General features: G+C 41.6%; 58 protein-coding genes, 2 tRNA genes and 6 pseudogenes. 30 read left to right on the plus strand and 36 right to left on the minus strand.

Translation table 11 applies throughout. The annotated features are described in order from the left end of the window. Positions 1 to 86: pseudogene (locus tag ACEWB7_RS09225) on the minus strand (IS5/IS1182 family transposase); the annotation flags it as partial. 5 nt (positions 87 to 91) lie between these two features. Further along, on the minus strand, positions 92 to 367 hold the full coding sequence (locus ACEWB7_RS09230; protein ID WP_411580661.1) for a hypothetical protein: 276 nt from the start codon (positions 365 to 367) through the stop codon (positions 92 to 94). A 221-nt stretch (positions 368 to 588) separates the two neighbouring features. Here ACEWB7_RS09230 and ACEWB7_RS09235 point away from each other — a divergent pair, with 221 nt between their 5' ends. Beyond that, the gene (locus ACEWB7_RS09235) at positions 589 to 762 is read left to right on the plus strand and encodes a hypothetical protein (RefSeq protein WP_171505603.1); all 174 of its coding nucleotides are present in this window, start codon (positions 589 to 591) and stop codon (positions 760 to 762) included. A gap of 61 nt (positions 763 to 823) precedes the next feature. On the opposite strand, the gene ACEWB7_RS09240 is transcribed toward ACEWB7_RS09235, so the two are convergent. Further along, positions 824 to 899, minus strand: a tRNA-Arg gene (locus ACEWB7_RS09240). Between the two features lie 189 nt (positions 900 to 1,088). Between ACEWB7_RS09240 and ACEWB7_RS09245 the strand changes: the two genes are divergently transcribed. The 7 genes from ACEWB7_RS09245 to ACEWB7_RS09275 all read left to right on the plus strand — a co-directional run bounded on the left by ACEWB7_RS09245 (position 1,089) and on the right by ACEWB7_RS09275 (position 7,164). Further along, positions 1,089 to 2,024 carry an ABC transporter ATP-binding protein gene (locus ACEWB7_RS09245; RefSeq protein WP_411580662.1) on the plus strand — a complete coding sequence of 312 codons (936 nt, stop codon included), beginning with the start codon at positions 1,089 to 1,091 and terminating at the stop codon, positions 2,022 to 2,024. Next, on the plus strand, positions 2,021 to 2,794 hold the full coding sequence (locus ACEWB7_RS09250) for an ABC transporter permease (protein WP_159124083.1): 774 nt from the start codon (positions 2,021 to 2,023) through the stop codon (positions 2,792 to 2,794). Before ACEWB7_RS09245 ends, ACEWB7_RS09250 begins: the two co-directional genes overlap by 4 nt. Then, positions 2,794 to 3,609 carry an NADPH-dependent 7-cyano-7-deazaguanine reductase QueF gene (queF, locus tag ACEWB7_RS09255; RefSeq protein ID WP_411580663.1) on the plus strand — a complete coding sequence of 272 codons (816 nt, stop codon included), beginning with the start codon at positions 2,794 to 2,796 and terminating at the stop codon, positions 3,607 to 3,609. The genes ACEWB7_RS09250 and queF overlap by 1 nt, the downstream gene beginning before the upstream one ends. 19 nt (positions 3,610 to 3,628) lie before the next feature. Further along, the gene (locus ACEWB7_RS09260; protein ID WP_004784477.1) at positions 3,629 to 4,282 is read left to right on the plus strand and encodes a hypothetical protein; all 654 of its coding nucleotides are present in this window, start codon (positions 3,629 to 3,631) and stop codon (positions 4,280 to 4,282) included. A 288-nt stretch (positions 4,283 to 4,570) separates the two neighbouring features. Further along, positions 4,571 to 5,572, plus strand: coding sequence for a lytic murein transglycosylase B (gene mltB, locus ACEWB7_RS09265; protein ID WP_411580665.1), 1,002 nt, complete (start codon positions 4,571 to 4,573; stop codon positions 5,570 to 5,572). Between the two features lie 289 nt (positions 5,573 to 5,861). Continuing rightward, complete coding sequence (locus ACEWB7_RS09270) at positions 5,862 to 6,476, plus strand: septal ring lytic transglycosylase RlpA family protein (protein ID WP_004784482.1); 615 nt, start codon at positions 5,862 to 5,864, stop codon at positions 6,474 to 6,476. 232 nt (positions 6,477 to 6,708) lie between these two features. Continuing rightward, positions 6,709 to 7,164: a DUF962 domain-containing protein gene (locus ACEWB7_RS09275; protein WP_005236656.1), complete on the plus strand. Its 456-nt coding sequence runs from the start codon at positions 6,709 to 6,711 to the stop codon at positions 7,162 to 7,164. A 45-nt stretch (positions 7,165 to 7,209) separates the two neighbouring features. Here the strand turns inward: ACEWB7_RS09275 and ACEWB7_RS09280 are convergent, their stop codons facing one another. The 3 genes from ACEWB7_RS09280 to rpsB form a co-directional block, all read right to left on the minus strand. Beyond that, positions 7,210 to 7,716 carry a DUF3465 domain-containing protein gene (locus tag ACEWB7_RS09280; RefSeq protein ID WP_034171234.1) on the minus strand — a complete coding sequence of 169 codons (507 nt, stop codon included), beginning with the start codon at positions 7,714 to 7,716 and terminating at the stop codon, positions 7,210 to 7,212. 75 nt (positions 7,717 to 7,791) lie between these two features. After that, the gene (tsf, locus tag ACEWB7_RS09285) at positions 7,792 to 8,667 is read right to left on the minus strand and encodes a translation elongation factor Ts (protein WP_004784491.1); all 876 of its coding nucleotides are present in this window, start codon (positions 8,665 to 8,667) and stop codon (positions 7,792 to 7,794) included. A 141-nt stretch (positions 8,668 to 8,808) separates the two neighbouring features. Further along, the gene (gene rpsB, locus ACEWB7_RS09290) at positions 8,809 to 9,555 is read right to left on the minus strand and encodes a 30S ribosomal protein S2 (protein WP_004784492.1); all 747 of its coding nucleotides are present in this window, start codon (positions 9,553 to 9,555) and stop codon (positions 8,809 to 8,811) included. 207 nt (positions 9,556 to 9,762) lie between these two features. Here rpsB and map point away from each other — a divergent pair, with 207 nt between their 5' ends. Next, positions 9,763 to 10,590 carry a type I methionyl aminopeptidase gene (gene map / locus ACEWB7_RS09295; RefSeq protein WP_004784494.1) on the plus strand — a complete coding sequence of 276 codons (828 nt, stop codon included), beginning with the start codon at positions 9,763 to 9,765 and terminating at the stop codon, positions 10,588 to 10,590. 253 nt (positions 10,591 to 10,843) lie between these two features. After that, positions 10,844 to 12,079: a pyridoxal phosphate-dependent aminotransferase gene (locus tag ACEWB7_RS09300; RefSeq protein WP_005236666.1), complete on the plus strand. Its 1,236-nt coding sequence runs from the start codon at positions 10,844 to 10,846 to the stop codon at positions 12,077 to 12,079. Positions 12,080 to 12,123: 44 nt separating this feature from the next. Here the strand turns inward: ACEWB7_RS09300 and ACEWB7_RS09305 are convergent, their stop codons facing one another. Next, a complete protein-coding gene (locus tag ACEWB7_RS09305; RefSeq protein ID WP_228761268.1) occupies positions 12,124 to 13,386 on the minus strand; it encodes an MATE family efflux transporter in 1,263 nt (420 codons plus the stop codon). A 426-nt stretch (positions 13,387 to 13,812) separates the two neighbouring features. Continuing rightward, on the minus strand, positions 13,813 to 14,220 hold the full coding sequence (locus ACEWB7_RS09310) for a GFA family protein (protein ID WP_175967872.1): 408 nt from the start codon (positions 14,218 to 14,220) through the stop codon (positions 13,813 to 13,815). A gap of 151 nt (positions 14,221 to 14,371) precedes the next feature. Here ACEWB7_RS09310 and ACEWB7_RS09315 point away from each other — a divergent pair, with 151 nt between their 5' ends. Continuing rightward, positions 14,372 to 14,815 (plus strand): PaaI family thioesterase, encoded by a 444-nt coding sequence (locus tag ACEWB7_RS09315; protein WP_034706607.1) that lies wholly within the window; start codon positions 14,372 to 14,374, stop codon positions 14,813 to 14,815. Positions 14,816 to 14,827: 12 nt separating this feature from the next. Here the strand turns inward: ACEWB7_RS09315 and ACEWB7_RS09320 are convergent, their stop codons facing one another. Further along, positions 14,828 to 15,271 carry a hypothetical protein gene (locus ACEWB7_RS09320; protein WP_034171231.1) on the minus strand — a complete coding sequence of 148 codons (444 nt, stop codon included), beginning with the start codon at positions 15,269 to 15,271 and terminating at the stop codon, positions 14,828 to 14,830. Between the two features lie 236 nt (positions 15,272 to 15,507). Here ACEWB7_RS09320 and ACEWB7_RS09325 point away from each other — a divergent pair. Continuing rightward, positions 15,508 to 15,583, plus strand: a tRNA-Asn gene (locus ACEWB7_RS09325). A 368-nt stretch (positions 15,584 to 15,951) separates the two neighbouring features. On the opposite strand, the gene ACEWB7_RS09330 is transcribed toward ACEWB7_RS09325, so the two are convergent. The 11 genes from ACEWB7_RS09330 to ACEWB7_RS09380 form a co-directional block, all read right to left on the minus strand. Then, on the minus strand, positions 15,952 to 16,605 hold the full coding sequence (locus ACEWB7_RS09330) for a tRNA-(ms[2]io[6]A)-hydroxylase (RefSeq protein ID WP_175967875.1): 654 nt from the start codon (positions 16,603 to 16,605) through the stop codon (positions 15,952 to 15,954). 15 nt (positions 16,606 to 16,620) lie between these two features. After that, positions 16,621 to 17,346: a pyridoxine 5'-phosphate synthase gene (gene pdxJ / locus ACEWB7_RS09335; protein WP_175967877.1), complete on the minus strand. Its 726-nt coding sequence runs from the start codon at positions 17,344 to 17,346 to the stop codon at positions 16,621 to 16,623. A 13-nt stretch (positions 17,347 to 17,359) separates the two neighbouring features. Next, positions 17,360 to 18,070 carry a DNA repair protein RecO gene (recO, locus tag ACEWB7_RS09340; protein WP_175967879.1) on the minus strand — a complete coding sequence of 237 codons (711 nt, stop codon included), beginning with the start codon at positions 18,068 to 18,070 and terminating at the stop codon, positions 17,360 to 17,362. 11 nt (positions 18,071 to 18,081) lie between these two features. Continuing rightward, positions 18,082 to 18,279 (minus strand): NF038104 family lipoprotein, encoded by a 198-nt coding sequence (locus tag ACEWB7_RS09345; RefSeq protein ID WP_034171227.1) that lies wholly within the window; start codon positions 18,277 to 18,279, stop codon positions 18,082 to 18,084. 18 nt (positions 18,280 to 18,297) lie between these two features. Then, positions 18,298 to 19,326, minus strand: coding sequence for a GTPase Era (gene era / locus ACEWB7_RS09350; RefSeq protein ID WP_004784513.1), 1,029 nt, complete (start codon positions 19,324 to 19,326; stop codon positions 18,298 to 18,300). Then, positions 19,326 to 20,024: a ribonuclease III gene (rnc, locus tag ACEWB7_RS09355; protein ID WP_004784515.1), complete on the minus strand. Its 699-nt coding sequence runs from the start codon at positions 20,022 to 20,024 to the stop codon at positions 19,326 to 19,328. The genes era and rnc overlap by 1 nt, the downstream gene beginning before the upstream one ends. Next, positions 19,996 to 20,367 carry a DUF4845 domain-containing protein gene (locus tag ACEWB7_RS09360; protein WP_034703931.1) on the minus strand — a complete coding sequence of 124 codons (372 nt, stop codon included), beginning with the start codon at positions 20,365 to 20,367 and terminating at the stop codon, positions 19,996 to 19,998. The genes rnc and ACEWB7_RS09360 overlap by 29 nt, the downstream gene beginning before the upstream one ends. Before the next feature lie 24 nt (positions 20,368 to 20,391). Next, positions 20,392 to 21,219, minus strand: coding sequence for a signal peptidase I (lepB, locus tag ACEWB7_RS09365; RefSeq protein WP_175967883.1), 828 nt, complete (start codon positions 21,217 to 21,219; stop codon positions 20,392 to 20,394). Between the two features lie 21 nt (positions 21,220 to 21,240). Then, complete coding sequence (gene lepA, locus ACEWB7_RS09370; RefSeq protein ID WP_004784519.1) at positions 21,241 to 23,058, minus strand: translation elongation factor 4; 1,818 nt, start codon at positions 23,056 to 23,058, stop codon at positions 21,241 to 21,243. 260 nt (positions 23,059 to 23,318) lie between these two features. Continuing rightward, on the minus strand, positions 23,319 to 23,804 hold the full coding sequence (locus ACEWB7_RS09375; RefSeq protein WP_175967885.1) for an acyl-CoA thioesterase: 486 nt from the start codon (positions 23,802 to 23,804) through the stop codon (positions 23,319 to 23,321). Positions 23,805 to 23,928: 124 nt separating this feature from the next. Then, complete coding sequence (locus ACEWB7_RS09380) at positions 23,929 to 25,314, minus strand: Do family serine endopeptidase (protein WP_034171221.1); 1,386 nt, start codon at positions 25,312 to 25,314, stop codon at positions 23,929 to 23,931. 236 nt (positions 25,315 to 25,550) lie between these two features. Between ACEWB7_RS09380 and nadB the strand changes: the two genes are divergently transcribed. Then, positions 25,551 to 27,179, plus strand: coding sequence for an L-aspartate oxidase (gene nadB, locus ACEWB7_RS09385; protein WP_175967886.1), 1,629 nt, complete (start codon positions 25,551 to 25,553; stop codon positions 27,177 to 27,179). 112 nt (positions 27,180 to 27,291) lie between these two features. On the opposite strand, the gene ACEWB7_RS09390 is transcribed toward nadB, so the two are convergent. From ACEWB7_RS09390 to pabC, 4 genes are all read right to left on the minus strand, one after another. After that, complete coding sequence (locus ACEWB7_RS09390; RefSeq protein WP_171248473.1) at positions 27,292 to 27,732, minus strand: PaaI family thioesterase; 441 nt, start codon at positions 27,730 to 27,732, stop codon at positions 27,292 to 27,294. 91 nt (positions 27,733 to 27,823) lie between these two features. Continuing rightward, positions 27,824 to 28,423, minus strand: a complete 600-nt coding sequence (gene tmk / locus ACEWB7_RS09395) for a dTMP kinase (RefSeq protein ID WP_411580666.1) — start codon at positions 28,421 to 28,423, stop codon at positions 27,824 to 27,826. Between the two features lie 2 nt (positions 28,424 to 28,425). Continuing rightward, positions 28,426 to 29,484 carry an endolytic transglycosylase MltG gene (mltG, locus tag ACEWB7_RS09400; protein ID WP_175967913.1) on the minus strand — a complete coding sequence of 353 codons (1,059 nt, stop codon included), beginning with the start codon at positions 29,482 to 29,484 and terminating at the stop codon, positions 28,426 to 28,428. 1 nt (position 29,485) lies between these two features. After that, entirely contained in the window at positions 29,486 to 30,301 is an 816-nt protein-coding gene (pabC, locus tag ACEWB7_RS09405) for an aminodeoxychorismate lyase (protein ID WP_175967915.1), read from the minus strand. Between the two features lie 161 nt (positions 30,302 to 30,462). Between pabC and ACEWB7_RS09410 the strand changes: the two genes are divergently transcribed. The 8 genes and pseudogenes from ACEWB7_RS09410 (at position 30,463) to ACEWB7_RS09445 (ending at position 38,480) form a co-directional block, all read left to right on the plus strand. After that, positions 30,463 to 31,473, plus strand: coding sequence for a sulfate ABC transporter substrate-binding protein (locus tag ACEWB7_RS09410; protein ID WP_312087033.1), 1,011 nt, complete (start codon positions 30,463 to 30,465; stop codon positions 31,471 to 31,473). A 173-nt stretch (positions 31,474 to 31,646) separates the two neighbouring features. Then, on the plus strand, positions 31,647 to 32,663 hold the full coding sequence (locus ACEWB7_RS09415; RefSeq protein WP_375726145.1) for a sulfate ABC transporter substrate-binding protein: 1,017 nt from the start codon (positions 31,647 to 31,649) through the stop codon (positions 32,661 to 32,663). 30 nt (positions 32,664 to 32,693) lie between these two features. Further along, a complete protein-coding gene (locus ACEWB7_RS09420; RefSeq protein ID WP_034171213.1) occupies positions 32,694 to 33,299 on the plus strand; it encodes an RBBP9/YdeN family alpha/beta hydrolase in 606 nt (201 codons plus the stop codon). A gap of 86 nt (positions 33,300 to 33,385) precedes the next feature. Beyond that, the gene (gene cysT, locus ACEWB7_RS09425) at positions 33,386 to 34,219 is read left to right on the plus strand and encodes a sulfate ABC transporter permease subunit CysT (RefSeq protein ID WP_004784537.1); all 834 of its coding nucleotides are present in this window, start codon (positions 33,386 to 33,388) and stop codon (positions 34,217 to 34,219) included. Beyond that, positions 34,216 to 35,109, plus strand: a complete 894-nt coding sequence (gene cysW / locus ACEWB7_RS09430; RefSeq protein ID WP_034171212.1) for a sulfate ABC transporter permease subunit CysW — start codon at positions 34,216 to 34,218, stop codon at positions 35,107 to 35,109. Before cysT ends, cysW begins: the two co-directional genes overlap by 4 nt. Before the next feature lie 11 nt (positions 35,110 to 35,120). After that, on the plus strand, positions 35,121 to 36,182 hold the full coding sequence (locus ACEWB7_RS09435; protein WP_034171211.1) for a sulfate/molybdate ABC transporter ATP-binding protein: 1,062 nt from the start codon (positions 35,121 to 35,123) through the stop codon (positions 36,180 to 36,182). A 52-nt stretch (positions 36,183 to 36,234) separates the two neighbouring features. Further along, the gene (locus tag ACEWB7_RS09440; protein ID WP_004784546.1) at positions 36,235 to 37,158 is read left to right on the plus strand and encodes a CysB family HTH-type transcriptional regulator; all 924 of its coding nucleotides are present in this window, start codon (positions 36,235 to 36,237) and stop codon (positions 37,156 to 37,158) included. 116 nt (positions 37,159 to 37,274) lie between these two features. Beyond that, positions 37,275 to 38,480 (plus strand): annotated as a pseudogene (locus ACEWB7_RS09445) (OmpP1/FadL family transporter). Between the two features lie 61 nt (positions 38,481 to 38,541). Here ACEWB7_RS09445 and carO read toward each other — a convergent pair. Beyond that, a complete protein-coding gene (gene carO, locus ACEWB7_RS09450; RefSeq protein ID WP_034171210.1) occupies positions 38,542 to 39,273 on the minus strand; it encodes an ornithine uptake porin CarO type 6 in 732 nt (243 codons plus the stop codon). A gap of 299 nt (positions 39,274 to 39,572) precedes the next feature. Here carO and dapD point away from each other — a divergent pair, with 299 nt between their 5' ends. From dapD to ACEWB7_RS09475, 5 genes are all read left to right on the plus strand, one after another. Beyond that, positions 39,573 to 40,394 (plus strand): 2,3,4,5-tetrahydropyridine-2,6-dicarboxylate N-succinyltransferase, encoded by an 822-nt coding sequence (gene dapD / locus ACEWB7_RS09455; protein ID WP_004784553.1) that lies wholly within the window; start codon positions 39,573 to 39,575, stop codon positions 40,392 to 40,394. Between the two features lie 131 nt (positions 40,395 to 40,525). Beyond that, entirely contained in the window at positions 40,526 to 41,236 is a 711-nt protein-coding gene (gene queE, locus ACEWB7_RS09460) for a 7-carboxy-7-deazaguanine synthase QueE (protein ID WP_034171208.1), read from the plus strand. A gap of 33 nt (positions 41,237 to 41,269) precedes the next feature. Beyond that, a complete protein-coding gene (gene queC / locus ACEWB7_RS09465; RefSeq protein ID WP_034704975.1) occupies positions 41,270 to 41,938 on the plus strand; it encodes a 7-cyano-7-deazaguanine synthase QueC in 669 nt (222 codons plus the stop codon). Between the two features lie 27 nt (positions 41,939 to 41,965). Beyond that, entirely contained in the window at positions 41,966 to 42,427 is a 462-nt protein-coding gene (locus ACEWB7_RS09470; protein WP_034171206.1) for a hypothetical protein, read from the plus strand. An 80-nt stretch (positions 42,428 to 42,507) separates the two neighbouring features. Next, positions 42,508 to 42,966 carry a peroxiredoxin gene (locus ACEWB7_RS09475; protein ID WP_034171205.1) on the plus strand — a complete coding sequence of 153 codons (459 nt, stop codon included), beginning with the start codon at positions 42,508 to 42,510 and terminating at the stop codon, positions 42,964 to 42,966. A gap of 74 nt (positions 42,967 to 43,040) precedes the next feature. On the opposite strand, the gene ACEWB7_RS09480 is transcribed toward ACEWB7_RS09475, so the two are convergent. Then, positions 43,041 to 43,640: a LysE/ArgO family amino acid transporter gene (locus tag ACEWB7_RS09480; RefSeq protein WP_034171204.1), complete on the minus strand. Its 600-nt coding sequence runs from the start codon at positions 43,638 to 43,640 to the stop codon at positions 43,041 to 43,043. Between the two features lie 107 nt (positions 43,641 to 43,747). On the opposite strand from ACEWB7_RS09480, the gene ACEWB7_RS09485 reads away from it, so the two are divergent. Next, positions 43,748 to 44,650, plus strand: a complete 903-nt coding sequence (locus tag ACEWB7_RS09485; protein ID WP_175967922.1) for a LysR family transcriptional regulator ArgP — start codon at positions 43,748 to 43,750, stop codon at positions 44,648 to 44,650. A gap of 46 nt (positions 44,651 to 44,696) precedes the next feature. Here ACEWB7_RS09485 and ACEWB7_RS09490 read toward each other — a convergent pair whose 3' ends face one another. Together ACEWB7_RS09490 and ACEWB7_RS09495 are read right to left on the minus strand one after the other, a co-directional pair. Beyond that, positions 44,697 to 45,260, minus strand: a complete 564-nt coding sequence (locus ACEWB7_RS09490) for a YceI family protein (protein WP_175967924.1) — start codon at positions 45,258 to 45,260, stop codon at positions 44,697 to 44,699. Between the two features lie 47 nt (positions 45,261 to 45,307). Next, positions 45,308 to 45,877, minus strand: a complete 570-nt coding sequence (locus tag ACEWB7_RS09495; RefSeq protein ID WP_175967926.1) for a nicotinate-nicotinamide nucleotide adenylyltransferase — start codon at positions 45,875 to 45,877, stop codon at positions 45,308 to 45,310. A gap of 101 nt (positions 45,878 to 45,978) precedes the next feature. On the opposite strand from ACEWB7_RS09495, the gene ACEWB7_RS09500 reads away from it, so the two are divergent. Then, positions 45,979 to 46,779, plus strand: coding sequence for an enoyl-CoA hydratase (locus ACEWB7_RS09500; protein WP_034171200.1), 801 nt, complete (start codon positions 45,979 to 45,981; stop codon positions 46,777 to 46,779). 73 nt (positions 46,780 to 46,852) lie between these two features. After that, positions 46,853 to 47,648: pseudogene (locus ACEWB7_RS09505) on the plus strand (nitroreductase family protein). 142 nt (positions 47,649 to 47,790) lie between these two features. Here the strand turns inward: ACEWB7_RS09505 and ACEWB7_RS09510 are convergent. The 3 genes and pseudogenes from ACEWB7_RS09510 to ACEWB7_RS09520 all read right to left on the minus strand — a co-directional run bounded on the left by ACEWB7_RS09510 (position 47,791) and on the right by ACEWB7_RS09520 (position 50,163). Continuing rightward, positions 47,791 to 48,725, minus strand: a pseudogene (locus ACEWB7_RS09510) (IS5 family transposase). 221 nt (positions 48,726 to 48,946) lie between these two features. Further along, positions 48,947 to 49,264: an NGG1p interacting factor NIF3 gene (locus ACEWB7_RS09515; protein WP_175967928.1), complete on the minus strand. Its 318-nt coding sequence runs from the start codon at positions 49,262 to 49,264 to the stop codon at positions 48,947 to 48,949. A gap of 17 nt (positions 49,265 to 49,281) precedes the next feature. After that, a pseudogene (locus ACEWB7_RS09520) lies at positions 49,282 to 50,163 on the minus strand (LysR substrate-binding domain-containing protein). 168 nt (positions 50,164 to 50,331) lie between these two features. Here ACEWB7_RS09520 and ACEWB7_RS09525 point away from each other — a divergent pair. Further along, positions 50,332 to 50,565 (plus strand): hypothetical protein, encoded by a 234-nt coding sequence (locus ACEWB7_RS09525; protein WP_034171716.1) that lies wholly within the window; start codon positions 50,332 to 50,334, stop codon positions 50,563 to 50,565. Between the two features lie 70 nt (positions 50,566 to 50,635). Here ACEWB7_RS09525 and ACEWB7_RS09530 read toward each other — a convergent pair whose 3' ends face one another. The 5 genes and pseudogenes from ACEWB7_RS09530 to ACEWB7_RS09550 form a co-directional block, all read right to left on the minus strand. Then, entirely contained in the window at positions 50,636 to 51,382 is a 747-nt protein-coding gene (locus ACEWB7_RS09530; protein WP_175967930.1) for an abortive infection family protein, read from the minus strand. Positions 51,383 to 51,466: 84 nt separating this feature from the next. Further along, a complete protein-coding gene (locus ACEWB7_RS09535; RefSeq protein ID WP_253144109.1) occupies positions 51,467 to 51,592 on the minus strand; it encodes a KGW motif small protein in 126 nt (41 codons plus the stop codon). Positions 51,593 to 51,905: 313 nt separating this feature from the next. After that, complete coding sequence (gene purL / locus ACEWB7_RS09540) at positions 51,906 to 55,739, minus strand: phosphoribosylformylglycinamidine synthase (RefSeq protein WP_175968219.1); 3,834 nt, start codon at positions 55,737 to 55,739, stop codon at positions 51,906 to 51,908. 283 nt (positions 55,740 to 56,022) lie between these two features. After that, positions 56,023 to 56,160 carry a hypothetical protein gene (locus ACEWB7_RS09545; protein ID WP_175967932.1) on the minus strand — a complete coding sequence of 46 codons (138 nt, stop codon included), beginning with the start codon at positions 56,158 to 56,160 and terminating at the stop codon, positions 56,023 to 56,025. A 19-nt stretch (positions 56,161 to 56,179) separates the two neighbouring features. Next, a pseudogene (locus ACEWB7_RS09550) lies at positions 56,180 to 56,290 on the minus strand (IS5/IS1182 family transposase); the annotation flags it as partial.

Here is a 56,290-nt window from a genome sequence, read left to right on the forward strand (position 1 = left end):
ACCATTTCACTAAAAACTGCTCGAGGTACACCAACCAAGCGCTGGAATTCAGAATCTGAAAAACGATTTAATTTCTGATATTTCATGAAATCTATATTGAGGCAGTTTTTACTTTCGCAAGAGGTCTAATAAACAGCCCATCGAATGATTCGGTACCCAAAAAACTGTCCGACCCTATTTTTGAACCGGCATAGCCAAAAGCCAAAGAGTACTGACTTATTAGGTTTTCTTGAGCATGATAAGGTGTAGTTGTAATTACTGCTTTATCTATTGGAACAGGATTACCATATTGAATAGCTAATGGTGTATTCGCTCCAGCAACTGAAGAAGCCTCAATCATTACCCCAATGAATAATAATTTTTTCATATCTATATCTCATTTTTATTGTGAACATAAGATACTAATTTTTTTGATAGAAAAACTACTCAGCACATCTATTTATAGGAACAACAATTTATGAGATTAAACAAACTATAAATACAACAATGTAATTCATCCACTTTTATAGAATTAAAGGACTAGGGTATAGAATTAAAGGACTAGGGCGACTTATACATATATATATTCTCAACAAGAGGTAATTCCCGATGGCTAAACCAGATGAAGAACTGAATGAAGAGTTTCCAGAAGAAGAATTAGATCCACAAGAGAAACAGGATCGAGAGATTCAACGCGGTCAGTTAGGCGTGAATCAAGACCCTCAGGTTAAAAGAGATCAAATACGTCAAAAACATCAGGATGAAGAGGAAGAGAATTCATAATTTATTTTATAGATCTGGAATTGATTTTTTAATCTAATGAGGAAAGTGAACTTAAAAATGATGGTGCGGCCAGCGGGACTCGAACCCACGCCACAGGCTTCGGAGACCTGTACTCTATCCAGTTGAGCTATGGCCGCAGCTTTTTGGAATGCGCACATCATAACAAAAAAACGCATAAGGTAAAGCAACTATCTATAACTTCGTTATTTTTATGCCTATCCTTTATACAGTGTGCCAAAACAGCAACAGAGAATTCCATGTGAATGACTTGGTTTATTCTGCAAGATCACTCACAATATCTCAACTTTTCACCATTTGAGATCTCTATGACTGATGCGCTGACATTAAGGGATTTGTCGAAGACCTATGGAAATGGTTTTCAGGCACTTAAAGGAATTAACTTAACTGTACCTGAAGGTGAATTCTATGCCCTGTTAGGACCTAATGGCGCGGGCAAGTCCACTACTATTGGTATTATCAGTTCATTAACAAGAAAAACTTCTGGAACCGTTGAAATTTTTGGTCACAATCTGGATACCCACCCTTCTGAAGCCAAACAATGTTTAGGCGTGGTACCCCAAGAATTTAACTTCGCCCAGTTTGAAAAAACCTTTGATATTCTGGTCACTCAAGCCGGTTATTACGGTATTCCTAAAAAAATTGCCCAAGCGCGTGCTGAAGAATATTTAAATAAACTGGGTCTTTGGGAAAAACGCTCTACCCAAGCTCGTATGCTTTCCGGTGGTATGAAACGTCGCCTGATGATTGCCCGTGCGATGATGCATGAACCAAAATTACTGATTCTGGATGAACCGACCGCCGGTGTAGATATCGAATTGCGTCGTTCCATGTGGGATTTTCTTAATGAAATGAACGGTAATGGTACTTCTATTATTTTAACGACTCATTATCTGGAAGAAGCAGAGATGTTGTGTCGTCGGATTGCGATTATCGACCGTGGTGTGATCAAAGAAGATACCACCATGAAGAACTTCCTGAATCAGCTCAATGAAGAATCCTTTATCTTCGATCTGGCTGCGCCTATTGAGCCATTAAAAATTGAAATTATTGGTGTGAAATTTAATTTAGTTGATCCAATGACCCTAGAAGTGACACTGGATAAAGCCCATTCCATGAATGATTTGTTCCAGTTACTGGAATCACAGAACATTCAGGTACGCAGTATGCGTAACAAGTCAAACCGCTTAGAAGAACTATTTGTGAAAATGGTCGAGAAAAATCTGGATGGAGCTGCACAATGAATATAAATCAGCTCGGCGTCGCCTTATATACCATCGTTCATAAAGAAGTTCGCCGCTTTATGCGGATCTGGCCACAAACTCTGTTGCCACCAGCAATTACCATGAGTCTATATTTCGTGATCTTCGGTAATCTGGTTGGTTCACGTATTGGGGAAATGGGCGGCTATAGTTATATGGAGTTTATTGTCCCTGGTCTGATTATGATGGCGGTGATTACTAATAGTTATGCCAACGTTTCTTCCAGCTTCTTTAGCTCAAAATTTCAAAAAAGTATTGAAGAGCTGATCATGAGCCCGGTACCTTTACATGCTATTTTATGGGGTTATGTATTGGGTGGGGTGATTCGTGGTCTATTTGTAGCGATTATTGTCAGTGCCATGAGCCTGTTTTTTGCAGACCTTTATATTACCAACTGGTTTGTGACTATATATACAGTACTCATTACCTCGCTATTATTCTCTCTAGGCGGTTTTATTAATGCTGTCTATGCCAAATCTTTTGATGATATCTCGATCATCCCGACTTTTGTACTTACACCACTGACCTATTTAGGCGGTGTATTTTATGCGATTTCAGCCTTAAGTCCGTTCTGGCAAAATCTCTCTTTAGTTAACCCGATCGTGTATATGGTCAATGCGTTCCGTTTCGGCATTTTAGGTCATAGTGATGTCAATGTTTCCGTTTCATTGGTCGTGATTACTTTCTGGTGTGCCGTGCTTTACGGTATTGCTTACTATTTATTGTCTCGTGGTTCAGGAATGCGTGAATAATGAGTGTAGAACATTCTCTCCTTGGTAAAGACACCAACTACCCAACAGAGTATCAACCCGATATTTTGTTCCCGATTTCTCGTGCGCCTGCCCGTGAAAAATATGCCCATGTTGAAGCTATTCAGCAAGGCAAAGACTGGTGGCATGTTTTTGAAATTTCATGGTTAAATTCTGCCGGCATACCTCAAGTGGCTATTGGTCGAATTACCCTGCCAGCATTTTCCCCAAATCTCATTGAATCAAAGTCTTTAAAGCTCTATTTCAATAGCCTGAACTTTGCCAAGTTTGATTCAAAAGAGGCCTTTATTGCAACTGTAGAAAAAGACCTCTCAAAAGCTGCCGGTGCTGAAATCACACTGGATCTTTTCCATGTTGATGAACTGGAAATTTCCAAGCCTGAAGGTATCTGTATTGATGACCTGACTCCGGAACGCCTGGAAAATCATCCAGATGCTTCTTTATTGTCTTTAAATCGGCACAGCGATGAAAATATCGAAGTGCAACTCTATTCACATTTATTAAGAAGTAACTGCCCAGTCACTGGACAACCGGATTGGGGTACAGTATTTATACGCTATCAGGGCAAAAAACCTTGTTATAAGAGTATTTTGGCTTATATTATTTCGTATCGTCAGCACAACGGTTTTCACGAACAATGTGTGGAACAGATGTTTGCCGATATCTGGCAAAATCTGAAACCGGAAAAGTTGATGGTATATGCGACCTATACACGCCGTGGTGGATTGGATATCAACCCTTGTCGTGTATCGGATTCCACATGGATGCCTCGCCCTATTCGTTTAGCGCGACAATAAAAAACATTGAGGTTTAAAAATGCCTTTTTTTGGTTTTATTCCTTCTGCAGAACTATTAAATACAATTCAGACTGCACAGAAAAATAAAAACTCGAGTGAACCGCTTTATCCACTGCGTGATAAAACTGCATTAATGATTAATGATGAAATTATTGATGCAATTCTCACGGAACTGGTACGCCGTTTTCCGGCAAGCGAAAAACGCGATACGGCAGAAAAATTGGCGGGCTATATCAAGTCTACTGTGGCAGTGTTACTCAAACAGTTACTAGGTAAAGCACCAAATGAAGTCGTCAAGGAGTCGATCGCTTTCTCTGAACGCAGCCTGTTTAAAGATCCGGAAGGAAATTTCCGTATTGGTGAACCTCTGGATGCCAATCTGGTCACCAATCTAAAACACCATTATGCAGAATTAAAAGCTGGCCAAAGTGTCGATAAACAAAGTCTCAGCAATTTGTACAAACAGTTTGGTGAAGCGACTGTACGTCATTTTATGGTCGACTTTAATAAAACCTTAGATTTAGGCATGATTAAACGCAAGGCTGCTGATATTGGTGCTTCAGCAGTAATCAAGGCGATTAATATTGCAGCAGATAAAATCATCCTGAATTTAAATAAGGATGAATTGCAGGCAATGGCAGAATATCACGACACTTTATTTTTTACTGAATAAAGCCGCATATTTATTAAAAAATGCAGATTAAGCCTGACTTCGGTCAGGCTTTTCTGTGGCTTAAGAAATAGCTTGTTACAGTTATTGTGAACTAAAATACAAAATGCTGAAAAAACAACCAAACTTTTCCTGTTTTTAAGGGAGTTTATATGACTCCTATTCATCAGAATGTTATCTTTAATATTGCCTCTAATGCCAGAAAATTGAGAAAAGTGAATTGATCTTTTTCATGGCACGATTCAAATGACATAGCCACAAACCTACCAAAAAATTGGAAATCATACCAAGATGTTGAAATCGAATTTTTATAAAAAATTGAAGCAGCTTTCGATCCTTGTCAGTGCATTCGGACTCAGTAGTTTAAGCCTGGCCAACGATTTTCAATATCATCCCTCTTATGCCAGTTTCAAGCAGAATACCATGCAGACCTATGGTCTAAGTGCTCAGCAAGTAGACAGTGCAATGACGGGAGCAAAAAATCTTCCAAATATTATCAATATCATGAATCGTCCAAGTGAAAGTAAGCCCTGGTATGCCTATAAGACCAATTTTCTGTCAGAAGGCACGATTCAACGTGGTGTACGTTTCAAGCAGCAATATGCTGCAACACTAAATCGCGCTGAGCAGCAGTTTGGTGTACCACAATCGATCATTCTGGGTATTTTGGGGGTAGAGACCGGTTTTGGCAGCAACAAGGGTTCATTTGTGACCCGTGATGCACTGGCAACTCTTGGCTTTGGTTATGAACGTCGTGCGCAATACTTCCAAGATGAACTGGCGGCATTGATCGCATGGTCATATAAGGATGGTGTGTCAGCATCCTCAATCGTCGGTTCTTATGCAGGTGCTGTCGGCTATCCGCAGTTTATGCCAAGTAATATTCCAAAGTATGGGGTCGACTATGATGGTAATGGCCATATCGATCTACGTAATTCTGCGGTAGATGCGATTGGTTCAATTGCAAACTATCTGGCTCAGAATGGCTGGCAACGAGATCAGCCAATTGCCTTTCCTGCCCGTTATAGCGGTTCGAATCCTGATTCTGTCATCGCCAAGGATCTCACACAGCCAACGCCTTATGGAGTAATCAAAACCCAAGGGATCAGTCCGATGAATCCGATTGTTCGTGTTGATGATCTTGATATGGTCAATGTCATTCAATTACAAGAAAATTACGGACCGATTTACTATATTACTTTTCCGAATTTTCAAGTGATTACCACGTACAATCGTAGTCGTATGTATGCCACTGCATTGTGGCTTTTAGGTACAGAAATTACGAACCGATAACAGTAAAAATTACTACATATTATTAAAGTCAAGATTTTTATTAAACAAAATGTCTAAATTTTAGGCATTTTTTACGCTTTGTTACAATATTGATTATTTTTTAATCACTCATTGTTTATTTTGCGTACTTTTTTTAACTATTTTAATTAAACACTAGACAGCCAGTTGCCAGCATGAATATTATCCAATTCGTTAAATGTAGTTGCATAAGTTAAATATCAGGCATGTTTATAGGGTTATCAGCTACTTAGGTCCAATCTAATGAAACATGCTGTTAGGAGTTGATTCAATGCATTCTTCTTTTCTGAAGTATTTTATGGCCATCGCCGCGACCGTTACCCTAACGCAATCGCAAGCAGATATGGTTCAGTCATCATCATTCAATAATGATCATGACAATTCGCGTCTTGCAGCGCGTGTATTAAACAAAGAAGCTCAAAGCTTCAATTCAAATTTCACAAATTTGAACAGCCTTTCAATCACTGAGCGTTCTGGCGATAAAGTTCGTCGTCAAACTATTGCAGCAAAAATTGCAATTCCTGCAGAAGAGCCTTCAGTGATTGAGAAACTGAACAATGTTGCTTCAAACACAGTTCGTAAATTCAGTCAGACAGGTACAGCATCTTGGTATGGTCGTCAGTTCCATGGCCGTAAAACTGCCAGTGGTGAAACATTCGATATGAATGCAATGACTGCTGCACACCGTAGCCTGCCATTAAACTGCTTTATCCGCGTGACTAACAAAAACAATGGTAAGAGTGTTGTTGTGAAGGTGAATGACCGTGGTCCATTCCATGGCAACCGTGTTCTAGATTTATCTTACGGTGCTGCTAAACAGCTTGGTATTACCAATGCTGGTACTGCACATGTCAATATTGAGCGTGTAGATGGTCCAAACTCATAAGATTTGACCGCTCTACATTTAACTCAAAAGCCACAGTCATGTGGCTTTTTTATTTGGTGATGTAGAGCAAGCATTCGACTTGCTTTTATCCTTAATACTGTCGATGTTATTCCATTCAGGTATAAGCTTTCTCTAACCCTTATCAACCCACTATCGATTTCATTTTGACCATACCTCCAAACTGTTTTATATTTTGAAAACCGACAGTACGTTCATGGATGGGAGCGATAGAATGAAAACAATATCCGAATGGTTAGATGAATATAGTGAAAGTCATCAAAACAAAACCAACAAACTGATCCATTGGGTCTGCGTGCCTACCATCTATTTTTCCATTATTGGCATCATGGCGCACTTTAGCGCTTTACTGACTGCTCTGCTCCTGGTTCTGGCTTTTGTGTTTTATGCACGTTTAGACATCGTACTGGCTGTAGCAATGGCAGCGCTAACCCTGATGATGGCTTGGTTCATCTGGGTTTTACCTGTAGGTATCGGCTTCTTTATTGCCTTGTTTGTTTTTGCCTGGATTGGGCAATTTTATGGACATAAAGTTGAAGGTAAAAAGCCTTCTTTCTTCAAAGACCTTCAATTCCTTCTCATTGGCCCGTTATGGTGCATGGATGCCTATTTAGGCAAAGTCCTACCTAAATGGAAATCTCGTCAATCTGAGGCAATACAGTGCGCTTAAAGCGTATGTAATATCATTACATTTATAAAACCAAGGAAAATTCCCTTATTGATAGGTTTTTCCTTGGTGTTTTAACCAACCACTGATGTGCTTATTGGATGGATCATGATGGGTCCAATGAATCACCCCACCTTTGTCGCTATATTCATACTCACCAAAAAACACAACCTGGTCACCATTTTGAATATTCTGGATGCGTGGCGCCAGATCAATATTGTGCGCAACTAATACAGTTTGACCAGTGGATAATTCCAGAATAAATTTCTGATGACGGGAACCTTCATTATCATCTTTCAATAACACTACCACCTTACCACTCGCTTGAACCTGAAGATCACTTTGTCTGTGCTGGTAAGCTTGCTCTATACGCTGGGTATCATCAGAAAGCTTATGCGTACTTTTTTGAACATTAGTCTGCTCTTGAAGCGCAATTTCTGCTGAAGGTATAAAAGTATTGGTCTGTTGTTTAGATTCTGATAAATCCAGACCTAAATAAGCAGCCACCAAAAGTGCAATGACAGCCCCGATCCCCATATTGGTTTTATTTGCCATAATTCCTCCTTGATTATTCTTTATTTAGTCATAAAAAAAGCCCCATTCGGGGCTTTTTTCTAATCCGTTACCGAATTATTTTGCAGCAGCCTGAGCAGCAGCAACTTCTTCAGCGAAAGAAAGCTCAGCTTTCTTCTCGATACCTTCACCCACTTCGAAACGAACGAAGTTAGCAACAGTAGTACCAGTCGCTTTAAGAACTTCAGCAACTTTCTTGTCGTTGTCGATTACGTATTGTTGACGCTCAAGAACAACTTCGTTCAGGTATTTCTCAACAGAACCTACAACCATTTTCTCAACAATGTTTGCTGGTTTGCCAGATTCAAGTGCTTTTGCTTCAGCGATTTCTTTTTCTTTCGCGATAAGGTCAGCAGGAACTTGTTCAGCGTTTACAGCAACCGGGTTGAATGCAGCAATGTGCATTGCCAAGCCTTTACCTGTTTCAGCATCACCTGAGTAAGATACAACAACACCGATACGAAGACCGTGTTTGTAAACAGCAAGGTTTTCACCTTCAACAATTTTCGCACGACGTACTTGGATGTTTTCACCGATTTTTTGAACTAGCGCAATACGAGCTTCTTCTACAGTAGCGCCATCTTCAAGTTTAAGTTCAGCGATTTTAGCAGCATCAGTTTCGTTTGCAGCAAGTGCAGCAGCAGCAACTTTCGCAGAGAAACCAGCAAAGTTTTCGTCTTTAGCAACGAAGTCAGTTTGGCAGTTTACTTCTAGAAGGATTGCTTTATTGCCTTCTTGAGCAATTGTGATCGCGCCGTCAGCAGCAATGTTACCAGCTTTTTTAGCTGCTTTTGCTTGACCAGATTTACGAAGGTTGTCGATCGCTAATTCGATGTCACCACCAGCTTCTGTCAAAGCTTTTTTACATTCCATCATTGCTAGACCAGTACGATCACGCAGTTCTTTAACCATGCTTGCTGTAACTGCAGTCATGTTTATCTCCTAAATTCGGTAGAAAATGAATTCTTTTTAGAACAGAAACGGCCCAGAGGATTCTCATGGGCCGCCTGCATACATAACGCTTACTTTGCCACCATCACGTGTCGCAAAAATGACAAGCTAGCGTCTAACGCATTAAGCCTCAGAAGCAGGAGCTTCTTCTGCTTTAGCTTGTGCATTTGCTTGTGATTGAGCATATTCTTTACCAGCAAGAATCGCATCAGCCATAGCAGAAGCATAAAGTGTTACTGCACGGATCGCATCGTCGTTACCCGGAATAACGTAGTCTACGTTGTCTGGGTTAGAGTTAGTATCAACGATACCGATTACAGGAATACCAAGGTTTTTAGCTTCTTTGATTGCAATCGCTTCGTGATCAACATCGATTACGAATAATGCGTCAGGTAAACCACCCATGTTTTTAACGCCGCCTAAAGCACGTTCAAGTTTTTCCATCTCACGGCTACGTTCTAAAGCTTCACGTTTAGTAAGTTTAGCGAAAGTACCGTCTTGAGATTGAGTTTGAAGGTCTTTTAAACGGTTGATAGATTGGCGAAGAGTTTTCCAGTTCGTCAACATACCACCTAACCAACGGTGATCTACGTATGGTTGACCAGCGCGTTGAGCTTGTTCACGGATGATTGCAGAAGCAGCACGTTTAGTACCAACGAACAAAACTTTGTTCTTTTTGCTAGCCAGTTGGTTAGCGAAGTTCAAAGCATCATTTAACGCAGGAACAGTGTGCTCAAGGTTGATGATGTGAATTTTGTTACGCGCGCCAAAGATGTATTGACGCATTTTTGGGTTCCAGAAACGAGTTTGGTGACCAAAGTGCGCACCAGCTTGTAGAAGGTCGCGCATGCTTACGTTGTAATCTGCCATTTTCTTTACCTTAAAGTTTGGGTTAGGCCTCCATATATCCGCATTCTCCACCCTTGCGGGCACCCAGAGTAATGTGACGATATATGTGCGGATTTTTAATACACCATTCAATCAGCCTCGCAAATATATTCACGAAAAAGCATTTGATAAAATGGGCGGCTATTTATACCATAGTCACATACAAATTTCCAAAAGTTTTTAGAGATCATGAACACTACTTATCAAGCTCCCCGTCGTTTAATCAAATCCGCAGAAGATATCGAAAAGATGCGTATCGCTGGACGACTGGCTGCAGAAGTGTTGGATATGATCAAACCGCATATCAAACCCGGCGTAACAACACTGGAATTGGATACGATTTGTCATGACTATATTGTAAATGTGCAGAATGCCATTCCTGCATGTTTAGGTTATGGTGCAGCGCCTGGCCGCCCTGCTTTCCAGCATACAATCTGTACATCTGTAAACCATGTGGTCTGTCACGGGATCCCATCTGAAAACAAGATCCTGAAAAAAGGCGATATTTTAAATATTGATGTCACTGTCATCAAAGATGGTTTCCATGGGGATACCAATATGATGTACATCGTGGGTGGTGAAACTTCAATTTTAGCAAACCGTCTATGTAAAGTCGCTCAAGAAGCTATGTATCGTGGTATGGCGGTAGTGAAACCAGGTGCAACGATTGGTGATATTGGTCATGCGATTCAAAAATATGTTGAATCTGAACGTTTTAGCGTTGTTCGTGAATATTGTGGCCACGGAATCGGCACAACTTTCCATGATGAACCGCAGGTGCTGCACTATGGTCAGCCAGATACCGGTATGGTGCTTGAAGAAGGTATGACTTTTACGATTGAACCAATGGTAAATGCTGGTGTTTGGCAAACCAAACTGCTGGGTGATAAATGGACTGTGGTCACTAAAGACCATAAATTATCAGCTCAATATGAGCACACTCTTTTAGTAACAAAAAATGGCATTGAAGTGCTGACTGCTCGTCCTGAAGAAGATTTGTCACGTTTTAGTGCATAATAACAACACTTCCTCATATAAATGGTCACTTTAAAGTGGCCATTTTTAGTTTATATTTCCCCTATTATTCTCATTCTCAAAGCATATTCTTAGTTCCCGTCTATCTAAACTATCTATCGATGTTCAAGATAAGGTTGCACTGATTCAGCATTTTTTTCGTATATTTTTCCAAATTCTTTTGCCCAATGTGCACCATTTTAGGCTAAGATAATGTGCTTTTTATTTTTTAATCCCTATAAGAAGGAATACTGCCGTGGACGTACGTCTCTCTGATCGTGTGAATGCCATCAAACCGTCCCCTACGCTTGCTGTGACAAACAAGGCTGCTGAACTGAAAGCTGCTGGTCACAACGTTATTGGTTTGGGCGCAGGTGAGCCAGATTTTGATACCCCTCAACACATCAAAGATGCAGCAATTGCAGCAATTAACAACGGTTTCACCAAATACACCGCTGTTGATGGTACGCCAGGTCTTAAAAAAGCAATTATTGCTAAATTAAAACGTGACAATAACCTTGATTATCAAGCGAACCAAATCCTGGTTTCTTGTGGTGGTAAACAGTCTTTCTTTAACTTGGCACTTGCTTTGTTAAACAAAGGTGATGAAGTGATCATCCCTGCTCCATTCTGGGTAAGCTATCCAGACATGGTGATCATTGCTGAAGGCACACCAGTAATCGTGAAATGTGGTGAAGAACAACGTTTCAAAATTACTCCTGAGCAATTAGAAGCTGCGATCACTGACAAAACTCGTCTAGTGGTATTAAACAGTCCTTCTAACCCGACTGGCATGATCTACACTAAAGCTGAATTAGAAGCTTTAGCAGCAGTACTGCGTAAATACCCAGAAGTATTCATCGCATCTGATGACATGTACGAACCAATCCGTTGGGAAGATGAATTCTACAACATCGCAACTGTTGCGCCTGACCTTTACGACCGCACTATCGTATTAAACGGTGTGTCTAAAGCCTATGCAATGACAGGCTGGCGTATCGGCTATGCAGCAGGTCCTGCTAAACTGATCGGTGCGATGAAAAAAATCCAGTCTCAATCAACTTCTAACCCAACTTCTATTTCACAAGTTGCTGCAGAAGCTGCATTGAATGGTCCTCAAGACGTTCTTGTACCAATGGTTGAAGCGTTCAAACGTCGTCATGACCTAGTTGTGAATGGCTTGAATGACATTAAAGGTATTTCTTGTCTACCTGCTGATGGTGCATTCTATGCATACGCAAACATCAAACCATTGATTCGTGCGAAAGGTCTGAACTCTTGCACAGAATTCTCTGCTTGGTTATTAGAAGAAACTGGCGTTGCAGTCGTTCCTGGCGATGCATTCGGTCTAGGTGGTTTCATGCGTATCTCTTACGCAACTGCTGACGAAGTATTAGTTGATGCACTTGCACGTATCAAAAAAGCTGCTGATTCTATTGAAGGCGTTGATGAGGCGATTGCTTCGATCGAAGCTGAAAAAGCTGCGAAATAATCTAATTGATTAGATAAAAAAACCCGCGATCATCGCGGGTTTTTTTATGCAGTTTGTAGATGCTTACGGTATTTAAGTGCCAAACAAAGCAAACACATCAATGCGGCAAAGGTATAGGAAATAGCCAGCATCCACCAGAAACCACTTATTCCCGAAACATCCAGATTGAGATTGAAGAGCGACACTGGATGATAAGCCAAATACCAGCCTCCGCCCAATCCACCTAATAGCAGTACACCACTAAAAATAAACATGGGGAAGATCACCACTTTCCAGCAGCGTAGCATATTGACGCTAATCACCAGAATCGCATCAAAAATATGCATCCAGCATAATAAGAACATCAATGCCAGACTCACCGTAAGCACATCCGTATGATCACTAAATAGCGCCACAATCGGTTTCTGAAAAATTGCGATCAAGACCGCCAGAACAACTGCGCTTGCAACCACCACACGTAACGCTTTAAAAGTTAAAGCCCAGGCAGATTGCACTTGATTTGCACCAATCCTAGTAGAGACCAGAATGCTAAAGGCAGAGCTCATCGAAAATGGCACCATAAACAGCAGGCCAGCCAAACCCCTCGCTACTTGATGCGCATTCACCATTATCTCCCCCAAAGGCAAGATCAATAATGCAATCGCACTAATTGTAAAGACATCAATAAATACGACAATTGCTGAGGGTAAGCCGATTCTTAAAATTTTTAGCAAAGTCTTAAAATGGAAAAATTGTCCCGACCAGTGCACACGCAACTGCTTTTCCAGAAATATCAGGTAATAGACCACTAATAGTGCCCATTGAACAGTCAGATGAGCAATAAAAGCTCCCTCAACCCCATAGGCGGGCACATAACCCTGAATCCCAAAAATCAGGCAATAAGCCAAACTCACTTTGAATATCAGATAAAAAATATTGGCATAGAATACACGCTTCGCCTGACCACAGGCTTGCGTTAAAATATATAAAATACGCACTAACAAATGTGCTGGAAGCGTCCAAGCCAGTAACCATAAACAAGGTTGAATCAAAGCCTGTAATGCACTATCTGCTTTTAATAAATGCAGCAATGGATCCGCATGAGTCAATAACCATCCTGCAAAGACAGACAGGACACCGACAATAAGGATGCTCTGTTTCAGGATTTTTTGAATATCATCAAAAGCACGTCGCCCATATGCTTCAGCAAGTTCCTGCATCATACCCTGCAAGATCCCCGTCCCCGAAACAAATAATAAAGAATAAATAGATAAACACACAGCCATAGCAGCCACATGTTGCGGTGAGTAATGAGACAGGAAAATCATGTCAAATATTCCGGCCAACATTATGATGCTATTACTCAAAAAAATAGGCACCCAAAGATGCAAAAACTGTTTCATTGCAAAATCACTCTATTCTTAATTTTTTTCTCGGGTTTTATTTTTAAACTGAATTATTTAAAACTGAGATATACAGTGGAAATCACATACAATCCTTGTGCCATAAATCTTTATATTTATTGATTTTTATAAAAAAGTTCAGTCTCTATCTTCAGTTCGCTTATAGAAAATAATAATTTTTTAAGCTCAGAAATTATGAGTTTTTCATTCTAATGTTTAACAATTTAATAAAAAGAAAGAATGATCACAACATGAAAAGTAGAACGCTATTTGAAATACGAACCTGCTAATCACTATTTTCATCAGATAAAATCACCAGACTTGCTCTTCCTTTATCTGATTATATTTATTTCAGGAATCAGGTTGCTGAAACATGGCAATGACCTCAGCTTCTGTCATTTTTTTGGTTTGATTGTTAAATGAATAAAATGCTGGCTGATGATCTATATAAATTTCTAAATTGAAATCCAGATCCTCTGGCAGTTGCTCCAAAGTAAATACATTAATATTGGCAAAGGAATGATCTTTGGTCCGCCAGAAAATAAAAGTATCACAGGCATTGCAAAAACCACGCTCTGCCCATTCAGAAGTACTTGCAACAGATAAATGCTGCTGATCAATAAAGTGAATATTTTCTATATCAATCGACATGAGAGGCCCACTTGTGTGGCGGCACATGGAACAATGACAGGCGGCCACTTCATAACTTCTAAGCTGAACTTCAAATCGAGTCACACCGCATAAACATCTCGCTTTCATGATTATTCTTCCTCGGTATTATTATTTTACCGGATTCATTATAAGTAAAAGGCTTTGTACATTTCCTCATACAATTTTTTATTGCTGATCGAAGCACCATCTGCCTAAACTTGTCATTCAAATCCAGTATTTAAAATAATAAGGACAAGCTATGAATCTCAAGAATCTTTCAGGTTTGCAGATTATGCAAGAGATGCTTAAGGGCGACCTACCTATGCCTTCTATGGCAACCACTATTCCCATGTCTGCAAGCGAAGTCGAACCGGGACACGTGACCTTTGTTGTAAAAGCTGATGAACGCCATCTGAATCCTATGGGAGGTATACATGGCGGTTTTGCTGCAACTGTTTTAGATACGGTAACAGGCTGCGCGATTCATACTTTACTTGAAGCCGGTGTCGGTTATGGCACAATTGATCTGAATGTAAAAATGTGCCGTCCAATTCCTCACAACCAAGAACTAAAAGCAATCGGAAAATCAATTAATCTCAGTAAAAATCTAGGCATTTCTGAGGGTCAAATTCTGGATGACGAAGGCCGTATTTATGCCCATGCCACAGCAACCTGCATGATTTTTCTCAATTCCGACCATTAACGTGTTTAAGGCTTAAAGTACGCCCCATTTCCCTTGCGGTGCTTTTACCAGTTTCGGCTGGGTCAATGCCCGATATTCGAAATAATGCTTAGAAACATTCGCTACACTCAGTACCTGAGTTTCTTTAGCAGAAGCTTGCCACACTTTAGACTGGTTCGATCCGGTCAGAAGATTGCCAGCAAGCTCATAAATATAAAGATCTTTTTTCTGAGCTTCAGGCATGTTCAGAAAAATCTCAAAACTAAATTGGCGTTCTTTTTCGACCAGCCACTTTTCTGCAAACCATAGTTGCAACAAGTCACCCAGATATAACTGTTTAGTCGCTAAGGGCCATAAACGGATTTCTGCACCAGCCACAGGGGTAAAGTATTGAGCAGAATCTTGAATAATTTCGAGATAATGATCTTGATAAAAAGACAGTTGAGAGAAAATTTGAGGGATAGTGAGCGTATTCATTCGCTTTCTCCGGTTTAGCCATTTTTGTGCTGGCAAGTAGGTTTAAATCCACACTGTTTGACCATTTGGTCAAACGACTTTATGTTTTCAATCTAGCAAGTGAAATTTGTTCTGACAAGCATTTTTTAAGAAATTAATGCAATCGTTTAAATTAAAATCAGATAAGTGCAATTTGTAATAAATATGACAGTTTTTGCTTGACCCTTGATGAAATCTCTCTATAATCGCATTCAGATTCTCCCATAGCTCAGTCGGTAGAGCGACGGACTGTTAATCCGCAGGTCCCTGGTTCGAGCCCAGGTGGGAGAGCCAAATTCAAGAAAGCCCGCAGCATTAAAGCGGGCTTTTTTATTGCCTGAAATTTCATTTATAAAATGATTCGATTCTTCTTTTCTCTTATATATTCTTACTCTGCCCTTTTATTTACCTAGTTAGATTGGACTATATTTTCATTTAATCAAATGTGTTTATACATACTTATTTTTAGTTGATAACAACGTTTACTATCTTGCATGATGTTAATTTCTCCACTCTTACTGTAAGAAACATCAGATTAAATTTTATATCGCTTAGGCTATTTTAAATTCTTTTAATAAATAAGTTAGCTACAGATTCTTTATAGTTATAAAAAAATCCCCCGATTTGGAGGATCTTCTTTGATGTCTTAATAAAGTAGCTTCTTAAGCTGCTTTCGTTGGCACACCACTATGGAAACGGAACATTTCATCTGGACTGAGAATCAGATTCTTTTCTACTTCCCGGATATGCTCAATTCGGCTTTGAATATCTTCTTGCGGATTTTTCAGTTTTGCAGTTTTAGCCACATCCAAAGCTAAGGCCAAGTAGTCCTCAAAATGGCGAGATTCAGATTTGAGCAAGTAACGGTAATAGCGTCCTAACTCGTCATCCACCAGCGGAGCAAGCGCATAGAAACGCTCACAAGAGCGTGCTTCTACAAAAGCACCAATCACCAGCACATCAATTAATGCTTCTGGTTCATAGGTCCGGATTTCCTTACGCAAACCACTCGCATAACGCCCTGCACTGAGACCAATCCATTGCTGGCCACGCTTATTCATGAATTCCAGCACCTGTTCATAGTGCAGCATTTCTTCACGTACCAGTTGCGCCAGTTTCACCTGCAAATCTACAAAGAAGCTATAGCGGAACATCAGGTTCATTGCTGTACTGGCTGCTTTCTTCTCACAGTTAGCATGATCCTGCATCAGGATCTCCAGATTCTGTAATGCCTCATCGAGCCAGGCTTTTGGTGTTTCACAACCCAGGAAGCCAATGACAGGCTTCATCAGTTCATCATAATCAATATTTGACATATGTTTCTTGCAATCTTAACGCGCAGCTTTAATTACAGCCTTCATTTGTTGAACCGCTTGCGCTAGACCAATAAAAACTGCATCTGCAATAATCGAGTGACCAATATTTAATTCATGAATTTGAGGAATTGCAGCAATTGGAGTGACATTATCCAGGTTCAGACCGTGACCTGCATTGACCACCAGACCTTTAGAAGCCGCATACTCTGCCCCTTTGATAATGCGCTCCAATTCAACCTGCTGTGCTTCAGGTGTTGCTGCATCGGCATAAGCACCTGTATGAAGCTCAATTGTAGGTGCACCACAAGCCACTGCTGCATCAATCTGGGCAAAGTCAGCATCAATAAATAGCGACACATCACAACCAATCGCAGTCAGTTCCTGAGTAGCCTTCTTTACATCTTCAAAATGACCAATTACATCCAAACCACCTTCAGTCGTCACTTCCTGACGTTTTTCCGGTACAAAGCAGACATGCTGCGGCTGGATTTCTTTAGCAATCGTCACCATTTCATCAGTTACGGCCATTTCCAGATTCATATGCGTGGTCAATACCGGACGCATACGACGTACATCTTCGTCCTGAATATGTCGGCGGTCTTCGCGCAAATGCAGGGTAATTCCCTCTGCACCGGCTTGCTCACAGATCAATGCAGCATTGACTGGGTCTGGGTAGGTCGTACCACGTGCTTGTCTTAAAGTTGCGACATGGTCAATATTGACACCAAGTAATGCAGCCATAATATTTTCCTAACTACGATTGAGATTGAGAATTTTGGATCCACAATTGTCGACTTTTCAGTGGTCGGTCACCAAGCAAAGCAGTGATCACCTGTCGATATAGCTTCGTCAGTAATTGTAACTGTTCTGGATTAAAATCCCTACCATTTTCATAGTGCTGCATTGTTAAAATCTGCTGGCCCGACATGGTTGAGCGCAAGGCCTTGGCCGAAGGCATAAAACCTTCATTCAACTGAAAATAGTAATGTTGCAAGGGATTGATTGGTGCCTGATTGGCATCGACCGAAAAATCCAGTTCATAGCCCAGTTCTTCTAATAAGATATGTTCAAACTGACGCAGAACCTGTTTTAAATAAGTATTGGGATTTTCCTGATCGGAGAGTTTTTGCAAGGCATTCAACGTTTCGCCATATTTGGCAAAGGTCAGCGGCATTTGCACTTCAAGCGGACATAAACGCAACAGGATTTCATTTAGATAAAAGCCAGAAAAGAAGGCATCGCCAAAAAAAAAGATCGGCTGATTAACAATTTCTAATTTGGTGAAGTTTTTGAGTTCAGATTTGCCAGAGGCTAGCAAGCTGATGGGTTGATATTGTGGTGGAGGATTTTGTCTCAGTATTCCGTCAATACGGCCATATTCCTGGGTAAATAAATGCACAATATGACTGCGATCGCGATATTTACGATGATGAATCAAGTATCCATGCAGCACTTCATTACGCATAGGCTGCTTCTTTAGTCTTTATTCTTTTTTGATTTTTTCTCGTCTTCTTCGTCATCCCCATCGGGAATGGCGGCACCCACAACAGCCGCGGTCCCTTTGACCGCGTACTTTGTGGTTTTATATGCAACTTTGGCAGGAACGGTCACTACTTTATGAATACAGCCCTGCAAAAATAAAACACATGCAATAACTGCCAGAAATTTCATCATGATCCGTTCCTATCCAATTTAAATGTCGCTATAACCTAGACTTTTCAGGGCTCGCTCATCATCAGACCAGCCGCCTTTGACTTTCACCCAAAGCGTTAGCATGATTTTCTGTTCGAACATCTTTTCCATATCGACACGTGCATCCATACCGATTTTCTTCAGCTTGGAGCCTTTTTCACCAATCACAATGGCTTTTTGGCCAGCACGATCAACAAAAATAGTGGCATCAATATAAGTACATGCCGGCTTCATACGACCTGTTTTTTCATTCAGGGTCGGCTCTTCAGTTTTGAAAGATTCGATCTGAACAGTTAAATCGTATGGCAGTTCTTCACCTAACTGACGCATGATCTTTTCACGGATAATTTCAGAGGCCAGGAAACGCTCTGAACGATCAGTGAGCTGATCCAGTGAATACAGTGGGGGCTGGAATGGCAGGTACTTGGCAATCGTATCGCGTAAGTGTTCGAGATTTGCACCACGAAGTGCAGATACCGGTACGATTTCAGCAAAGTTCATCAGTTTGGCACGTTCACGAATCAGCGGTAAGGCCTCATTCTTGTTCTCAAACGTGTCCAGCTTGTTGATTACCAGAATTACTGGCATATCCGCATTTTTTAATTTCTCCAGAACAAGCTCGTCGTTCTGGGTCCATTTCTGTGCGTCAACTACAAACAGTACCAGGTTTACGTCACGCAGTGCAGAGTGCGCAGCTCGGTTCATCATTTTATTGATGGCACGCACTTCTTTCTTATGCATCCCCGGTGTATCAACAAATACTGCCTGAGATTTTTCACGTGAATCAATCCCTACGATTTTATGACGTGTAGTTTGTGGCTTACGTGAAGTAATCGAAAGTTTCTGGCCCAGTAAGTGGTTCATCAAGGTCGATTTACCTACGTTTGGACGTCCGACAATCGCCACGAAACCGCTACGATAATCAGAAGGAATTTCAGTACCCTGTGCACTGAAAAATTGACTAATCAAGTCATTGCTGTCGCTTTGCGACTCGTGATCAGCATCAATGTGATCGGAATGAGTAGTCATTAAGACTTATGCTCCAAATGTTTTAAAATATCTGCCGCAACCGCCTGTTCAGCGAATCGTCGACTTGAACCTTCACCGGCCATGACCGGCAAGCCTTCTACCTGGCATTCCACTTTGAAATGCTGGTTCGGGGCATCACCCTGAATATCTACAACCTCGTAAACTGGGAGAGGTTTTTTACGTGCTTGTAAATATTCCTGTAGGCGTGATTTAGGGTCTTTCAGCTGGTCAGTCGGCTCAATATTGTCTAAATATGGTTCGTACCATTTTAGCACAATCGCCTGTAGTACAGTGAGATCACCGCAATCCACATAAATTGCACCAATGATAGCTTCGACCGTGTCGGCAAGTATAGACTCACGATGATGACCACCCGATTTCAGTTCACCCGTACTGAGAATCAAGTTCTGACTCAATTTTAGATCATTGGCAATTTTCCCTAACGCTTCCTGTCGGACAAGAGTCGCACGCATACGCGTCAGACGGCCCTCATTTTCCTGCGGGTAAGCAGTAAAGAGATAATTGGCTATGATCATCCCTAAAAGAGAATCGCCTAGAAATTCTAGGCGTTCATAGTTGTGTTTATGACTGACTGAACGATGGGTCAGTGCCAGTTTTAACAGATCAGCTTGTTTAAACTGATAGCCGATCCGTTTGGCAAGACGCTCATCATTTAGTTTTGACTGTGCTTTGATCAAAATCTTTCTCAAACTTCATCACTAAATCGATATTCAATATGAAATTCTTGCGAATTTCATAATTCTTGTGCACCTGTAAACCATCAGTGTTGGTTACTTTGGCAATTTCATCAAATTTCAGATCACGAATATTGTTCATTTCTAAACGCTGCCCCATCTGTTGACGAAATTTTTCTGGCGCAATATTTGCCGGAGAACTCTTTAAAAGTTCCTCAATCTGATTGTCCACCATACGATCATCAAAGTATGGCCCCCAAACTGCAATCGCCACTTTGGCAAGAAAAGCAAACCCCACGATTGCAAATAAAATTCCAATATACGAAGCACCTTGTTGATGTTTCATTTTTTATTTTCCTGACTGAAATAATTAATCGATTATTCCGTTTCGACTAAACGATGGCAGTTTAAAGCCAGGTTCTTTATGCATCCAGATATAGAATGCGCGACCTGTTAAGTTTTCTTCCGGAACAAAGCCCCAGAAACGACTGTCAGCACTTTGATCGCGATTATCCCCCATCGCAAAGTAATGGCCTTCTGGAACTTTCACTTCCCAATATAAACCATTTTCAGCTGAAAACTTACCATTTTCTATATAGTTAAGGAATGGAGCCTGACGAGCTACATTTACTCCTTCCAGTTCACGCATAGTGAAAGTATGTTCGCCAATGGTTTCTTTATGATAAATCGAATTTGGCGTATCTAGGCGATCTTTTTCACGGCTGAATTCTACTGAAACTTTTGCTACTTTCTCACCATTAATGGTTAACTGGCCATGATCATAAACAATATGATCACCTGGCAAACCAATTACACGTTTGATATAGCTAATCGTTGGTTGTGGCGGATAGCGGAAGACCACGACATCACCACGTTCCGGGCTACCTGTATCCAGAATTTTTGTATTTACAATTGGTAATTTCACACCATAGTCAAATTTATTGACCAGGATAAAATCACCGGTTTCCAGGGTTGGAACCATGGAATCTGATGGAATATTGAAAGGTTCGTACAGGAAAGAACGCAAAACTAAAACGACCGCCAAAACCGGCCAGAAATCATAAGCCCAGGTAATAATGAAATTTTCATTGCCCTTACCTTTGGTCTGTCGTTGTTTCAGAACAAACTTATCTAGCAACCAAACCGCGACGAAAAATAAGGTCGCAGGAACAAGAATTAAATTAAAATCAAAATCCATGGGCTTATTATCCTTATAGTATTAGCGTTCGACTTTCAGTACAGCTAAGAACGCTTCTTGTGGAATTTCAACGCTACCCACCTGTTTCATACGTTTCTTACCTTCTTTCTGTTTTGCAAGAAGTTTCTTCTTACGTGATACGTCACCACCATAACATTTTGCCAATACGTTTTTACGCATTGCTTTTACAGTAGAACGGGCAATAATTTGCGCACCAATAGCCGCCTGAATTGCCACATCAAACATCTGACGAGGAATCAGGTCTTTCATTTTTTCAACCAGTGCAATTCCACGATGACGTGCATCCTGGCGATGGCAAATCATTGCTAAAGCATCGACTTTTTCACCATTGATCAGGACATCCACTTTCACCAGTGATGAACTTTCAAAACGCACAAAGTTGTAATCTAGTGACGCAAAACCACGTGAACAAGATTTCAATTTATCAAAGAAATCCATCACCACTTCGGCCATTGGAATTTCAAAAGTAACAGATACCTGATTCGCCATGAACTTCATGTCTTTCTGTACACCACGGCGCTCAATACATAAGGTCATGACATTACCCAGGTATTCCTGTGGCACGAGGATATGACACTCTGCAATTGGTTCACGCAGGTCTTCAACAGTTGAGCCATCTGGCATTTTTGACGGGCTATCGATGTAAATGGTATTGCCATTTTTCATCACTGCTTCATAAATTACCGTTGGTGCTGAAGAGATCAAATCCAGATCGTATTCACGTTCTAGACGCTCCTGTACGATCTCCATGTGCAGCATACCTAAGAAGCCACAGCGGAAACCGAAGCCTAGAGCATCAGAACTTTCTGGTTCGAAGAACAGCGCAGAGTCATTGATTTGCAGTTTATGCAATGCTTCACGGAAAGGTTCAAAATCACTGGAATCGATTGGGAACAGGCCCGCATAGACCTGTGGTTTTACTTTTTTGAAACCAGGTAATGTTGGAACTTCTGGAGTAGTTGCCAGTGTAATGGTATCACCCACTGGTGCACCAAAAATGTCTTTAATACCGGCAATTACGAAACCAACTTCACCCGCTTCAAGAATATCGGTTTCAGTATGCTTCGGATTGAAAATACCGACTGAAGTGATGATATGTGTCTGACCCGTCGATTTCACCAGCATCTTGTCGCCTTTGCGAACACGCCCCTGTTTCACACGAACTAGAGATACCACGCCCAAGTAGTTATCGAACCATGAGTCAATAATCAACGCTTGCAGCGGTGCATCACGTTCACCTGTTGGTGCAGGAATGACATTCACCAGCGTTTCAAGTACACCTTCAATACCTAGGCCAGTTTTTGCTGAACAGGTCGGTGCTTCAGTCGCTTCAATCCCGATAATATCTTCAATTTCCTGAATTACACGTTCGGGTTCAGCCTGTGGCAAGTCAATCTTGTTCAGTACTGGTAAAACTTCCAGACCCTGCTCAATCGCGGTATAGCAGTTTGCTACAGACTGCGCTTCTACCCCTTGCGCTGCATCCACAACGAGAAGTGCACCTTCACAGGCCGCTAAAGAACGTGAAACTTCATAAGAGAAATCCACGTGTCCCGGGGTATCAATGAAGTTCAACTGATACTCTTGACCATTTGGATGGGTATAGTACAAGGTGACCGAAGCCGCTTTGATGGTAATCCCACGTTCGCGTTCAAGTTCCATAGAATCAAGAACTTGAGCCTGCATTTCACGATCCTGCAAACCACCACAAGTTTGAATAAAACGGTCTGCCAGAGTCGATTTACCGTGGTCAATATGCGCAATAATCGAGAAGTTACGAATGTTTTTAATATCAACAGATTTTTTAGCTTGCGCCATGGGCTACCTTGAGAAAAAAACGCGCCATGCAATTTAAAAAGTCATTGCATAACAAAAGCCGAATAGAAATTGCCGAGGATTATAGCAGAATGGAGATACAGAAAAAGAATTATCTTTCTTCTCTCTCGCTTATCTTAAATACGTAACTGCTTTATTTTTTATTTTCTTTTCCTCAGCTTTTTTCCATGAAAACAGCTTATTAAATGGACTGCTTCCTATTTGGTAGCTCCCCTCTATTCAATCTCGATATCATCACTTTATTAGATTGATTCTTCTCTTATCGCCTTTACTTCTTCACTCAAATATAAAGTAGAAAAATCATAAGGGTTAATACTGTCTGAGAGAGGCTGATAAGCTTGGGTAAAACTTGGCGACATACGCTTCGGGCGACCCGACGCAATTTCGATACAGGCCCACTGTGTGCTACCGGTAAATAGGACATTCTGATCCTGTGGACGATAAAAAGCATACTGTCTGAATGAATATAAGGCATTCAAATCACTTAACCAGGTTCGTAGAATCAGCTCATCCCCTTCAAATGCCGCCTTGCGATACTGGACATGATGTTCAACTGCAACCATGGCATGTTTAAGTTGCAGATACTCATTTAAACCGAGTCCTAATTGCTCGATATGGGCCGAGGCCACATCCTGCATCCACTGCACATAAATGACGTTATTCACATGTCCTAAACGGTCGATATGTTCAGGTTGTACCTTTAAAACTTGGTCAAAAATACCAGTCACTTTTCTCTTATCCTTTATCGCAATTTTTTCCATGTACAGAGTCTACAGAAATTATGCCTCGGGTAAATTGCGAAAAATAAAAAACCGCCTATACAAGCGGTCTTTTATTGAAGATTCATTTATTTTATGAAATGCGCATCCCGACAATGGCACGTTGACCCTGACGAATCAGACCGACACGGGCAACACTACCTTTTTTTAGATCTGCCACCGCTTCCACAAACTGGTTACTGTTCAATATCGCTTTACCATTGATTTGAGTCACGACATCATTTGGCATGATCCGTGCCTGAGCTGCGATCCCGTCTCTACGGACGTCCTGAATGACTACACCACCCTTAATCTCTAAACGTTCTTTTTCAGCCGGGCTTAATTCACGAATAGTAACGCCTAATACCGGCCCTTTATTTGGCTGGGCCTGATTACCTGCTTTGGCTGGAGTTTCATCTGGTGCAGTTGTTAAGGTTGCATTGATATTACGACGTTTATCATCACGTAATACTTCCAGCTGAATCTGCTGTTTAGGCGCAGAACGGTTCAAATAGTTCAGCAACTGGCTAGTGCGTGAAATATCAGTACCGTTGTATTTTAAAATCACGTCACCGGCTTGCAGACCCGCTTTAGCTGCTGGCGAGTTTGGTGCCACCTGGGTAATTAAAGAACCTTCTGGCTTAGATAATTTGTAAGATTCAGCCAAAGTACGGTCGATATCTTGCAGGCTTACACCCAAATAAGAACGGGTCACCTTACCATCGCGTTTCAGCTGGTCAGCGACTTCCATAGCGACATCAATGGGAATCGAAAATGACAGCCCCATATAACCACCAGTACCACTGAAGATTCGTGAGTTCACCCCCACCACTTCACCGCGCTGGTTAAATAGCGGTCCACCCGAGTTTCCCGGGTTGAGGGCAACGTCAGTTTGAATAAATGGTACGGCTGTTTCGCCCATCATGTTACGCATCTTGGCACTGACAATGCCGGCAGAAGCGGAGTAGTCAAAACCAAAAGGTGAACCGATTGCTAATACGGGTTCACCTACACGTAATTTATCGACATCACCAGTACGCAGTTCCGGGAAACCTGAACCATTAACTTTCAATAAAGCGACGTCAGTACGCTCGTCGCTTCCCACGACTGTCGCATCAATTTCCCGACGATCATTCAAGGTAATTGTCACTTTAGACGCATCTTCAACTACGTGGTGGTTGGTCAGCAGATAGCCATCCTTACTAATGAAGAAGGCACTCCCATATCCGGTTTTTTCCTGCGGTACACGTGGCTGCGGAATAATCACTTGATTACCAAAGAAACGGCGTAAAATTTCAGGAACCTGTTGTTGCAAGAGCTCTTCTTCGCTCATTTTTTTGACAACACTTACACTGACCACTGCCGGACTGACCTGATCAACCAGGTTAGAAAAATCGACGGGTGTTACTGCCTGTAACTGAGCAGCACTCATAGTAACAGTCGCTGCAAATAATCCTTTTTTTAAATCCAGAATTTTCATATAAATTATTCACCCAAATTGTTGATAAATTTATGTAAATAGGTTTTATCACAAACTTCATATATTTTAAGTAACAATATGTTCGAAAGCTTGAATGTTAGCAACCTTTAATTTTTCTAAAGCATTAAGTTAAAGCTTTTATTAATTTTTTTCATCAATAAATGAGCACTTAAACGCTTGCCTTTTGTACAAAAAAGCGCTCTGATTACCGGACTTTTTTCAATTAGCTGATGGACATGTCTAATTTTCCCCTTACCCATCATTTTGACGTGATCATTGTGGGCAGTGGTGGTGCCGGCCTAAGTCTAGCACTTTCTTTGCCTGAACATTTTAATATTGCAGTTCTTGCCAAATCTACCCTGACCGATGCCAGTACCTATTATGCTCAAGGCGGTGTTGCAGCAGTACTGGATGAGACAGACTCGATTGAACAGCATATTGATGACACCATGATTGCAGGTGTACATCTGTGTGAAATGGATGCGGTGAAGCAGACGGTTGAAGGTGGTAAGCCTTCGGTGGATTTTCTGCTGAAACACGGCGTCCAATTTACTCTGGATGAGCAGGAACAATTACATTTGACCCGTGAAGGCGGCCATTCACAGCGCCGAATCATTCATGCGGCTGATGCTACTGGGCGTGCCATTTCTACCACGTTGGTACAGCGTGCTCAGGAAAAAGAAAATATTACCATCTTTGAAAATTACATTGCGATCGACCTGATCTGTTCACAAAAACTGGGCCTAGATGGTGAAAATCGCACCTTAGGTTTATATGCACTCAATGAAGCAAGTGCACAAGTTCATACTTTCTTAGCACCATTTACTGCCCTGGCTTGTGGCGGTGCGATGAAAGCTTATCTTTATACTTCCAATCCGGATATCGCGACTGGTGATGGGATTGCGATGGCCTATCGTGCCGGTTGCCGGGTTGCCAATATGGAATTCAACCAGTTCCATCCGACCTGTTTATATCATCCACAAGCCCGTTCATTCCTGATCACAGAAGCTATGCGTGGTGAAGGTGCATATTTACGCCTACCTGATGGTGAGCGTTTTATGCTGCGTTTTGATGAGCGTGCTGAACTAGCACCACGTGATATTGTGGCACGCGCAATTGACTATGAGATTAAACGTCTGGGCATTCGTCATGTCTGGCTAGATATTACCCATAAAGATGAAAGCTTCATCAAAGAACACTTCCCAACCTTATATGCACGTCTGTTAGAACTTGGCATCGACATCACCAAGGAAATGATTCCTGTGGTTCCTGCTGCGCATTATACCTGTGGTGGTGTGGTCGTAGATGAAAACAGTCAGACCGATATTGCCGGACTCTATGCCATTGGTGAAACGTCCTATACCGGCTTACATGGCGCTAACCGTATGGCTAGTAACTCACTTTTAGAATGTTTTGTATATGGCATGAGTGCTGCCAAACATATTCAGGAAAATTTCAAGGCAGATCAAGCTATCCCTGAGGTACCAGAATGGGATGATTCTCAGGTCACTAATCCTGATGAAGATGTAGTTATTCTGCAAAACTGGGACGAGCTGCGTCAGACCATGTGGAACTATGTGGGTATCGTCCGCACGACTAAACGTCTGGAACGTGCCCTGCACCGGATTGAGATGTTAAAGAAAGAAATTACCGAATACTATCAGGATTATCAGGTGAGCAAAAACTTGATCGAGCTGCGTAATCTGGTACTGGTTTCTGAGATGATTGTGCGTTGTGCCATGCAACGTAAAGAATCTCGTGGCCTGCATTTCACCCTGGATTATCCAGAATTACTGCCTGAACTACGTAAAACTGTACTGATTCCACCAAGTTTTGAAGTAGAAACTCCTTTGGTGAATGCTTAAAGATATAGGCAGATAATATTTTTGAATGTTATCTGCCTTTTCTTTGGCTCTGATTTTTTAAGTTTTTAGAATAATCAGGATTTAAATAAAGCATATGATTTGTAAGAATTAATCAGCATTTTAAGGAATGCACGTGTTCTTTACGTGGTGGAACCGAATAGGTCGCTGTCACATGGGCAACCGGCTCTTCCTGATCAATCGAATAAATCCAGACTTCTCCCACAATGAGCGCTTTACCCACTTTCATCAATTTACTTTCCCCTCGCAGATCAACACCACCCGAAGGTTTACGCAGAAAATTAATATTTAAGTTCGTAGTCACTGCCAGGCCAACCAGTCCAATCTCACCGAGGATCGCAATATATAAAGCCAGATCAGCTAAGGTCATCATGGTGGGGCCAGACACTGTGCCGCCGGGACGTAATTCCTGCTCACTCACTCGATACAGTAAGGTTGCACCCTGAGGCACTACAGCTTCGATCTGGCACTTTTCCAGGCTCTGTGGAAATTCCTGCTGTAAAAACTGGATGATTTCTTCTCTTGTACTTTTCATCATGTTTTATCTTCCTGATTTCTTCCAATATAGAAGATTCTTCCTTGAAATAACTAGAGAAAAGTATGCCAAAAATGTCTTTAGAATAAAATTATTTTAAATAAGACAGCGCCTGTTCAAACACCTGATCCGGTGTTTGAGTTGCATCCAGACATTTAATCCGTTCTGGATGACGCTGGCATAGTGTTGCATATCCAGCGCTAACTTTCTCAAAGAAAGTAACTTTCTCTTGCTCAAACCGATCCAACGCACCTCGGGCACGTGCGCGATTCATACCCAGTTCAATCGGTGCATCCAGCCAGAACGTAATATCCGGCATACGTTCCACGAAATTTTGATTCAACAGATTCAACTTGTCTTCACTGAGTCCACGCCCTGCACATTGATAGGCAAAACTGGCATCACTGAAGCGATCACATAAGACAATTTTTCCAGTATTTAAAGCGGGTAGAATCACTTGTGTCAGATGCTGGGCACGTGCCGCATACATCAGCAATAACTCTGTATCATGGCACATCGCTTCTTCGTGGTTTACGGCCAACAATAGCGAACGAATCTGTTCTGCCATCGGTGTACCGCCCGGCTCGCGGGTCAGCACGACCTCTTTACCTTGAGCAATAAAATCATCATAGATACGACGAATGAGTGTGGTTTTCCCTACACCCTCAGTGCCTTCAAAGCTGATAAACATGCTCATTCCTTATTTTTTGAACGTAAAACAGAGAGATATTCTTGCACTGCTCTATTGTGGTCTTGCAGACTACTGCTGAATTTATGCCCACCATTACCCGTTGCAACAAAATAAATATTTTGTGAATTGTCCGGATGCATCGCTGCTTCAATGGCTTTCTTGCTTGGCAAGGCAATCGGTGTCGGTGGTAAGCCAGCCATGGTATAGGTGTTATAGGGTGTTGGAGTGCGTAGATCCTGACGGGTGATATTACCTTTGTAATTCTCACCCATACCATAAATAACAGTTGGATCTGTCTGTAGACGCATGCCTATTTTCAAACGGCGCACAAATACACCAGATACCTGTTGTAACTCGCTATCCAGGCTGGTTTCTTTTTCAATGATCGATGCCATGATTAGCGCTTCGTACTTATTCTGATATGGCAGATCTGAAGCACGTTTTTCCCAAGCCTGATCCAGAGATTTCATCTGGCGCTGATAAAGATCGGTCAGAATCTTGCGATCTGTTTCGCCTTTGGCAAAGAAATAGGTATCCGGAGCGAACAGACCTTCAGGATGATTAAATGGAATATTGAGTTCTTTGAGCAATTGATCGGTTGGCAAATTCACCACTTCTTTAGTCACCAGATCATCTTTCTTTAAGGCATCAATCAGCTGTTTAAAAGTCGTGCCCTCAATCACCAGAATCCGGTTCATCTGAGCATTTTCTGCATTGGAAATCATGTCCAGTACTGCACGAATACTCATACCTTGAGGAATTTCATAAACACCCGCCTTCATGGTGTCATGAATCATGATGCGCTGATACAGCTTTAAAATAACCGGAAAGCTGACATGATTTTCTTTGGCCAGCCGATCAATAAATCCAGAATAGGTTTCACCATTACTAATTGCCAGTAACTGTTTTTGACCTTCTACAGGATAATCTTTCCATAGGCTGGCTCTCAGGATCAGCCCTAGAACCAGGAGTATCCCGATTAGAAATAAAGCTATCCCCTTCATGAAACCAGGGCGTTTGGAATTATTTTTCTTTTTGGTTTTAGACTTGGAAGCTGACATATTAATAAGGCATCTGATTCAATCGAAGACGGTTAAAAAGTTCAATACAAGCATCTACATTTAAAGTACGCTGCTCAAATTGAGTGGCAATTTTCATCGGACTGAGCGCATTGCAGAAAAACAAGCTGTCGATATGGGGAATTTCATCCATTTCCACATCACGCTGCTGACAGATAATGCCCTGATCCTGCATACGTTGCAAAATTTCTGCACGCATTACACCGAAGACGCCATTATAACGAAGTTCTGGTGTAATCCATGTATTGTTTATACGAATGAAGCAATTACTGCTCACCCCTTCAACAATTGTACCCTGCACATCAGTTACCAGTGCTTCCGGCCAGCCATGCAGATCCGCTTCCTGTTTAAGCAAGACCTGTTCCAGACGATTTAAGGTTTTCAACCCCACCAGATTCGGCATGCTGAGGCCAATGGCCTGTTGCAATACACCCGCCTGAATCTGCTCATAACTGAAGTCCTGTAGAGTTTTCGGATAATAGAACACCCAAAGATCTGCCGGATGGTCTGGCAGGCTATAACCACGCTGTCCTATACCACGACTCAGTACAATCTTTAAGGTTCCGTTCAGTTCAGCTTCTGATTTCAATAACGCTTGCAAACTTTTTTCAATCAGGTCCAGATCAGCATGCAAACTTAATTTTTGCTGGCTCATCCTTAAACGGGCTAGATGACGGTCTGCTAACTCGATCTGGTTTCGACGTATGCGGGCGGTAGTAAAGCAGCCATCACCATAATGAAAGGCACGATCCAGCACATCTATATCTTTGACGAGTTGAGCATTTTTTAAATACAACATGCTTTTAAGGCCTCTCTGGTGACGGATAGAGCGATGAAATATAAACTCTGTCTATATATCTGTTTTACTCACATAAAATTCGTTTTTAATTATTTTTTATGCAAAAAATCTCCAGCTATTCTTGCCCCATCCAACAAAACAAAGAAACATTTGAGACAAATATGAACATCCGTAAATTAAAAATTGGGGTATTGGCAGCACTTATTTCAGCAACCGCTTTTAGCGTATCTGCAAAAGACTTCCTGAACGTGTCTTATGACCCAACTCGCGAATTGTACGATAACTTTAATAAAGAATTCAGTGCTTACTGGAAAAAATCTACTGGCCAAGATGTGAACTTTAAACAGTCACATGGCGGTTCAGGCAAACAGGCACGTGCTGTCATTGATGGTCTGGATGCGGACGTCGTGACTTTGGCTCTAGCTGCAGATATTGATGAGATTGCAGCACGCGGCCTGCTACCTAAAGACTGGCAGAAAAAATTCCCACAAAACTCGACACCTTATACCTCAACCATCGTTTTCCTGGTGAAAAAAGGTAATCCTAAAGGCATTAAAGACTGGGGGGATCTGGTGAAACCGGGCGTAGAAATCATTACACCAAACCCGAAAACCTCTGGTGGTGCACGCTGGAACTATTTAGCAGCGTGGGCTTGGGCGAAACATCAGCCTGGTGGTAATGATACTAAAGCTCAAGACTTTGTTCGCCAGATTTATAAACAGACCAAAGTACTCGACTCTGGTGCACGTGGTGCGACTACTACATTCGCTGAGCGTGGTATCGGTGATGTATTGCTGGCTTGGGAGAATGAGGCGCATTTAGCGATTCGTGAACAGCCTGGCAAGTTCGAAATTATTACCCCTTCCTTATCGATTTTGGCTGAACCACCAGTGGCAATCGTTGAAAAGAATGCCAAAAAAGATGGTAATGAAAATCTGGCGAAAGCGTATCTGAACTACCTGTACTCACCTGCGGGTCAAACGGTTGCTGCAAAGAATTTCTACCGCCCACGTAATGCGGCAGTATTAAAACAATACAGTAATGTCTTTAAATCGCTGAAGCTGGTGACCATTGATAAAGAGTTTGGCGGTTGGGACAAAGTACAGAAAAAACACTTTGCCAATGGCGGTATCTTTGACCAGATCGTAAAGGCAAATAGCACAAAATCGTAATAATAAATGTCTATGCAATGGCCTTATTGAATAAGGCCATTGTTGTTTCAAATACTTATAAAATCTTTTATCTTATATTTTCATATAAAATTCATTTTTAATTATTTTTTATGCATAAAGATTAGGTTTATTCTTCACTCATGTTACAAAACGTGTAAGAGTGTGAGGTTCACATGAGCATTTCAACAAAACTAAAACTAGGGGTTCTGGCTGCTGTTATTTCAGCAACTTCGTTTTCTGCTGCAGCGCGCGACTTTCTGAATGTCTCTTATGATCCGACGCGTGAACTCTATGAAGACGTCAATAAAGAATTTGGTAAATACTGGAAAAGCCGTACTGGCCAAAGCATTAACTTCAAACAGTCACATGGTGGTTCAGGTAAACAGGCGCGTGCCGTGATTGATGGTCTGGATGCCGATGTCGTAACGTTGGCATTAGCCGCTGACATTGATGTACTGGTCGAAAAAGCCAAACTGTTACCTGCAGACTGGCAGAAAAAATTACCACAAAACTCAACACCATATACTTCTACCATCGTATTCCTGGTACGTAAAGGCAATCCAAAGGGCATCAAGGATTGGGGTGATCTGGTAAAACCGGGTGTAGAGATTATCACACCAAATCCTAAAACCTCAGGCGGTGCACGCTGGAACTATTTAGCAGCTTGGGTATATGCAAAACACTTACCGGGCGGTAACGACAAAACTGCACAAGAATTTGTTCGTAAAATCTATAAACAAACCAAAGTACTTGATTCAGGTGCGCGTGGTTCAACCACCACTTTTGCTGAACGTGGCATCGGTGACGTATTACTGGCTTGGGAAAATGAAGCACATTTAGCCCTTCGTGAACAACCGGGCAAGTTTGAAATTGTGACTCCTTCCCTGTCAATTCTAGCTGAGCCACCCGTGGCAATTGTTGAAAAGAATGCCAATAAAAAAGGTAACAAATACCTGGCCCAGGGTTATTTAAACTTCCTGTACTCACCACTGGGTCAGGAAATCTCAGCACGTAACTTCTATCGCCCACGTAATGAAAAAGTGCTGATGAAATATAGCCAAGTCTTTAAGCCATTAAAACTGGTGACTATTGATCAGGAGTTTGGTGGCTGGGATAAAGTACAGAAAGCCCACTTTGAAAATGGTGGTGTTTTTGACCAGATCGTTAAAGCTAACAGCGCAAAAAATTAATTTAAGCTGATTTCATACAGGAGCATCGACATGACTCATACGCTTATTGTTCCCGGTGTGGGTGGCAGTGAATACAATCACTGGCAAACCTGCCTGCAACACCGGCTCATGCGTTGCTCTCGTGTGCAGCAAAAGGACTGGAATCATCCGGTACTGGATGTATGGGTCGCAGAATTTGTTAAAACTCTGCAAGTCATTCCAGATGATGTACAAATTGTGGCACATAGCTTTGGCTGTTTGACCAGCGTGGCATCATTGGCCCAGCATCCTGAACTGAATACTAAAGTCAAAAATCTGGTTCTGGTTGCACCTGCCAATCCGGCACGTTTTGGGGAAAATGGTTTTGCCCGTGATAGCCAGACGGATTACAGCGCCTATTTCCAGCAGCTCAAGATTCAGGCTCCAACGACTTTGCTGATCAGTGAAAATGATCCATGGCTAAGTTTTGAAGATGCCCAGGTTCTGGCGAAAGCCTGGAATATCAAACCGATTAATCTGGGAGTTGTAGGCCATGTCAATGTTGCTTCCGGTTTTGGTCCTTTCCCTGAAATTGAACAATATTTGATTTCAGAAAAGGCTATGCACCATATCAGCAAAGTTAATGAGAGCAAGTATTATTTTAAATTTGCATTTTAGTCCCTGCAAATTATGCTTGTGCCGATTCTATTTTCTAATTTTCACTGGTTAACTTTAACCAGCATTCTCTCTTTTGAGGAGTAATCATGTCGCAGCGATCCCGAGTGCTGCCAGGATTTGGTCTTTCTCTAGGCTTTACCCTAGCGTATTTGTCATTAATCGTTCTGATCCCGTTATCTGCCGTTTTTATTAAATCACTCGGCATTGGCTGGGAAGGTTTATGGGAAATCCTGAGCTCTGAACGTATCTTGAAATCATTACAGCTAAGCTTTAGTTCAGCCATTATCGCTGCTTTGATTAATGTAGTTTTTGGCCTGTTACTGGCATGGTGTCTGGTGCGTTATAGCTTTCCGGGTAAACGTATTGTCGATGCACTGGTCGATCTGCCTTTTGCCCTACCAACTGCAGTTGCCGGTATTGCTCTGACTTCTTTATATGCACCGACGGGCTGGATTGGTCAGTATTTAGATCCAATTGGCATCAAGGTGGCTTATACTCCGATCGGTATTACCCTGGCTTTGATCTTTATCGGTATTCCTTTTGTGGTCCGTACGGTACAGCCAGTTCTTTCTGATTTAGAAACTGAACTGGAAGAAGCGGCTTCTGCACTCGGTGCGAACCGTTTTCAGATCGTCACCAAAGTCATTTTTCCAATTCTGCTGCCAGCACTGATCACAGGTTTTGCTTTGGCCTTTGCACGTGGTGTCGGTGAATATGGCTCAGTGATTTTCATTGCCGGTAACCAGCCCTTTGAAACTGAAATTGCGCCATTAATGATTATTTCCCGTCTGGAAGAATATGACTATGCAGGTGCGACCACAATTGCTGTAGTGATGCTGCTCATTTCCTTTGTGATGCTTTTCCTGATTAACTTATTGCAAGCTTGGGCGAGCCGTCGTACCGGGAGAACTGCACGATGAGTTTAAATACCAACAGCAATGCGCTGGCTGAAAAATTGCAATCCCGCGATGCGACTCGTGAGCCGACCTGGGTACGTTATACCCTGATTGCGATTGCACTGATCTTCTTTTTAAGCTGCCTGATTCTGCCTTTGGTTCTGGTCTTTGTTGAAGCGTTTAAACAAGGCGTTGGCGTATATACGCAAGCCCTCGTTCATCCAGATACTTTATCTGCGGTCAAACTGACCTTGCTAACGGCTGTGATCGCGGTACCGATGAATGTAGTATTCGGCGTAGCTGCAGCCTGGTCAGTGGCGAAGTTTAACTTCCCGGGTAAATCAATTTTGACCACCATTATCGATATGCCTTTCTCGGTATCACCTGTTATTGCAGGTTTGATGCTGGTACTGATTTTCGGTACTCAAGGCTGGATGGGTGGCTGGTTGATGGATAATGACATCAAGATCCTTTACGCTGTTCCTGCGATTGTTCTGGCAACGATCTTCATTACCGTACCTTTTGTAGCACGTGAGCTGATCCCTTTAATGGAAGCGCAAGGTACTGAAGAAGAAGAAGCTGCGATTGTACTAGGTGCATCTGGCTGGCAAACCTTCTGGAAAGTGACCCTGCCAAATATCAAATGGGGTCTGATTTACGGCGTAATTCTGTGTAATGCCCGCGCCATGGGTGAGTTCGGTGCAGTATCAGTGGTTTCTGGCCATATCCGTGGTGAAACCAATACTTTGCCGCTACACGTCGAAATTCTATATAACGAATATACCTTTAGTGCTGCGTTTGCCGTGTCATCGCTCCTGGCTCTCCTCGCAATTGTGACTCTGGTTCTGAAAACCTGGGTCGAACTGCGCCAGGAAAAACAAGACAAACGTAATGACGATTCAACAGTTTCTTAAGGAATGCCCACATGAGTATTCAAGTTAAAAATATTGAAAAACACTTTGGTGCATTCCATGCACTTAAAAACATTTCTCTGGATTTCCCAGATGGTCAGCTGGTTGCCCTGCTCGGCCCTTCAGGCTGCGGTAAAACGACTCTACTGCGTATTATTGCAGGTCTTGAATCTGCTGACGGTGGTCAGGTGATTCTGGAAGGCCAGGATGCAACCAATGTCCACGTACGTGAACGTGAAGTGGGTTTTGTATTCCAGCACTATGCCCTGTTCCGTCATATGACCGTATTCGATAACGTGGCTTTTGGTCTACGTGTACGCCCACGTTCAACCCGTCCATCAGAAGCAGAAATTAAAAAACGTGTGACCCGTTTGCTTGATCTGGTACAACTTGGCTTCCTGGCAGACCGTTATCCGGCTCAGCTTTCTGGTGGTCAGCGTCAACGTATTGCACTTGCGCGTGCACTAGCCGTTGAGCCACGTGTACTGTTACTGGATGAGCCGTTCGGCGCACTAGATGCCAAAGTCCGTAAAGAACTGCGCCGCTGGTTACGTACCCTGCATGATGAACTGCACATTACTTCAATTTTTGTCACTCACGACCAGGAAGAAGCCTTAGAAGTTGCTGATCAGATCGTAGTGATGAATAAAGGCAATGTGGAACAGATCGGTTCACCACGTGAAGTGTATGAAACACCGAAAACACCATTCGTGTTTGACTTCCTGGGACAAGCTAACCGTTTCGAAGGCCAGAATAATGGCGGCATACTTCAGCTAGGTGAAGACCGTATCCAGTTCGATGCCGCCAAACAGGCAGCTCAGGGTAATGTCATTGTATTCGCTCGCCCGGATGAACTGCGTATTCATGCACAACCACAAGAGAATACGATTCAGGCCACGTTTATTCGTGAACTCTGGATTGCAGGAAAAGTTGTTGCGGAACTGAATGACCGCCAAGGTAATCTGATTGAAATTTCACTGACACCAGAAGAAGCTCGCGCTCATCAATTCCGTCCGGATCAAACTGTTTGGTTGAGTGCATTAAATCTGCATTTATTTGAAAACCAGGTCGCGTAAGACTGCAAGATGGGGCTTTTAAATGCCCCATCCTCTTATAGGGTAAAGAATTATGAATTTCCAACAATTAAGAATTATTCGAGAAACTGTTAGACAGAATTTTAACTTAACTGAAGCTTCAGCCGCGCTTTACACTTCGCAGTCAGGTGTCAGTAAGCATATTAAAGATTTAGAAGATGAGCTTGGTGTACAGCTATTTATCCGTAAAGGTAAACGCCTATTAGGACTGACTGAACCAGGTCAGGCACTTCTCGGCATTGTAGAGCGTATGCTGGTTGATGCAGACAATATCAAACGTCTTGCAGATGACTTTAACAAGGTCGATGAAGGTACATTAACGATTGCAACGACACATACCCAGGCACGTTATGTATTACCGCCAATCGTGAATCAGTTCAAAAAAGAATTTCCGAAAGTTCATCTGATTTTGCAACAAGCCAGTCCAATGGAAATTACCGAAATGCTTCTTCAGGGTGAAGCAGATATCGGAATCGCGACTGAAGCTTTAACGACTGAAGAAAATCTAGCGAGTGTGCCTTATTATAACTGGCAGCACAGTATTATTACGCCGCAAAATCACCCGTTGAATAGCAAAGAACAGGTTCGTATTGAAGACCTCGCTGGCTATCCGATTATTACTTATCATGGTGGTTTCACAGGCCGTTCTAAAATCGACTCAGCCTTTGAAGAAGCCGGTGTAGATGTGGATATTGTAATGTCAGCTCTGGATGCCGATGTGATTAAAACTTATGTCGAGCTCAACATGGGTGTCGGCATTGTCAATGATCTGGCTTATGATCCAGAACGTGACTATCGTCTGAAACAGATTAAAACCGATATTTTTGGGGTAAATACTACCTGGATTGCAGTACGTAAAGGTCATTTATTACGTGGTTATGGTTATGAGTTTATTTCTTTATGCTCACCAGATGCAGATATCAAGGCACTGAAAAAAGTCGCTTATCCAGATGAATAATATGGGTTGTACTTTCTAAATTGAAGAGGCGTATTGCCTCTTTTTTATTTTTTGAGTGGATAAAAAATATAAATATCAAGCATAATCACGTACATAATAAATTGAATTATACCAAGATGATCAATAATAAATTTGCTCTTTTCTCCGTGGGCTTGTTTTTCTCCGGGTCAGGTTATGCAGCAGCGTTTGAACAATCTAACCAAAGCATCCAATCGTTTTTTGAAAAAAATAATTATGCTGAAGTTTCACTGGCTTGGGTTCGCCCTGATATCAGCGGTCAGGTACAACATACCGAAGAGCTGCAACAATTAGGCATCACGGATTTTTCAACATGAAATCTTGTCCATAACCAATTGATCTCTAATGTCGCATTAAAATTCCAGTTGAATCCTCAAGTGTCGTGGGGACTGATTTACGATCAGCCTTATTCTATAGATATCGCTTATCATTATGATCCTGTTTTTGCAGGTGCAACACTTCCAATTGAGGCTGCTACCATTCAGTTTGAGAGCCATAATTTGACCTCATTAATTGGCTTTCAACCAAACGATAACTGGAATTTTTATACAGGGCTAAGTTATCAAAGCTTAGAAGGAAATTTATATTTATCCGGACAGACATTTTATATATTCAATGGTTATCGGGCCACATTTGAACGAGATGCCGCTCGGGGCTGGCTTGCTGGAATCAGTTATCAGATTCCAGAATATTTTTTTAGAACCGCACTGACCTATCGCTCTGCAATTACTCATCACAATAAAACCACTGAGTCGATTATTGTAGGTACGAATCCAGCACCTTATACAGAAATTCAAACTCCACAGTCTGTGAACTTGGATTTTCAGACAGCTTTAACTGATCGAAATGCGCTCTATGGCACGCTGCGTTGGTCAAACTGGCAAAATTTCGTGATCCAGCCGCCTAAATTTGGCGCTGTAATTGACTATGCGGCCTTACAGTTTCCGGAAGTAAAACCATTCAGGATGATTGATTATCGTGAGGATCAATGGTCTGGAAAAATCGGACTTGCTCATCAATGGCCATCTTTTGGCATAAATTCTATCGAACTCTTATGGGATTCTGGTACAGGAAATCCGGCTTCAACCCTGAATCCGAGTGATGGCTATTGGGGCATCGGACTAGGTCATCTTTATAAGATTCAAGAAACCTGGGATATTGCTACAGGACTATATTATTTAAAGTTTCAAAAACCTGAAATTTCCTTATCCGAACCTATTACGCCGCAGATCGCAGGTTTATCCGCAGTTTCTGATAACAGTGCCTGGATCCTAGGTATGAAGTTGGGCTATCATTTTCAATAGCTTTTAATAAATAAAAAAACGAGCCGAAGCTCGTTTTTTTATTAGGCTTAGCAGCTACAGCTTAGAAGCGGAAGCTTACACCCAGTTTTGCCACTGGGAACCATTCATATTTATTATCTTCGCGAATTTTACGCTCTTCATTTTCAATCGCTGTACCTACGCTAGGAGAACCTTCTACTGGTGCAAGACCTGTAGCAGTTAAATCCACAGTTGGGTTACCATTGTAGTATGCGCCGATTTCACCAAATACACCCCAACGGTTAGTAATTGCTGGAGAGAAACCAAGACCTACATACGGAGCAATATTATTTTTGTAAGATAACTTACCATTTACACGACCTTCTGTAGCACCAGCAGCAAGTTGATAGTCATTGTTATCAATGCTTAAAGTTTCACCACTACCAATACGGCGAGATAGATCGTAATCATTATCAATATATGCTACACCGGCAGCCATATAGAACCAGTTCGCCCAAGGACGAATCTCAGCATTCAAGTAAGTCAGGTTATTATCCATATCTAGGTCATATTTTGTACCATTGATTGATAAATCATCAGTCCAAGAAATATCACCACCATTATAACCTAGAGTAACACCTACATAAGGGTTAGCATTCCAAGAGATCGCGCCACCGTAACCGGTAGTACCGACTTCAGCACGAACAGCTGCAGGTTTAAAGAAAGAGAATTCAGCTACGCCTTCATCTGTTACGATTGTCTCATCAGCAGCCATGACAGATCCAGCTGTGGCAGCTAGAACGGATACTGCTAAAAGTTGATATAAAGCTTTCATTATTTCTCTCCTCAAAAGAACTTTTTTTTCATCATTAGTTATTCGTGATGAGCTCAATATAAAGGAGCCAATGAATATTTTTTATTCGTGTTTTGCTGGGCTTTTGTTATTTTTTGATACATATTAATTTTTCTTGTTGAATGATAAGCCTTTTTTAAACAATGTTTGTACATATCTAAAATACGAAAATGATACTAATCACTTTACTTGCGAATTTAATTCAGCACCCTTCTTAGTTTTCCATCTTTTTAGAGCAATATAGTGTAAAATATCGGAAATTTTTTTCTGGAAGGAAGATCATGTCTCAGCTTTCAACAATCATTGAACAAGCGTTTGAAGACCGTGCGAATTTCACAGCAGCAGATTGCCCTGCTGAAATCCGTCAAGCAGTTGAGGAAGTAATTGCTGGCCTGGACAATGGTACTTTACGTGTTGCTGAAAAAATCGAAGGTGAATGGGTTGTTCATCAATGGATTAAGAAAGCGGTATTGTTATCATTTAAATTAAACGATAACAAACCAATGGAAGCTTGTGATCTTCGCTTCTACGACAAAGTAGATACTAAATTCTCTGACTGGACTGATGAGCAGTTTAAAGCTGCTGGCGTACGTGTTGTTCCTCCGGCGGTAGCGCGTAAAGGTTCTTTCCAGGCGAAAAACGTGGTACTGATGCCTTCTTATGTGAACATCGGTGCTTATGTAGATGAAGGTACGATGGTCGATACTTGGGCAACTGTAGGTTCATGTGCTCAAATCGGTAAAAATGTTCACTTGTCAGGTGGTGTAGGAATCGGTGGTGTTCTTGAACCGCTTCAAGCTAACCCAACAATTATTGAAGACAACTGTTTCATCGGTGCACGTTCTGAAATCGTTGAAGGCGTAATCGTTGAAGAAGGTTCTGTCATTTCAATGGGCGTATTCATTGGTCAATCTACCAAGATTTATGACCGAGAAACTGGCGAAATCCATTATGGCCGCGTACCTGCTGGTTCTGTTGTGGTATCAGGCAGCCTGCCATCTAAATGTGGTAAATACAGCTTATATGCAGCTGTAATCGTGAAAAAAGTAGATGCGAAAACTCGTGCTAAAACTAGCCTGAACGATCTGCTACGCGAAGACTAAGATGTCTTAACTTAGAGGAAACATTTGTGTTCCTCGGAGCTTCAACCGCTCCTCGTCTCTACGGTCAGCAATGATCGTAGGGATTTTTATTTTTATACATTGTTATTTATTTTTCAGTGGTTAATGTTGTTATGAATACGCTTCGATCTTCCGCAATTCCAGTTTCTGATCCGTCTGCGGGCTTACGCATTACGGAGATCTTCTATTCATTACAAGGTGAAGCCAATACCGCAGGTTTACCGACCGTATTTATTCGCTTAACCGGATGTCCGCTGCGCTGTACCTATTGTGATACTACGTATTCTTTTGAAGGTGGTGAACGCAAATCTTTAGATGACATCATCCAGACCACGCTTGATTTTAAAACGCCTTATGTCTGTGTAACCGGTGGTGAACCATTAGCGCAACCGAACGCCCTACCTCTGATGCAACGACTTGCAGATTTAGGCTGTGAAGTTTCTTTAGAAACCAGTGGTGCGTTAGATGTTTCTAAAGTGGATACACGTGTATCCAAAGTTCTAGATTTAAAAACACCAACTTCAGGTGAAGTTGCACGAAATTTGCTTACAAATCTGGATCATTTAACTCAGCATGACCAGATTAAGTTTGTAATCTGTAATCGTGAAGATTATGAATGGTCAAAACAGCAGGTAGAACAGTACCAGTTAAATGAAAAAGTCAGCACGGTCTGGTTCTCCCCTGCATTTGCAGTTGAAAAAGGAGCTGCGCGCTTGCCACAATTGGCACGTGATCTGGCTCAATGGATTTTAGAAGACCATCTCCCTGTTCGTTTCCAGCTGCAGCTGCACAAGTTGTTATGGAATGATGAAACTGGTCGTTAATTTTTGTAAATTTACTATATTGGAGTATTTGTTATGCGCCCTCGTGCCATTGTATTGTTATCTGGCGGATTAGATTCAACAACCTGTCTGGCTTGGGCGCAGGCACGCTATGAATGTATCGCACTGAGTTTTATGTATGGCCAACGTTCCACTACAGAACTTGATGCAGCTCGTGCGCTGGCTCAACGCTCGGGAGTAGAACATCGTGTCATCAATATTGATTTAGGTAACCTGGGCGGCTCAGCCCTTACTGATCATAGCATTGAGGTACCGGATCAATTGCAGGAAGGTATTCCTGTAACCTATGTGCCTGCACGAAATACCATCTTCTTATCTTATGCTTTGGCCGCTGCAGAAGTGTTCGGTGCAGAGGCAATTGTGATCGGGATTAATGCGGTGGATTATTCAGGTTATCCAGACTGCCGCCCGGAATTTATTGAAGCTTTTGCCAATATGGCACGCCTTGCAACCAAGGTCGGTGTTGAAGGTCAAGCCCTGAAATTTGAAACACCTTTGTTACATTTATCCAAAGCAAATATCATTCGCTTAGGCCTAGAACATGGCGTAGACTACAGTCAAACGGTATCTTGCTACCAAGCAGATGACCAAGGACGTGCGTGTGGAACATGTGACAGTTGTCGTTTACGCAAGCAAGGTTTTGCTGATGCAGGTGTTGAAGACCCGACACGTTATTACCTTTAAAATCGATCAAGGTTATAAATCCATATTATGAATATTAAAGCCAAATTACTTGCGACTAGCCTACTCTCTTTGTCTGCCCTATTTTCAACTGCATCTTTTGCAAATAATGATCAAGCTAAGGCAAAAGCAGAATTTGAGGCGATGAAAAAAGAATATACAACTGCCATGAAAAATGCTGGAAGCAGTTCAAATGTGCGTGACGGTTTAATTAAAGCCTGCGCTATTCCCTACAAACAGGCAGTGAAGTACAAAAAACTGACTCAGTCTGATGTGAATAAGCTTTGTACATGTGAAGTGGATGCAGAAGGTAAATTGACTCAAGCTCAGAAATGGCAGATTCAAAGCACCATTAACCAGAAGAAAAACCCTGCTACTTTAGACTTTGTTAAAAAACAAAGCCAGAATGTGCAGTCTTGTGTAGGCCCACAGCTCGCAGGTAAATTAAACTCACTTGCTGCAGAAGCCAATAAAGCCGCTCAAAAGAAATAATCCTGACGGATATTTTTCTAGAATAAGCCACTATAATGTGGCTTATTTTTTTGAAAAAATTTAGAAAAATTGGAGAGATCATGTCTGAGATCAGCTTACCTGAGCACACTTTTCCGACCACTACAGGTGAAATTAATCTGGCCCAACTGGATGCAGAATGGTTAATTATCTATTTTTATCCTAAAGATTCGACACCTGGCTGTACCACTCAGGCAGTCGGTTTCTCTTGTTTAAAAGATCAGTTTGATGCACTGAATACGACTATTCTGGGCGTATCACGTGATTCGGTTAAAGCGCACCAGAACTTTACTGAAAAACAGAATCTGATCATTAATCTGATCAGCGATGAAGAAGAAGTGTTATGTAAACACTTTGATGTCATTAAAGAAAAGAATATGTATGGCAAGAAAGTGATGGGCATTGAGCGCTCTACCTTCATTTTCCATAATGGCAAACTGGTCAAAGAATACCGTAAGGTGAAAGCTGCTGGCCATGCTGAACAGGTTTTAGAAGATTTGAAAGCTTTACAGGCTGCTTAAGGTGTTTCATAGAATCAAAAAGGCATGCATAGAAATATCATGCCTTTTTCTTTAGAGTTGCTGCAAAGAATAATTCAGTTCACTAAAGAAACCGCAATCGACCACATTACACAGCCAATAAGTATATCCAATATTTTCCAGGCTTGTGGTCGCTGAAAAATAGGTTGCAAATAACGTGCTGCATAGCCCAGTCCAAAAAAGAATACAAAGGACGCACTAATCGCTCCTAAGGCAAATTGTATCTGTGCATTGGAATATTGGGTGGAGATGGAACCAATCAAGACCAAAGCATCCAGATAGACATGCGGATTGAGCCAGGTCAGCATCAAACAAATCAGCAAAACTTTATATAAAGAAGGCACATCTTTTTGATCTGTGTTCAGACGCTGCTCATTCTTCCAGGCCTGATAAAAATGCTGAGCGCCATAGATCGCCAGAAAAGTCGCGCCTAGATATTTCGCCATATTGATCCAGTGCGGATTGACCAGCATCAATTGTGAAAATCCCAGAACACCAGCAAAAATCAATATCGCATCAGATAAGGCACAACACATACAGATCGCAAAGACATACTGCTGTTTCAAGCCCTGTTTCAATACAAAAGCATTTTGCGCACCAATGGCAATAATCAGGCTAAAGCCTACCGCCAGACCTTGTATATATGCATTTAACATTGGAATATCATGGAATTATAAAGATGGAGATCATTATCTATGTTATTCTTTTCAATTAAATATAATTAGGAAAATATCATTCAGACTAAATTTTATTTAGGTAAACTATGCCACTTAATTCTAAAAACTGTGATGCTTTTTTAGCCGTCGCAGAAACCCAAAGTTTTGATGCTGCCGCAAAAGTATTAAATATTACGGCTTCAGCAGTCACTTTAAGAGTACAGAATCTGGAAAGAGATTTGGGGCAAGTTCTGGTGCTACGTGAGCGTCCTTGTAAAGTGACCAATGCCGGTCAAACCTTACTGAATTATTTGCAGCATCAACGCCTGTTACAGCAGCAATTGATCCAGCAATTAAATGGTCAAAATAAAGCAGAATTTAGCTCGATTCATATTGCGGTAAATGCGGATTCTCTTGCGACCTGGTTATTTCCCTGTCTGAACACCACTCTGCTTGCAGAGAAAATTACTTTGAATCTTCAGGTTGCTGTTCAAAGTGAAACTCATAAGCTTCTAGAGCAGGGTCAAGTCAATGCCTGTATTAGCAGTGAAAGTGAAGCCATGCCGGGCTGTAAGGCTCATTTTATTGGACAGATGCATTATAGAATGGTCGCAACACCTGCCTTTGTGCATTCCTGGTTTAAACAAGGCATTCACCGGGAATCACTGCGTAAGGCACCCGCTGTGATTTATAATGATCAGGATCATTTACATAGCCATCTACTGTTGGCTCAATTTGGCTTAAACCAGCAATGTTTTCCTTTTCACTATATCCCCTCCTCGACCGCCTTTGCGGATGCTATTTTTTCAGGATTAGGATACGGTTTAGTGCCGGACTATCAAATTGCGGACCGGATTCAAAATGGGACACTGATCGAGATACTACCTGAATGCAGTTGTGATGTACCTTTATATTGGCATCACTGGAAACAGCAGTCTCCCGCTCTAAAACAGTTAACCAAAGTCATTCTGGAACAGGCAGAACAATGTATGAATAATCCAGTTCATTAAACAGTTCTATTGTGTCCTGCCGAATTCACAGAAATTGAATATCACATTATTGGGTTTTCCACTGTCCCATTAAATGAATATTAACTTTTTCACCCACGCCTGCAGTGGCTTTCTTCATCCCAAAATCTGAACGATTAATCACCGTGGTGGATTTCACATCGAGTAAATTAGGATTACCCTTGTTCGGTGTCAGCGTGGTATCGAATACCACTGGTCGAGTAACACCTCTTAGAGTGAGTTGACCCATGACCTGATAACGATTCGTACCATTTGGCTTAAACTGCGTACTTTTGAAATTGACTGTTTTATAGCGAGATGCATGAAACAGGTCCTCACCCATAATCATATTTTTAAGGCTAGGTTTGGAAACCTCTAGGCTATCGACCTGCATAGTGAACTCAGTAGATGACTGTTGTGGCCGATCAAGATCAAACTGCATGGTTGCCTTGAACTCTTGAAAATTTCCCTTTACAACATTCAAACCCAAGGAGTTAATGCTAAAGCCGACACTACTTTGAGGCGTCAATGTCCAGCTTTTAGCATACGCAGCCGATATACACATAGCAGATAGAGCGCCCGCATAAGCTATATGTTTCAGCAATAGATTCATTGTGTTCATCCTTAACAATCAAATGAACTCACTACCTTAAAACGGTTTCAGCCCAGATTTGTTTTATCATTTAGTTCAAACTTGTTGACCAATTGTTGATAAATCTCATTATTTTTAAATTTATGTAAAAATTCACTGGTGCCTAAAGGAAAAGCTGATTCCACCACTTCACCGCGATAATACGCTTCACGTAAAGGAGTCGCTGAAATTGCACCGACCAAGCTATCGAGTTCCACCATTTCCCATTCAGGGAATAAACTTAAATAATAAGAAGATTCATCTTTAAAGTGTCCAATTAGACCAACTTTTGCTTCTGGTTCAACTACTTCAGACACCAGCGATTTCACCAGTTTTTGCCATTTTTCATCATTATAGACATCAATGACATGGACAAATTTAATGCGCTTCTGATCTGCTTCAGAAAAATTCAACAGGATCATTTCTTCACGTTCAGTGGCTAGAAATGGATTTTTAATATTGCGTTCTTGCTGTGCTGAGCCTAATGCCAGAATCACCTGCTGGCTTTGCTGCAAGGCAATTTTAATCGTTTGCATATGGGCCAGATGGAAAGGTTGAAAACGACCAATAAACACTAGGTAATCAAATTTATACTTCATAGCACATCTTACTTTTATGAACGCATCAGTTATGCCACAGGGAATTTTTTGCGACATAATAAGCGCCAATAAATTCATATTAATAAAGCAAGGATAGTACGATGACACTGAGCTGTATTCAACAACCGCATCAGCATTTAAATGCGAATTTAGACAATGGCGTACTGACCTTAGCCATTCACCGTCCTGAGGCAAAAAATGCGCTTTACGGCGAACTATATCTATGGATCGCACAGGCACTGGATGAAGCAGATCAGGATAGTAGTGTGCGTGTCGTGATTCTACGTGGTCAGGATGCAGACTTTAGTGCCGGCAATGACATGCAGGACTTCATGAAGTTTATTCAGACGCCTCTACAAGGTAAGGCTGGCGATACCCCTCCTTTTGTGCTGTTGAAGTCCGCTGCAAAATTTTCCAAGCCTTTAATTGCTGCCGTTCGTGGCGTTGCGATTGGGATCGGGGTAACGATTCTGCTGCATGCTGATCTGGTTTATAGTGACAATACTGCCCTGTTCCAGATTCCGTTTGTTAGCCTTGGCCTGTCGCCTGAAGGTGCTTCAAGCAAGCTGCTGGTACAACAAGCGGGTTATCATAAAGCAGCTGAACTGTTACTTACTGCACAACGGTTTAATAGTGAAAAGGCATTGGGTGCAGGTCTGGTAAATAGCATTGAAGAAGATGTCTATGCTGCTGCTGAAAAACAGGCAAAAACTCTTGCTGCTTTACCCCTGGCTTCTATTAAACAAACCAAAGCACTGATGAAGCATAATCTGGCTGAAACTATCGAGTGTATTGATGATGAAGCTGAGATATTTATGAAACGTGTGGGTTCACCTGAAATGACGGAAGCTGTTCAGGCCTTTATGGAAAAACGGAAACCTGATTTCACACAATTCAACTAATTCTGAAACTTATCTTTTAATTGAGGCAGTTTAGACTGCCTCAATCTTTTATTTTTTTGAAAGAATCTAGCTTATGAATAATGAAAACTACCAAACGACTTCTCAAACAACCGATAGTTCAAATCCTGAAAAGAAACGTTATTATGAACCTGCTCCTCAGGATATTGATGTAGACAATTTCCGAAAGGTCATCGAAAGCCGCCGTTCTGTACGTAAATTTACCAAAAAGCCAATTCCTGCCGAGGTCCTCGATGCCTGTCTGGATTTAGCCTTGCTGGCGCCAAACTCCTCAAACCTGCAGCCGTGGACTTTTTATGTGGTGCAGAACCCATCCAAGAAAAAACGTCTGGTTAAAGCATGTATGAGCCAGCTTGCTGCTAAAACGGCTTCAGAGCTGATTGTCTGTGTGGCACGTACTGACCGTATAGATGAAATGGCAAAACTGAATATCAGCGAGTTTCCATTTCCTGAGGCGCCTCCAGCCATTAAAAAGTACTATAAGTACATTCCCCTACAACTACAAGACCGGTTATTTGAATGCCTTTGGTAACTTTAAGAAAGTTGCTTTCAAAGTAGCTCGTACACTCGATAAACAAATGCCAGTTTCTGCATTTAGTCCAGCCGATGCCAAGCTATGGGCAAGTAAAACCACAGCACTGGCATGTGAAAATCTGGTTCTGGCTTTACGTGCTTATGGTTTTGATAGCTGTATGATGGAAGGCTTCGATGAACCAATGGTTCGTGAACTTCTAGATCTGAATGACCAGCAATATCCAGTGATGGTGATTGGTGCTGGTGAACGTGCCAAAGATGGTGTGTTCTTCCCACAGTATCGTTTTGATCGTGAGCTGTTTATTCAGAAGGTTTGAGTTTAAAAATAGTATTTAAAGGATTTAAGAATATTAATTTACTTAATATTTGATGACATGGATGTCGATTAATTAAGTATATTAGAAAAAGGCTTTGTTGCACAAAGAATTAAAAGTAAAGATTTCTCATATCTACTCAAATTTAAGTGACAACTCGGGTATGTGGTCTGCCTAAGTCCGTAAATTTATTTAATACTGCCACACGTGCATGAATCTCATTGATTTGGCTTTGAAAATTTCTCGCACTGAGTTTATCCCCCAACAATTTGATGCAATGCATCTTGGTTTCAACCAAACTTCGCCGATGATAGCCTGACCATTTCTTCCAAATAGTTCTTCCTAAACGCTTAATTGTTCGAAGCAATTCATTGCGTTCTAGCGAGCCCATCTTTTTATCTTTCGATGGCTTCGCATTTTTTCTTGGTGGAATGACCGCATGTGCATCTCGATCTAAAATGACTTGTCTGCAGTACTTCGTATCATAAGCACCATCGGTATAGACCGAATCAATTCGTTCGTCTAAAGGAATTTGAGTAACTAAATCATCGAGTACTTGTGAATCGCTCACATTATTTGTAGTGAGCTGTACTGCACGTATTTGCAAGGTGTCGGCATATCAATACCAATATGAAGTTTGCGCCATTGTCGACGATATTCAGGCTGATGTTTCTTTCGTTTCCGTTCACCTTCACCTATAAACTTTAAGCCAGTAGAGTCGACAAGTAGATGTAGTCCATCACTACTTTTTTGATAGCCAATCGTAGTATCAATACGCTGTTGTCGTCTACAAATTGTAGTGTAGTCTGGCGCTACCCAATTTAACCCACAAAGATGGATGAGACTTTGAACAAAGCCAGTGACCATACGTAAGGACAATCGAAAGAGAGATTTAATCATTAGGCAACATTGGATAGCTGTGTCAGAGTAAGTTTGATTTCGTCCTTGTTTGCCTTTTGATGGGGCATACCATTGCGTAGCAGGATCAAACCAAATGGCAATATTTCCACGATTAATGAGTGCTCGGTTATATGAAGACCAATTGGTTATACGATAAATTTTAGGAGCAGGTTTATTCATATTGAAATTATAGGACTGAATAATCTTTCTAGGCTAGGTTTATGCAACAAAGCCGTATGATGCTCAGCGGTTTTGGCAACTGCATTGTTATACTCCTTAGTTTATTCTTTTATTTAAGTTGTTCTGATAAATTTTATAATAATAAAAGCAGATTAGGTGTTTTTAATATATAGACGGCACATCAACACTAATGCACCGTCGGTTTATATCACTTCTAAAATTTAAACTTTTATATCTAAGAGCTGGATAAATTCAAATGCCGGTTCTTCATAAGGATGACTGTCTTTTAGAGCCTTAGCCACTTCAACCGCCTTTTCATCAGGTACAAGAATTTCGATCCGCCATTCTTCCACATTTTCCAATTGGCCGATTTCCCCAATATGAGGATCTGCGCCTTGCTGCGGCTTAAATTGTCCAGTTCCCAGCACTTGCCAGGCACAATCGGTATATTCACCAATCCCACCCGCACCTGCTGCAAAGACGGCCTTCTTGGTTTCCTCCAGGTTTTCATCTGGTACGTAATAAATCAGTTTAAGCATATATCCCTACAATTTTTTCAAGCATTTACCGTATTGTTAAGGGCGTCGGTAATAATATTCAATGCTGGATTTTGAGATTTCTTGTTAAATGTTGCATATAGTTCTACCTGGGGTAAAGGTCGATCTGTCTGGATCACTTTCACTTCATCATTCAGGAAACGTAATAGATAATCGGGAGCAAAACTAAAACCCACCCCCATATTGATCAGGTTAATATGCTGTAGCACATTGGTCGTTCACAGCACCTGATCATGCTTTAGCTGATCAAAGGACATCAAGGCATTGAGTCTTTCGTAAAATATGGGTGATGCATTCTGATCACACATAATAATTGTATGATTTTTTAGTTCCTGTAATTTCAGTATCCGATCGGTTGGGTGCAAATGCTTGGCTGCAACCAAGTGAATTTGTTCCGTCAATAAATGGATATTTTCAAAATCCGGATGATCCAGCTGAAAACGGGTAATACTTAGATCTAATTCAGCATTTTTTAGATGTTGAAGCTGTTCCAGACAGAACAGGCTATGCAGATGAATTTTTAAATCTGGCATGGTCTTTTTCAGCTTGGCCAAAATATGTGGCATAACTTTTAGTTCGGCAACATTCAGAAAGCCAATATGAATCTGATTATTTTTCTGCTGGGCCACCTGTCGTGCTGATGCAACAGCCAATTTGGCATTTTCCAGAGCTTTTTCTGCATAGATTAAAAAGGCTTTGCCTTCATGGGTTAACTGTATTTTTCGTGAAGAACGTTCAAACAGGTTAACACCAATTTCCTGCTCCAGATCTTTAATCTGCTGGCTTAAAGAAGGTTGAGCCGTAAACAGTTTTTCAGCAGCCCTAGTGAAACTCTGCTCCTGCGCTACGGTAATAAAATAGCGTAAATGTCTAAGTTCCATAGATTGCTCACTTCAAAAAATAGGTACTTATCTTACGATTTAGGCCAACATATTGAAAATATTAATAGATCAATAGCTTATGCTAATACTCATATAACTACCTTTTATACATGGCTAGATTTTGCCCCCTCATACATTTATGCCTGTATCAAGTTTACACATGGTGTCTTGCATGACACAGTATTCGACACTGAATCGGGTGAAAGCGGGGGTCAGGCAGCTGAATCACTGAACTTGCCATATTTGGATGTGATTCGGATTGTTTCTCATGATGTGTATAGCACCTGGATTGCTAAGTCTGAAATTCATGAATCTGTGGCAGTTCTGGTTCGTCCGGATGGTTATGTAGTTTGGCGTTATAGGATAGTACCAATGATCAGTTTGATTATGAAAATACGCTGAAGGTGAGGTTAAAGGAAATTCAACTGGCTGTGTAAGTATCCTGTCAAAGACCATCAAAAGGTAGTCTGTTTTATGTCTTTTCTTTTTTCATTTCCCAAGTAGAAAATAAAAAAACTGCCATTGTTCCTGCTAAATTTACTGCAAACTCAGCATGTCTAGGAGAAGGCTTCACATTATTTTTACCTTGACCATGAGCATCACTGATTTTATTTCTTAATGAGCCTAAACCTTCAACTATCGCACTACAGCCACCTAAGATTTGCTTAAATATCTGCTCTGTATGCTGTGATGGAGACAAGTTTAAATTACTACTGACTAATCTATACAACTGGTTTATATCTGGAGCATTACCGTATTCTACACTTAGCTCATCTAGGATATGTTTGCATGTTGACTCTAAAAGAGTTCTAGACAGAGTAATTGCACCATCTGGATCAGTCGTTCTTCTTTCTAAGGCTTTGTTCCAGATTGTATGGATATAATATGAATCTATATTTTGAACGACATTCTTTATAATTTGATCAGAAGGGACTTCACTACTAAATTCTAGTTTTTCTAATATGGGTTGAAAGGACTTCCAAATGAAATCCCGTCTTTCAGCATATGTTGCATATTCAAATTTAATAAATTGCCAAAATTGCTGTAGATTTCTACACGTTAGAATGTATTTTGGTAATAAATTTTTAATATCAGCTTCTTTTAATAAATAGAATCTTAAAGTTTCATATTCGCTAGTATTTTCATTACTACCTGTAGCACGAGCTATAAGTAAATTCTGAATAGTTTCTATTTTTATTAATTTTTCCTGATTATCCATCTTATATTTTTCACCCATTTTCAACAAATATATAATTTTAAAAATGAAAAAGCCACCTCTCGGTGGCTTTTTTAAATCTGTTGATCAAGAACCCTGTAGCAAATAACTACCTACCAAGAACAGTACCTGTAGGCCAACAACAAAACCAAATAACCACCAACCTTTCTGACGTAATTCTGTTCTATCCATTATTCTGAGCGTCTTAGCCATGTCATCACCTCATTCTTGAGTGTTGATACTGAACTGATCTATACCATCTTTCCTTTAAAGTGCATAAATATTGTGCATTATTTACACAATATCATTTCTGTGCAGATATAAAAGCAAAATCTAAACCAGTTCAGCGGGAGAAAATTAAATAAATGTTTCAAACTGCTTAAAAAGCAAAAAGCCACCCACTGGTGGCAATTGATGAAGCTAGTCTAAACAAAAGTAAATGATTTTTCTAGCTTTGCTGGGTCACTTAAAATTCTAATAATAAAAAAGAGCCGCTACTGCGACCCTTTTTTGAAGCTAAATCAGATTAGCCAATGAACTTACGCGCATTACGGAACATACGTAACCATGCACCGTCCTGATCCCAGTCTTCTGGTTTCCAAGAGTGCTGGATCGCACGGAAGTTACGCTCAGGGTGTGGCATCAGGATCGTCGCACGACCATCTTTCGAAGTTACACCAGAGATCCCTTCAGGCGAACCATTCGGGTTCAATGGATATTGCTCAGTCGCATTACCTTGGCTATCCACATAGCGCATGATCACCTGGTTATTGGCATTCAATGCAGCAATGCTTTCAGCTGATGCAACCACACGACCTTCACCATGTGCCACAGCGATTGGAAGAATTGAACCTTCCATACCTTCTAGCAATACAGAATGAGATTTCTCTACGCGAATATTAACGCTACGTGCTTCAAATACTTCTGACTTGTTGCGATGGAAACGAGGCCAAGCATCTGCACCTGGAATCAGTGGAGTTAATTGTGACAGCATCTGACAACCATTACAGATCCCTAGAGAGAAGGTCTCCTGACGGTTAAAGAATTTCTCGAATTGGTCACGAAGTTGCTGATTGAACAATACTGATTTCGCCCAGCCACCACCTGCACCCAATACGTCACCGTAAGAGAAGCCACCACATGTGACCAGACCTTCGAAGTCATCCAGGCTGATACGGCCAGCTAGAAGATCGCTCATGTGTACGTCAACAGTATTGAAGCCGACTTTGTCGAATGCTGCTGCCATTTCTACATGACCATTCACACCCTGTTCACGCAAAATTGCCATATTTGGACGACGTGAATTGATGTACGGCGCTTCGATTTGCTCGTTCAGATCAAATGTCGGTTGAGCAATCAAACCTTTGTGTGATTTGTCAGTAACCAACGAAAATTCTTGATCTGCAGTTTCTACGTTGTCACGCAGACGCTGGATTTGATGAGAAACTTCAGTCCAAGCGACTTGTAAATCAGCACGGTCAAGTACTAAACCATTTACAGATAACTGGTCAGAGCTGTTCACTGTACCTACTACAGAGATCGCATCTTTTAGAGTAGAAGTAGTGATTTCTGCTTGTAATGCTTCCCAATCTGCTTTCGCTATTTGCAGAACTGCACCGATTTCTTCAGCGAACAATGCTTCAACTGATTGGTCTTCTAGCGCTACGCCTAGGCGTGCAGCAAACATCATTTCCGCAACAGTTGCCAGTAAACCACCATCACCGATGTCATGGTAAGCCTTGATCAGACCACGGTTGTTCCAGTCTTGAACCAGTGCGAAGAATGCTTTGAAGTCATCAAAGCTATCGACATCAGGAGTCACTGAACCAATTGCTTTGTATACCTGAGCCAAGATCGAACCGCCTAAACGGAACTGACCCTTAGACAGATCAATACGAACCAGTACAGATTCAATATTTTTCAGCTCAGGGGTTAATGTTTTGCGAACATCAGTTACAGGTGCAAATGCAGTGATCACGCCTGACATTGGAGAAGTAACAGATTTGTCTTCGCCTTCGTCATTCCAGGTGGTACGCATTGACAATGAGTCTTTACCGACTGGAATTGCAATGCCCAGCGCTGGACACATTTCCATACCAATGGCTTTTACGCCTTCAAACAAGGCTTGGTCTTCGCCCGGTTGACCTGCAGCCGCCATCCAGTTTGCAGACAGTTTGATGTCGCTGATCTGATCAATCTTCGCAGACATGATGTTCGAGATCGATTCAGCAACTGATAAACGTGCAGAAGCCGCTGGGTTTAACAATGCAACTGGTGGACGTTCCCCCATTGCCATTGCTTCGCCCGTGTAACCGACAAGGCTGGTAGTCGTTACTGCAGCATCTGCTACAGGAACCTGCCATGGACCAACCATTTGATCACGTGCAACCATACCGGTAATCGAGCGGTCACCAATGGTGATCAGGAATGATTTAGATGCAACTGTTGGATTCTTGATCACGCGATAAATCGCATCTTTCAGATCAGTGACTTTAGACGCATCAAAGTCATCGCCTTTACGCGGAGCAGTTTCATATGAACGGCTCATACGTGGTGTACCACCAAGCATCACTTGCATTGGCATATCCACAGGCTTGTTGCCGAACAATGGATCCTCAACAGTCAGATGACGTGCTTCAGTTGCTTCACCCAGTACCGCAAACGGACAGCGTTCACGTGCACAGATAGATTCAAACAATGGTAAAGATTCTGGACGGATCGCAAGCACATAACGCTCTTGCGCTTCGTTTGACCAGATTTCCATTGGCGACATGCCTGGCTCAAGCGATGGGATCTTACGAAGATCCAGTACTGCACCTAACTCATGATCGTTTACCAGCTCAGGCATCGCATTCGAAATACCACCCGCACCGACGTCATGTACAGAAACAATTGGGTTTCCATCTTCCATGCGCCAGCAAGTATCGATCACTTCCTGACAACGGCGTTCCATTTCCGGGTTTTCACGTTGAACCGAAGCAAAGTCCAGGTTCTCACCCAGTTTACCGCTATCTACAGAAGATGCTGCACCACCGCCAAGGCCGATCAGCATGGCTGGACCACCTAGAACGATTAACAGATCACCCGGCTGGATAGCATCTTTCTCAACGTGGTCTGGACGGATGTTACCGTAACCACCCGCGATCATGATTGGCTTATGAAAGCCTTTCACTTCGCCATTGACGTTTTGTTCGAAAGTACGGAAATAACCAGTCAGCGCTGGACGACCAAATTCGTTGTTAAACGCTGCGCCACCCAATGGACCTTCAATCATGATCTGCAATGGAGATGCCATACGTGACGGTTTGCCGTAGTTTTCTTCCCAAGGCTGTTCGAAGCCAGGAATATTCAGGTTAGATACGGTGAAACCAGTTAAACCCGCTTTAGGTTTACCACCACGACCAGTCGCGCCTTCGTCACGAATCTCACCGCCTGAACCTGTTGCGGCACCAGCAAATGGTGCAATCGCTGTTGGGTGGTTATGAGTTTCCACTTTCATCAGGATGTGAGCGGCTTGACTCTTGTATTTATAAACGTGTTGACCGTTATCTTCTTGAGTTGGATAGAAACGTTGCGTATCAAAACCAACAATCACCGATGCGTTGTCTTTATAAGCCGACAATACGTCTGTTGGTGATTCTTTATAGGTATTTTTGATCATCTGGAACAATGACAATGGTTGAACTTCACCATCAATCGTCCATTCAGAACCGAAGATTTTATGACGGCAGTGCTCTGAGTTTGCCTGAGCAAACATCATCAGTTCGATGTCGTTCGGGTTACGACCCAGTTTAGTAAATGCCTCTGTCAGGTAATCAATTTCCTGTTCAGACAGCGCAAAACCGAATTCATTATTGGCTTTAACCAATGCCTCTTTACCTTGACCCAGAATATCAATCGAGTTCAAAGGTTTCGGAGCAGTTTCAGTAAATAATACTGCAGCATCTTCAATCGCATTGAAAACGCTTTCAGTCATGCGGTCATGCAAGATCTGTAATGCTTCTTTAGAAAGCTCTTTTTCGCCCTTCAAAGTAAACAAAACACCGCGTTCTAAACGATGAACCGGTGTATTACAGTTGGCAAAAATATCAGTTGCCTTTGATGACCACGGTGAAATCGTGCCGACACGCGGTGTCACCAGAATCTGGATTTCATCACTTGCAGCCTGGCGCAGTTCAAATGATTGACCATCGTTGAGAAGCTGTAAAGCGGATTGCTGTTGTTGCTCGTTGAGCGCTTGGTCAAAAAGATAAACAAATTGACTTTCTAGTGATTGAACAGAACTAATTGACGATAAACGTGTGAGTAGTTGAGCTTTCTTAAAAGAAGAATGTGCAGGTGCACCGGCAACGATAAACATGCTGATTTTGGCTCCACGGGATGATCGAGCGACCATGCCACAATGTGACTTGAGAGAGCGCATATTCTACTGTGAAATAAGGAAATCGGCTAGATGTCAAATCAGAAAACTACGTCTGAAATATCTTGGACTTTTAAAATATTTCGTTTATTTTCAGGTAGGAAAATTGAATGTAGTCGCACAGCTTAACACAAGTTTTTAAAGAAAAATTAAAACCCGTCAAGAATAATTCAACTTAAAAATTTTGTATTATTTTTCAACACTATTGATTATATCAAGCGGTTTAAAATTTAATCTCTATTTTTAATAAAAATGAGCCAGGGATTGACTTCTTTATTATTTCTTGATCAAAAATAGGTAGCTGCGCTGCTTTTTGCCATCTGTCTGAATAATGATCAACTATATTAGGGTCTGTTGACATTTACTGTTCATAATTAAACCTATAAAGGTAGCCATAAAAATATACAGGCTAAGGCAACAGCACTTTGATAATTTCTTTTGAGCTTGTCATATCGAGTAGCTATTCCTCTAAATTGCTTTAATCTACAAAA

Source organism: Acinetobacter sp. NIOH-H-8 (assembly GCF_046635365.1).
Lineage (GTDB): Bacteria > Pseudomonadota > Gammaproteobacteria > Pseudomonadales > Moraxellaceae > Acinetobacter.

Excerpts from the sequence above, each read along its gene's own strand:
- ACEWB7_RS09410 (WP_312087033.1), top strand. The coding sequence starts at position 30,463 with ATGAACATCCGTAAATTAAAAATTGGGGTATTGGCAGCACTTATTTCA.
- ACEWB7_RS09495 (WP_175967926.1), bottom strand. The coding sequence starts at position 45,877 with ATGAAGTATAAATTTGATTACCTAGTGTTTATTGGTCGTTTTCAACCT.
- ACEWB7_RS09235 (WP_171505603.1), top strand. The coding sequence starts at position 589 with ATGGCTAAACCAGATGAAGAACTGAATGAAGAGTTTCCAGAAGAAGAA.
- cysW (WP_034171212.1), top strand. The coding sequence starts at position 34,216 with ATGAGTTTAAATACCAACAGCAATGCGCTGGCTGAAAAATTGCAATCC.
- ACEWB7_RS09535 (WP_253144109.1), bottom strand. The coding sequence starts at position 51,592 with ATGGCTAAGACGCTCAGAATAATGGATAGAACAGAATTACGTCAGAAA.
- ACEWB7_RS09230 (WP_411580661.1), bottom strand. The coding sequence starts at position 367 with ATGAAAAAATTATTATTCATTGGGGTAATGATTGAGGCTTCTTCAGTT.
- ACEWB7_RS09310 (WP_175967872.1), bottom strand. The coding sequence starts at position 14,220 with ATGAAAGCGAGATGTTTATGCGGTGTGACTCGATTTGAAGTTCAGCTT.
- ACEWB7_RS09515 (WP_175967928.1), bottom strand. The coding sequence starts at position 49,264 with ATGCTTAAACTGATTTATTACGTACCAGATGAAAACCTGGAGGAAACC.
- ACEWB7_RS09480 (WP_034171204.1), bottom strand. The coding sequence starts at position 43,640 with ATGTTAAATGCATATATACAAGGTCTGGCGGTAGGCTTTAGCCTGATT.
- pabC (WP_175967915.1), bottom strand. The coding sequence starts at position 30,301 with ATGTTGTATTTAAAAAATGCTCAACTCGTCAAAGATATAGATGTGCTG.
- ACEWB7_RS09250 (WP_159124083.1), top strand. The coding sequence starts at position 2,021 with ATGAATATAAATCAGCTCGGCGTCGCCTTATATACCATCGTTCATAAA.
- ACEWB7_RS09380 (WP_034171221.1), bottom strand. The coding sequence starts at position 25,314 with ATGAAAATTCTGGATTTAAAAAAAGGATTATTTGCAGCGACTGTTACT.
- ACEWB7_RS09545 (WP_175967932.1), bottom strand. The coding sequence starts at position 56,160 with ATGTCAACAGACCCTAATATAGTTGATCATTATTCAGACAGATGGCAA.
- ACEWB7_RS09360 (WP_034703931.1), bottom strand. The coding sequence starts at position 20,367 with ATGAAACATCAACAAGGTGCTTCGTATATTGGAATTTTATTTGCAATC.
- cysT (WP_004784537.1), top strand. The coding sequence starts at position 33,386 with ATGTCGCAGCGATCCCGAGTGCTGCCAGGATTTGGTCTTTCTCTAGGC.
- era (WP_004784513.1), bottom strand. The coding sequence starts at position 19,326 with ATGACTACTCATTCCGATCACATTGATGCTGATCACGAGTCGCAAAGC.
- mltB (WP_411580665.1), top strand. The coding sequence starts at position 4,571 with ATGTTGAAATCGAATTTTTATAAAAAATTGAAGCAGCTTTCGATCCTT.
- purL (WP_175968219.1), bottom strand. The coding sequence starts at position 55,739 with ATGTTTATCGTTGCCGGTGCACCTGCACATTCTTCTTTTAAGAAAGCT.
- ACEWB7_RS09530 (WP_175967930.1), bottom strand. The coding sequence starts at position 51,382 with ATGGATAATCAGGAAAAATTAATAAAAATAGAAACTATTCAGAATTTA.
- pdxJ (WP_175967877.1), bottom strand. The coding sequence starts at position 17,346 with ATGGCTGCATTACTTGGTGTCAATATTGACCATGTCGCAACTTTAAGA.
- ACEWB7_RS09315 (WP_034706607.1), top strand. The coding sequence starts at position 14,372 with ATGAATCTCAAGAATCTTTCAGGTTTGCAGATTATGCAAGAGATGCTT.
- ACEWB7_RS09330 (WP_175967875.1), bottom strand. The coding sequence starts at position 16,605 with ATGTCAAATATTGATTATGATGAACTGATGAAGCCTGTCATTGGCTTC.
- ACEWB7_RS09320 (WP_034171231.1), bottom strand. The coding sequence starts at position 15,271 with ATGAATACGCTCACTATCCCTCAAATTTTCTCTCAACTGTCTTTTTAT.
- ACEWB7_RS09280 (WP_034171234.1), bottom strand. The coding sequence starts at position 7,716 with ATGGCAAATAAAACCAATATGGGGATCGGGGCTGTCATTGCACTTTTG.
- mltG (WP_175967913.1), bottom strand. The coding sequence starts at position 29,484 with ATGTCAGCTTCCAAGTCTAAAACCAAAAAGAAAAATAATTCCAAACGC.
- ACEWB7_RS09435 (WP_034171211.1), top strand. The coding sequence starts at position 35,121 with ATGAGTATTCAAGTTAAAAATATTGAAAAACACTTTGGTGCATTCCAT.
- ACEWB7_RS09475 (WP_034171205.1), top strand. The coding sequence starts at position 42,508 with ATGTCTGAGATCAGCTTACCTGAGCACACTTTTCCGACCACTACAGGT.
- lepB (WP_175967883.1), bottom strand. The coding sequence starts at position 21,219 with ATGGATTTTGATTTTAATTTAATTCTTGTTCCTGCGACCTTATTTTTC.
- ACEWB7_RS09260 (WP_004784477.1), top strand. The coding sequence starts at position 3,629 with ATGCCTTTTTTTGGTTTTATTCCTTCTGCAGAACTATTAAATACAATT.
- map (WP_004784494.1), top strand. The coding sequence starts at position 9,763 with ATGAACACTACTTATCAAGCTCCCCGTCGTTTAATCAAATCCGCAGAA.
- tsf (WP_004784491.1), bottom strand. The coding sequence starts at position 8,667 with ATGACTGCAGTTACAGCAAGCATGGTTAAAGAACTGCGTGATCGTACT.
- queE (WP_034171208.1), top strand. The coding sequence starts at position 40,526 with ATGAATACGCTTCGATCTTCCGCAATTCCAGTTTCTGATCCGTCTGCG.
- nadB (WP_175967886.1), top strand. The coding sequence starts at position 25,551 with ATGTCTAATTTTCCCCTTACCCATCATTTTGACGTGATCATTGTGGGC.
- ACEWB7_RS09390 (WP_171248473.1), bottom strand. The coding sequence starts at position 27,732 with ATGAAAAGTACAAGAGAAGAAATCATCCAGTTTTTACAGCAGGAATTT.
- ACEWB7_RS09305 (WP_228761268.1), bottom strand. The coding sequence starts at position 13,386 with ATGATTTTCCTGTCTCATTACTCACCGCAACATGTGGCTGCTATGGCT.
- ACEWB7_RS09275 (WP_005236656.1), top strand. The coding sequence starts at position 6,709 with ATGAAAACAATATCCGAATGGTTAGATGAATATAGTGAAAGTCATCAA.
- ACEWB7_RS09420 (WP_034171213.1), top strand. The coding sequence starts at position 32,694 with ATGACTCATACGCTTATTGTTCCCGGTGTGGGTGGCAGTGAATACAAT.
- ACEWB7_RS09270 (WP_004784482.1), top strand. The coding sequence starts at position 5,862 with ATGCATTCTTCTTTTCTGAAGTATTTTATGGCCATCGCCGCGACCGTT.
- queF (WP_411580663.1), top strand. The coding sequence starts at position 2,794 with ATGAGTGTAGAACATTCTCTCCTTGGTAAAGACACCAACTACCCAACA.
- ACEWB7_RS09485 (WP_175967922.1), top strand. The coding sequence starts at position 43,748 with ATGCCACTTAATTCTAAAAACTGTGATGCTTTTTTAGCCGTCGCAGAA.
- ACEWB7_RS09345 (WP_034171227.1), bottom strand. The coding sequence starts at position 18,279 with ATGATGAAATTTCTGGCAGTTATTGCATGTGTTTTATTTTTGCAGGGC.
- ACEWB7_RS09245 (WP_411580662.1), top strand. The coding sequence starts at position 1,089 with ATGACTGATGCGCTGACATTAAGGGATTTGTCGAAGACCTATGGAAAT.
- lepA (WP_004784519.1), bottom strand. The coding sequence starts at position 23,058 with ATGGCGCAAGCTAAAAAATCTGTTGATATTAAAAACATTCGTAACTTC.
- tmk (WP_411580666.1), bottom strand. The coding sequence starts at position 28,423 with ATGTTTATCAGCTTTGAAGGCACTGAGGGTGTAGGGAAAACCACACTC.
- ACEWB7_RS09415 (WP_375726145.1), top strand. The coding sequence starts at position 31,647 with ATGAGCATTTCAACAAAACTAAAACTAGGGGTTCTGGCTGCTGTTATT.
- ACEWB7_RS09500 (WP_034171200.1), top strand. The coding sequence starts at position 45,979 with ATGACACTGAGCTGTATTCAACAACCGCATCAGCATTTAAATGCGAAT.
- dapD (WP_004784553.1), top strand. The coding sequence starts at position 39,573 with ATGTCTCAGCTTTCAACAATCATTGAACAAGCGTTTGAAGACCGTGCG.
- carO (WP_034171210.1), bottom strand. The coding sequence starts at position 39,273 with ATGAAAGCTTTATATCAACTTTTAGCAGTATCCGTTCTAGCTGCCACA.
- rpsB (WP_004784492.1), bottom strand. The coding sequence starts at position 9,555 with ATGGCAGATTACAACGTAAGCATGCGCGACCTTCTACAAGCTGGTGCG.
- ACEWB7_RS09490 (WP_175967924.1), bottom strand. The coding sequence starts at position 45,260 with ATGAATCTATTGCTGAAACATATAGCTTATGCGGGCGCTCTATCTGCT.
- ACEWB7_RS09470 (WP_034171206.1), top strand. The coding sequence starts at position 41,966 with ATGAATATTAAAGCCAAATTACTTGCGACTAGCCTACTCTCTTTGTCT.
- recO (WP_175967879.1), bottom strand. The coding sequence starts at position 18,070 with ATGCGTAATGAAGTGCTGCATGGATACTTGATTCATCATCGTAAATAT.
- ACEWB7_RS09440 (WP_004784546.1), top strand. The coding sequence starts at position 36,235 with ATGAATTTCCAACAATTAAGAATTATTCGAGAAACTGTTAGACAGAAT.
- queC (WP_034704975.1), top strand. The coding sequence starts at position 41,270 with ATGCGCCCTCGTGCCATTGTATTGTTATCTGGCGGATTAGATTCAACA.